Below are 56605 nucleotides of genomic sequence, written 5' to 3'. Positions count from 1 at the left end.
ACCTTGCTGGAATCCTCGCGCCCCGACCACCGGGAGCAGGCCGATGGCTTGCTTACGGCCCTGCTGCCGCACACCGGCAAGGCATTCCGCCTGGGCATCAGCGGTGTGCCCGGCGTGGGCAAGTCCACCTTCATCGAAGCCCTGGGCCTGTACCTGATCGGGCAGGGGCTGAAGGTGGCGGTGCTGGCCATCGACCCGTCGTCCACCGTCTCCGGTGGCTCCATCCTGGGGGACAAGACCCGCATGGAGCAGCTGTCGATGCGGCTGGAAGCCTATATCCGCCCCAGCCCGTCCAGCGGCACCCTGGGGGGGGTGGCAGAGAAGACCCGCGAAGCCATGCTGGTCTGCGAGGCCGCAGGCTACGACGTGGTGATCGTCGAAACCGTGGGCGTGGGCCAGAGCGAGATTGCCGTACACGGCATGACCGACATGTTCTGCGTGCTGCAGCTGCCCAATGCGGGCGACGATCTGCAGGCGATCAAGAAAGGCGTGATGGAGCTCGCTGACCTGGTGGTCATCAACAAGGCCGATATCGACCCCAACGCCGCAACGCGGGCGCAGGCCCAGATCACATCCAGCCTGCGGCTGCTGGGCATGCATGGCAAACCCGACCACGCCAGCACCGGCGCACTGTGGCAGCCGCGGGTGCTGCAGATCAGCGCCTTGCTGGGGCAGGGGGTGGAAGGCTTCTGGGCAGCGGTTTCCAGCTTCCAGGACCTGCAGACCCGCAACGGCCGTCTGGCACAGCGCCGCGAAAAGCAGTCGCTGGCCTGGATGTGGGAGCGCATCGACTTTGGCCTCAAGCAGGCTTTTCGCCAACACCCGCAGGTGCAGGCGCTGCTGCCGGCCCTGCAGGCCGATGTGGCCGCCGGGCGTATTGCGGCCAGCACGGCAGCACGACATCTGCTGTCTGCGCAATCCAGTAGTGCGTAGACAGCCCAACCGAATCACAGCAGACGCCGTACAGGCCGAGCGAGACACACAACCCAAATCACGTTAGAGGACAAGCATGCAAGAAGACATCCTGAAGCAGCTGGAAGCCAAGCGAGAACTCGCTCGGCTGGGTGGGGGACAAAAGCGCATCGACGCGCAGCACAAGAAGGGCAAGCTGACGGCGCGCGAACGCATCGAGCTGCTGCTTGACGACGGCACCTTCGAAGAGTGGGACATGTTCGTGGAGCACCGTTGCACGGACTTCGGCATGGAAAACACCAAGATCCCCGGCGACGGCGTGGTCACCGGCTACGGCATGATCAACGGCCGTCTGGTCTTTGTGTTCAGCCAGGATTTCACGGTCTTCGGCGGTGCACTCTCCGAAACCCATGCCGAGAAGATCTGCAAGGTGATGGACCAGGCCATGAAGGTTGGCGCCCCCGTGATCGGCCTGAACGACTCGGGCGGTGCACGCATCCAGGAGGGCGTGGCCTCTCTGGGCGGCTATGCCGATGTGTTCCAGAAGAATGTGTTGGCGTCGGGCGTGGTGCCCCAGATCTCCATGATCATGGGCCCCAGCGCCGGTGGCGCAGTGTACTCCCCCGCCATGACCGACTTCATCTTCATGGTCAAGGACAGCTCCTATATGTTCGTGACCGGCCCTGAAGTCGTGAAGACCGTGACCCACGAAGAAGTCACGGCCGAAGAACTGGGCGGTGCCATCACCCACACCACCAAGAGCGGTGTGGCCGATATGGCCTTTGACAACGACGTCGAAGCACTGATGATGCTGCGGCGCCTCTACAACTACCTGCCGCTGAACAACCGCGAAAAAGCGCCTGTGCGCATCAGCACCGATCCCGTAAACCGTGCCGAAATGTCGCTGGATACGCTGGTACCGGAGAATCCCAACAAGCCCTATGACATGAAGGAGCTGATTTTCAAGACCGTGGACGATGGCGACTTCTTCGAGCTGCAGCCCGAATATGCCAAGAACATCCTGATCGGTTTTGCCCGCATGGCCGGCCAGACCGTAGGCATTGTGGCCAACCAGCCCCTGGTGCTGGCGGGCTGCCTGGACATCAAGTCCTCCATCAAGGCAGCGCGCTTTGTGCGCTTCTGTGATGCCTTCAACATCCCGGTGGTCACGTTCGTGGACGTGCCCGGCTTCATGCCCGGCACCTCGCAGGAATATGGCGGCATCATCAAGCACGGCGCCAAGCTGCTGTACGCCTATGCGGAAGCCACCGTGCCCAAGATCACCGTCATCACGCGCAAGGCCTATGGCGGCGCGTACGACGTGATGGCCTCCAAGCATCTGCGCGGCGATGTGAACCTGGCCTGGCCCCACGCCGAAATCGCCGTGATGGGCGCCAAGGGCGCCGTGGAAATCATCTTCCGCGAAGACAAGAACGACCCCGAAAAACTCGCTGCACGCGAAGCCGAATACAAGGCCCGTTTTGCCAACCCGTTCGTGGCCGGCGCACGTGGCTTCATCGACGATGTGGTTCAGCCGCACGAGACGCGCAAGCGCATCTGCCGTTCGCTGGAAATGCTCAAGAACAAGCAGCTGGAAAATCCGTGGCGCAAGCACGGAAACATTCCGCTCTAAGAAGAACAAGAACCAGGAGAACTCACACCATGTTTACCAAGATCCTGATTGCCAACCGCGGCGAAATCGCCTGCCGCGTGATCGCCACCGCCCGCAAGATGGGCATCCAGACAGTGGCGGTCTATTCCGACGCCGACAAGGATGCCCGCCATGTGAAGCTGGCCGACGAGGCCGTGCACATTGGCGCCGCGCCCAGCCGGGAGTCCTATCTGCTGGGCGACCGCATCATCGCCGCCTGCAAGTCCACCGGCGCCCAGGCCGTGCACCCGGGCTACGGTTTCCTGTCGGAAAACGAAGCCTTTGCCAAGCGCTGCGAAGACGAGGGCATCGCCTTCATCGGCCCCAAGGCGCATTCGATCGCGGCCATGGGGGACAAGATCGCCTCCAAGAAGCTGGCCGGTGAGGCCCAGGTCAATACCATCCCGGGCTACAACGACGCCATCGAGAATGCGGAAAAGGCCGTCGGCATTGCCCAGGGCATCGGCTATCCGGTGATGATCAAGGCTTCCGCTGGCGGCGGCGGCAAGGGCCTGCGCGTGGCCTACAACGACAAGGAGGCACTGGAAGGCTTTACCGCCTGCCAGAACGAAGCCCGCAACAGCTTTGGCGATGACCGCATCTTCATCGAGAAGTTTGTGCAGGAGCCGCGCCACATCGAAATCCAGATCCTGGGCGACAGCCACGGCAATGTGGTGTACCTGAACGAGCGCGAATGCTCCATCCAGCGCCGCCACCAGAAGGTGATCGAAGAGGCGCCCAGCCCCTTCATCAGCGACGCCACCCGCAAGGCCATGGGCGAGCAGGCCGTGGCACTGGCCAAGGCCGTGAAGTACGAAAGCGCCGGCACCGTGGAGTTTGTGGTCGGCAAGGACCAGGATTTCTACTTCCTGGAAATGAACACCCGCCTGCAGGTGGAACATCCCGTGACCGAATGCATCACCGGCCTGGACCTGGTGGAGCAGATGATCCGCGTGGCCGCCGGTGAAAAGCTGGCTTTTACCCAGACGGACGTGAAGCGCGACGGCTGGGCCATCGAGTGCCGCATCAACGCCGAAGACCCGTTCCGCAACTTCCTGCCTTCGACCGGCCGCCTGGTGCGTTTCCAGCCCCCCGAGCAGACCATGTGGCAGGCCAACACCCAGAGCCTGCAGGGCGTGCGCGTGGACACCGGCGTGTTTGAAGGCGGCGAGATCCCGATGTTCTATGACTCGATGATTGCCAAACTCATCGTGCACGGCAAGGACCGCAACGACGCCATTGCCAAGATGCGTGAAGCCCTGAACGGCTTTGCCATCCGCGGCATCAGCTCGAACATTCCGTTCCAGGCGGCGCTGCTGGCACACCCGGATTTCGTCTCGGGCAAGTTCAATACTGGCTTCATCGCCCAGCACTATGCGCACGGCTTCCATGCCGAAGACGTGCCGCACGCCGATCCGGACTTCTTGGTCGCACTGGCCATGTTCCGCAACCGCCGCTACCGCGCTCGGGCATCGACCATCACCGGTCAGATGCAGGGCCACCAGGTGCATGTGGGCCACCAGTACACGGCGGTGATACTGGGTGGAGAAGGCAAGCACCAGTACGTGAGCGGCGAGGTGACTGACTTTGACGCAGAAGCCCGTGTATGCAACGTGGTGGTCAACGGCAAGACCTACGAGATGCGCAGCAACGCCGACATCCGTGACTTGGTGGTGCGGGGCAGTTGCAACGGCAAGCCCTTCACCTGCCAGATCGAGCGCGGCACGGCCAAGAACCCGTTGGCTCTGCGTGTGATCCACAACGGCACGCAAGCCGACGTGCTGGTGCTGTCGCCCAAGGGCGCCACACTGCACCAGCTCATGCCCTACAAGGCTCCGCCAGATCTGTCCAAGTTCCTGCTCTCGCCCATGCCCGGACTGCTGGTCGACGTGGCAGTGCAACCCGGTCAGAAGGTGCAAGCCGGTGAAAAGCTGGCGGTCATCGAAGCCATGAAGATGGAGAACATCCTGTTTGCCGTACAGGACGGCGTGGTGAGCAAGATCAGCGCCGCCAAGGGCGATTCGCTGGCCGTGGACGACATCATTCTGGAATTCGAATGATGGCGGCAGACGTGGCAGTGCCGACATGGCGTTGCGCCGCCACGCTCTGGTCTGTGTGATGGGCCCGCGTGGTTGGTGCCGCGCGGGCTTTTCATCAGGCACACTCGGAAGGTAACAACTGGTTGCAGTTAAGCTCTGCAATATCCGTCAAAACCACCTTCCGCGCACCCGGTACTTGCGCATGCAGCTATGTATTTGAAAGCCCCTTTGGCCACCTTGTCATCGTCCACCTCCAGCCGCAGCCCTGGTCAACGCCTGCAGCGCACGCTGCTGTCCCTGGTCAGTGCCGTGCTGCTGGCCGATGCCGTGGTGCTGATGATGTGGAACCACTTCAATGTGGGCGTGGTGGTGCCGGGAACGCTTGGCGCCGTGGGGGCCTTGCTGGCCTGGCTGTGGCCGGAAGTGCAGCGCTGGCGCCATAGCAAGCGCAGTCACGCCGCCTTGTGGAAATGGGGCTGGATCCTGCTGGCACTGTGGGTGCTGAGCGTGCTGATCTTCTGGAGCCGCTTGCTGGGCATCGGCGTGCCCCCCGCGCAAGTGCCTGCAGTGGAGGCCATCGTGGTGCTGGGCAGTGGCACGCAGGACGGCCGGCCGCGCCCGGTCCTTCAGGAACGTCTGGACACGGCGGCCCAGCTGGCGCGCCTGCAGCCCATGGCCTTGATCGCCGTGTGCGGCGGCATCGACTGGGGTGAAACCGAAAGCGAAGCCGCCGTGATGGCCCGCTATCTGATGGAGCGCCACAGCATTTCACCTGAACGCCTCGTGATGGAAGGCGAAAGCACCAGCACCGAATTGAATCTGCAACTCAGCCGCCCACTGCTGCAAGAGCGCGGCGTCGACGCCACCGCGCCCATGGCCATGGTCAGCAGCGACTTTCATTTGATGCGTGCCATGGGCATGGCCCGCCAGCAAGGTCTGACCGGCATGGTGCCCGTGGCTGCGGCCACCCCTCTGGCCACACGCTACAACGCCTGGCTGCGGGAATACTTCGCCATGCTCAGCAGCTGGGCGCTGGGCGAGGTGTGAAGGCGAGGGCGGGGCGTGTGGTGATTTTTTGAATCCAATTGGCGGCCTGTACTGAACAGCAAAGCACAGGCCGCAACCCCATAAGGAGTATTTCATGGCTGCAAACACTCGCCCTTTCAAAGTGCTGGGCATCCAGCAAGTCGCTATCGGCGGCACCGACAAGGGCCGCATGAAGAGGCTGTGGGTAGACATGCTGGGCCTGGAACAGACCGGCACCTTCCAAAGCGAGCGGGAGAACGTGGACGAAGACATTCTCGCCATGGGCAAGGGTGCCATGAAGGTGGAAGTGGACATCATGCAGCCCATGGACATCGACAAAAAGCCTGCCGTGCACGCCACGCCGCTGAACCACATCGGTCTGTGGATCGACGACCTGCCCAAGGCTGTGGAATGGCTGACCGCCAACGGCGTGCGCTTCGCACCCGGCGGCATCCGCAAGGGTGCTGCGGGCTATGACATCACTTTTCTGCACCCCAAGAGCAACGACGAATTCCCCATTGCCGGAGAGGGCGTGCTGATCGAGCTGGTACAGGCGCCTGCGGACGTGATTGCTGCGCTGAGCTGATAAGCCCAACCAGCTACACGCAGAGCACCGCCATGCGCTGGATTGCCATTTTTACCGACACACCAGACATGCTGGCGGTGCGTGCGCAATGGGGCAACGCACATTTGGCGTATCTGGACCAGCACCGCGATGAGATCGTGCTGGCTGGAGGTTGCCGCCACAGTCCCGAGGGCGATTACGTTGGCGGCCTGTGGATTCTGGATGTACCCGACCGTGCCCGGGCCGTGCAACTGGTCGAGCAAGACCCGTACTTTATCTACGGCGCACGCCATTACGAACTGCGCACCTGGGGCAAGGCGTTTGCCGACAGGGTGGTGCCACTTTAACCGGGTTCTGCGGCCGCAAGAGTCCTGAGCGGCATGGGATGCCACTGCTGCGGGCGCGGTCCTACCGGCTTGCTTTTCGTCACAGCGCAGACCGCAGCGATGCATTCGTTGCAATGCAATTCCAGCCCCAGCCAGTCGGTAATGCCCCTTTCGCGGCGGCCTATGACACAGATGAACGGCGTGTGTGCAGAGAGACCTCCGATGTCTGTTGACGTTCAGCGATTTCTTGGGATTTCACAGCCGAATCGCCCAAACCGTGTGGTTGCCGTCCGTGCTGCTGCATGTATCTGATCTACCTTGACAGTCGCGTATGATCAGGACGCAAAATTTCAAGCCCACCTGTCTATGCGGTCAGTGCGTGCTTTCTTTATAAGATATTAATTGAGTTGACAACAATATGCCATATGTAGTTTTATTATTAATGAGTATTCCATTATTTTTTATATATGGCAAAAATTGCAATGGAAAAGTGGAATTGTTGACTTCATCAATAATTTCTGCATTGGTTATTATTTGTTTGATACCTATCTTTACTCATTTTATTGGGGTTGAATCCAGAATTTTTTATTACTATGTAGTGGCTGCCGTCCTATGTTTTTTTGCCTTCAAACAAAAAAATAAAATTCCATCCTTAAAGATGGAGCGTGCAGATTATGTGATGGTTTTATTTTTGGCTATTATTTTTATAATATTCTTCTTTCACAGTAAACTGGGGAAAGAAGTCCATTTTATATCGGTGGATCCTGTTGGCCATTTCGACATGGCTCTGACGTTTGCAAAGAACAAATATCTGCTCATAGACAAGCAGAGCGAGCTATTCAGTTACACAACCTATCCCCCATTTTTTTACACAGTCGCTGGATTTTTATTTGGCGATGTTCTTAATAAGAATAATATCGATTTTTTACTTCAATTCAATGTGTTTAATTTTTTCTTGCTGACAATTCTGGCTGTGCAAATATTCTGTGTTTGTAAGGCAATCACGCCAAATAATTTGTGGTTGGCATTATTTTTCTCAATCCTTATCATCATTGGTCACCCTCTAGACATATATTTCAGCGGCTACGCTGCGCAGATGCTGGGGTTGATTTTTATTGTTGGGATCACTGCATCCCTTATTTCCCCTTATGAAAAATCTCCGCGAATCTTGCAAAATGTATTATTGCTGGGATTGTATCTTTCATACTTTTATTATATCCCATTTGTTGTTCTTGCATTGTTTTTGCATGCATATAAAAATAATAAGGAACTGAAGCTAACTGATTTAATTATTAAATTTGCAGTTTATTTCTTGCCTTCTGCCATTTTAGCGATGCCGATGATTCCATACTATCTGGAAGCATCGAAAGCGATATCCGTAAGTGGAGCAATGTTTACCGATGTATATTTGAGCTTTCTTATTTTTATACCCGGCATATTCCTTCTGCTAAGCAAGCGTAATTATAAGAATGTTGAGTTCTTTTTGATTTCAGCATTGCTTTTTGCTGTGGTAATGTTTGCATTAAGAGTCGCCAATATATCGTCGGTATACTATTTTTTTAAGATATATTCTGTAATTTATATTTTTATGGGTTTTTGCGCCTTAAAAGCAATTTCTTCGAAAAGCTACCAAAAAATAATATATTCCTACCTGTTTTCGGCACTTCCGTTATTGGTTTTGGCGCCTAAGATACAGATCGATTTGCTGTCGACAAAAAACTACTTTGTCATGGAATCAAATCTTAAATTTCTTTTTAAGAATAAAATATTTGATACAGAGCAATTGCTTTTGATATCAAATCTGAACAACTTATCTAAGCCAGAAGACAGTGTTTGCATGGCTTCCGAAAGTCCATTGCAGTTGATGTGGTTTGTCGAGTTAACGAATGGGAAATACTTTAGGGGGCATGGCGACACCAAGCATCTCTGGATGAAAGATGCTACCTGGCAGGATATGAATCAAGATGCGCAATGTAAATTGCCGAACTATGATTACATAGTTGATTTTTCTTGCAATGCAAGAGATCTCCATAAATTGGTTGAAAATCCAGCTGGATGCATATTTAAAAGTCAATCCGCTTCTGGCAGTTGAAGATATAAATGTTTTTTAAACATCTGAGTGATCATGTTTTATATCAAACCATTGTATGCTGGAAAGCACCATGAAAGATAATAATAAGATTGCAGTCGTCATTCCAACATACAAGGCCAAAAGGCATATATTCAATGTGCTTGGAAAAATAGGCCCTGAGGTGGATAAGATCTATGTGGTGGACGATTTCTGCCCAGAGAATACTGGCGATTATGTAAAGGAATTATGCACTGACGATCGCGTTGTGGTCATCAAAAAATCATCCAATCAGGGTGTTGGTGCCGCGGTGATGACCGGCTATCAAGCAGGCATCCAAGATGGAATGGCTATTCTTGTCAAGATAGATAGCGATGACCAGATGGATCCATCTCTAATTCTTAACTTTGTCGCCCCTTTGGTTGAGGGGGAAGCGGACTATACAAAGGGAAATAGGTTTTTTGATCTAAGTAAAATTGGATCAATGCCTACAGCTCGATTGTTTGGTAACGCTATACTTTCTTTGATGTGCAAGCTTTCATCAGGGTATTGGAATATATTTGACCCTACGAATGGTTATACAGCCATCCATGCTAGCGTTGCAAGCCGTTTGCCATTTGAAAAAATTAGTCATCGCTATTTCTTTGAAACAGATATGCTATTCCGTTTGAATACATTGCGTGCGGTGGTCGTTGATGTACCTATGGACGCGAAATATGGCGATGAGGTGAGTAACCTTAAAATTTCAAAAATCATTGGTGAATTTGCGATCAAGCATATCCGAAATTTCTTCAAACGGATTTTTTATAATTACTATCTACGGGATATGTCGCTTGCATCTATTGAGCTCCCGCTGGGATTGATTTTGCTTGGTTTTGGGGCCATTTATGGGGGTGTACATTGGGTACATTCAGTGCAGGACGGTCAACCGACGCCTGCAGGAACTGTCATGCTAGCGGCTTTGCCTGTTCTTGCAGGCATTCAGTTGCTACTTGGATTCATTGGTCACGATGTCTCTTCTGTCCCCACCAGATCCATCCATCGCTATATTAGAAAAGATACTTGATTTGTAGAGTGAATTAAATGCAGTAATGTGTTAAATTTAAAATTTATTAGATATGATATGTCAATCCTTCAAACAATATTAATTTTTTGTACGGTATTACTTTTATCAATTGGACAAATACTATTTAAATTAGCATCCAATGATATTGAATTGAATTTTGAAAAAATAATACCATCATTATTAAATATAAAACTGGTCATCGCCTTCGTAGTTTATTCTGCTGCCACAATCCTGTGGATGATTGGTATAAAGGGGGTTCCATTGCGCCTAGCATACCCTTTTTCGGCATTGGCTTTCTTTTTTGTGCCCATGATGGCACATCATATTCTCAATGAATCCATTGGATGGAATACCTATGTTGGGGCACTTATTATTGCTCTAGGTGTCTTTATTTCTGTGTACAAATAAAATATACGAAATACAATTATATATTCATTGTGAATAAGATTTAAAATTCACTAAAAATATTCAGAATACCATGAAAAAAGATCCACCCTCATTGTGGGAGAGCGACTACTCTCAAGCTTATGATGATGCCAATTATGGAAGAAACATGACTGGCTTTGTAATGAACAAAAGTCATCAGTTGATTGAGAAAGATTTCGGGAATAGCACTTATTTCTCCAAGATCATTGAAGTTGGCGCGGGCTCTGGTGCACATCTTCCTTTCGTGAAGCATGCATATGATGAGTATCTCATGACCGATAGCAGTGTTGAGATGCTGAACTTGGCGAAGAAGAAGCACCAAAGTAACGGAAGGGTTAAATTCTCAGTATCTGGTGCAGAAAAACTGGAGTGTGCTAATAATACTTTTGATCGCCTGATTGCATCACATGTGTTGGAACATTTAAAAGAGCCTCATGAAGTATTGAAAGAATGGAACAGGGTTGTGAAACCCGGAGGAATTATCTCCATCATTCTTCCTTGTGATCCAGGTATGCTCTGGCGTCTAGGTCGGAACTTTGGCCCTAGAAGGAATGCGGAATCTGCGGGTATTCCGTATGATTACATCATGGCGAGAGAGCATGTAAACTCCATCACAAATCTAAGGGCACTGATTAACTACTATTTTGACCAGCTCAATGAGAAATGGTGGCCAACACCTATCAGCTTCACTGATATTAATTTGATTTATTGCGTCAATATAGTAAAAACTTGAATCAAAATAATAAGCTTTAAATAAAAACGCTTTATCTGCATTTTGAATTATCTTGTATACACTTTTGTCAGTGTTTACTTTGCAAATAGGGTCATTTTTATTAAATATTTTATCAATTCTTGACCTTTTCCAGACCCAGCCGCTCGATGATGACCTTCTCGCGCTGGCTCACTTCGCGGGCGAATTGGGTGTACTGCTCGCTGCTCATGTAATTGGGCAGCATGTCGTACTTGGCCAGGGCATCGATGGAGGACTTGTCCTCCAGCGCCTTTTTGAAGGCATCGTGCAGCTTTTTGACCACCTCGGGTGGTGTGCCCTTGGGGGCCACCAGGCCGTAGGGGGAGGTCTGGACGATATCGATGCCCAGTTCCTTCAGCGTGGGCACATTGGGGAAGCGTTCCATGCGCTTTTCGCCCCAGACATTCAGCAGCTTGGCCTTGCCAGATTCCACATAGGGCACAAAGGCGCTGCTGTCGGCCGCGGCCATCACATGGCCACCCAGCAGGGCCTGGGCCAGATCGGCGCTGCCTTTGAAAGGCACATGGGTCAGCTGGATACCTGCTGCTTCGGCAATGCGCTCCATGGTCAGGTGCGGGCTGGTGAGGTTGCCGCCGGCAGAGCCATAGGTAATCTTGCCGGGGTTGGCCTTGGCATAGGCCACAAAGTCCTGCCAGCTGTTGAACGGGCTGTTGGCGGGCACGGTCAGGCCAAAGGTGTAGCCCGTCAGATTGATGATGTAGCGCAGATCCTTGAGGGGGTCCCAGTTCATCTTCTGTGTGTAACCCATGCGGAAAATGCCTAATGGCGACTGGCCGATGGTGTAGCCATCAGGGGGGGACATCTGTACCGTGGTGGCGGGCAGGGTCCCGCCGGCACCGGGTTTGTTTTCCACCACGATGGGCTGTCCCAGTGTCTTGCTGGCGTGTTCGGCCATCACACGCATGGTGATGTCGGTGGGCCCACCAGCCGGGAAACCCACCTGCAGCTTGATGGGGCGAGATGGAAAATTGTCCGCAGCATGCACTGCAGGCAGGCCCGCACAGGTGGCCAACACACAGACCGACTTCCAAACCCAACGTGGCATACAGATTCCTTGGGTGCCGCAGCACCAGATTCAGTGGAGGAGAAGCATCACTTTGGGTTTGTGCAGCAAAGGCTTTGGCATCACCAGGGTGCGAACCCTAGGGCGCAGATGCGTGCTAGCGCGGATCGGGAATGCATGCATTGGCATGGCTCCCCATCGGCGTGCACCCGTGAAATGCCAGGGCCGTCTGCGACGTGCAGGCGGTGCTTCACCGCAGCAGCAAGGCCGCAAAAGATAGGTGGATGCGGTCTGGGATCCCCCCATCACCGGGCTAGTCCTCATCCATCATCCGCGCCGCCTGGTTGTGCAGCGCCGATTCCGCGCGGAAGTAGCCCAGCACCGTGGCCACGCTGTGGTGGCCGGTCAGGGCCATGGTTTCGGGCAGGGGTACATTGCGGCGCCCAGCCTCGGTCACAAAGCCGGAGCGCAGTGAATGCGCGGAAAAATCGCCTTCCACCCCCGCGAGTGCGCACCGCTCCTTGACGATGGTGCGCACGGCCGCAGGCGACAGCGGCTCCGCCACATGGCCGCCTTTGCGTATGCGGCGGAAGATGGCGCCGTCCACGATGCCGCTGGCCGTCAGCCATTCCTGCAGCGCTGCGCCGGCCGCACCCAGCACCGGCTTGTGGTTGTCGGGCACATCCATGCCCGACTGGTTGGTTTTGGAGTGGGCGAGGGTGTAGAGGTATTCCTGTGGTGCCACCCGGCGCAGATGGCGCATTTCGGCCTGCGCGACTTCAGAGCGGCGGCGTCCGCCGCTGGCCCAGGCAAACAGCAGCAACGCCCGGTCGCGCTTGCCGCGCAGGCTGTCGTCACAGGTGGCCAGCAACGCGCTCAGTACTTCCTTGGTGATGGCCGCTTTCTTCTGCGGCATGGCGCCACGTTTGGCGTAGGCCTTGCGCGTGCGCGCCATCAGCTCGCGCACATGCGTGTCCTGGCATGGATTGGGCCAGCCCTGGCTCTGGTGGTATTTGGACAGCACCGCCACACGGTGCACCAGCGTGTTGTGGGAGAGGGCGCCCATGCGGCCCTTGCGTCCCGCCTGCACCAGCGCTCGGTCCACGGTTTCCGGCAGTTCGCAGCGCAGGCCGGTAGGCGTCTGGCGCTCGGCATGGTCCACGATGAACTGGAGCACATGTGCCACATCCGTTGGCCAGACCATTTCTTCGCCATAGCGCAGGCGGTGCCAGGCCTGCCAGTAGCGCAGGGCACTTTGGTAGCTGGCTCGGGTGTTAACGGACTCTCCCTCGGCCAGCAGGTCCTTGATGGCGCTGACGGTGGCGTGGCCCAGTTGCACCGGAGTTTCCACCCCCTTTGTAGTGTCTGAGACGAGATATTGCATATGTATGATGTAGTGTTTGTTATGTTTAATACGTCACATGTATGTTGTTATATAATAATATTCAACAAATCACGATAACAATCACTTATCGATGGTAATCGAAAAGGATGTGGGCATGAACACCAGCAAAAGTACGCGAGGAATCCAGGAAGCCGATGTATGGGGTGCCGCAGACGCCCTGATCGCCCAGGGTCTGCGTCCCACGATCGAGCGCGTGCGCCAGCACATTGGCCGTGGCTCGCCCAATACCGTCAGCCCCATGCTGGAAGCCTGGTTTGCCACGCTGGGTGCCCGCCTGGGGGTGGCGGATTCAGCCCAGGAGCCGGCAGACGACGTGCCGGAACCGGTGCGCCAGGCCGCGCAGCTGATGTGGGTGAGCGCACTGGAGCAATCCAGGCAGGCAGCAGAGCAGCTGCTGCAGGAACGCGAATCGACCATTGCTGCGGCCGAGAAGACGGTCGCAGCCAATGAGCAGCACCTGGTTCAGCGCGAAGAGGCCATGCACCAGCAGAAAAAGGCCATGGACGACGCCATGAAACTGGCGCGCAGCCAGGCACAGGAGCTGTCGCGCCGCCAGGACGAGATGCAGCAGCTGCTGCAGGAGCGTGAGGCGCAGATCCAGGCGCTGCGCAACGAAGTGGCCGAGAAGAACCGTCTGCGGGAAGAAGACCACAAGCAGCACGCCGAAGCACTGCAGGCCGCATCCGCCGAGCGCCAGCGCCTAGCCGAACAGTTTGCCGGCAATGAACGCCGCATGCTGGCCGATCTGGACCGCGCACGACAGGATCTGGCCACAGGCAAAAAGCAGCAGGCCGAGGGCGAGCGCCGCCAGCAGGCACGCTACGAAGAACTGCACGAGCGCTTCGTGCGTTCCGAAGAAGAGCTGGTGCAAACGCGCGGAGCACAGCTGTCGGCCGAGCAGGCATTGCGTTCGGCCCTGGAGCGCATTGACGATCTGAAGGCCTTGGCCGCCATGCGCAGCCATGTGACGCAGCAGTCGCAGGCACCCATCCATCCTTTGGCCGATGCGGCTGCCGCGCGGCCACGCCTGGCACGGGCCCCGGCACGCAAAAACCTGCCTGCGCGAGCCCTGCGGAAGAACCGGAAATGAACCACCCTGGGGGCAGAACACCTCTCTGCCTCAAGCCTGATGCACCAGTGTGAGGTGCATCACTGAGAAAACAGCGCCTGAAATTTTCTTCTGCGTCTGGCTTCTGCTAGTTCAGAGCGACAAATCGGCTACCGCAGTCGCCACACACAATATTCAGGTTGGGCCTGCCCCAGACACTCAGCTTCGGACACCCGCCGCATGTGTATTTGATGCGGTTCGACTTGTTGGGTGCGGCCTCGGGGGCGGAGGGCACCTCGCCAACAGCAACTTCTGCGATGGGTTTGCGGCTGGGTCCACCAGGGCGAACCGCGCCGGCCAGGGCAGGGTTGTCTTTGATGGGGGCTGAAGCGCCCATGACACCGACCAACTGCGCAGACACGGTGTTTTGTCCCAGCTGCACGTGCTCTTCGGCAGGAAAGCGGTCGTACCAGCTCAACGAGAAATCACTGGTCAGAAGCGATTCACAAGCCACCAGGAAGCGGCCGCCGGCAACAGGGTAGTCGGCCATCATGTCCCCGGTGCGCCTGCCGCCAGGCTGGCCGGTGGAGGAGGGCATCAGGCCGATGGATTCCATCTTCTGTGCCCACTGCTCGTTGTGATAGCGGCCACGACCTGGCTGACCGAAGTGCTGCTGCCAGAGATGGGCCATCTCATGCACCAAGGTCTGCATGGTCTCCACCAGCGGGACAACCGCAAAGTAGGAGGGGTTGATGGCGATCTCGTCGGTCGTGGCCCCTTCGAGCGACGCAAATCGCGCGGCCGAGAAATACCCCACAGTGCGCTTTTCCCGCTGGAGCGTCAGGAGGCAGTGGGGCAACCTGCCATCAAACAACGCTTCATTGAAATGGTCGTAGGCCTGCTGCAACTCGGAGTAGGTCTGGTGTGTCGGAGCAGTACCGGGCATGGTGTTGGAGATCAATGGTTTGTATTGTGCAATACAAACTGCCCAAAAACATCTGACTGAACGGGTGGAGGAGGGGCCATCCAGTCGGCGCTTGCAGATGCAAGTCCATCGTGGTGCGGCACGCATTTGGCCTGGGCAAGCGCACGTGGTAACGCGACGATGCGACGGGTCAATCCCGGGACAGCACCGAACACCAGTGCCGTCTTGCAAGCCGAGCCCGAACGCAGCAAGACGGCCTTGACGCCGGAACGCGCACGGCATGCGCGGCGGCAGTGACTTTCACACCACACGAAATGACTGTCACAAACAGTACTTGTGCGTTGCTTAGAGTTTCCGCAGCGGTTGCAGAAAGCCACCGCCACTTCCTTTGATCAGTTCAGTTCGTATCTCGGCAATGAAAACTCAAAAAGCGCGCTCGCGCACCCTGGCACTCGTGATGGGCACGTTTGTCGCATCGACTTCCAGCTTGGCCTTGGCACAATCTTCCGTCACCGTTTTTGGCGTGGTGGACGTCGGCATCACCAGCGCCAAGTCCGGCAGCAACAGACTCAATGCATTGAACTCCAGCCAAGGCAAGACCAGCCTGATTGGTTTCCGCGGCAAGGAAGACCTCGGCGGCGGCAACCAGGCTGAGTTCTGGCTCGAAGGCGGCCTCAACCCCGACGCTGGTACCGGTGGCAGCAGCGGCTCTCTGGCTTTCGAGCGCCGCTCCACCATCGGACTGTCCAACAAGACCTGGGGTGAAATCCGCCTGGGTCGCGACTACACCCCCAGCTACAACATCTTCACCGCCTTCGGTGGCCCTGACACCACCACCGGCGTGCAGGCCAACCTGTTCCAGACCATCCGCCAGACAGCCTACAACGCCGCCAGCCAAAGCGGTACGGTGGATCGCACGCGCATCAGCAACTCCGTGAGCTATTTGCTGCCCCGCGACCTGGGCGGCTTCTACGGCCAGCTGTCGGCATCCTTCGGTGACGAAAATACTTCCGGCTCCGGCGCAAGCAAGGCCCGCAAGTACGTCGGCGGTAGCCTGGGCTACCGCTCCGGCCCGCTGAACATGGGCATCGGCTACGGCAAGATGTCCGGAAACCGTGCGGTGACCACCCCCAGCGCCATTGCCGCAACCAGCGACCTGGACGACTTGGCACTGGGCGCTTCGTACAACTTCGGCAGCTTCGTGCTCAGCGGCGGATACAACCGCCTGAAGTGGGAACCCGTCGGCACCGGAACATCCGGCAAGGTCGATGGCTTCTACCTGAGCGGCGCCTTGCCTCTGGGCCCGGGCAATCTCCGCATCAAGTACGCCAGCGCCAAATTCAGCGGAAATGCCACCGCCCTCACGCGCAGCGGCGGCAAGGCCGACAAGTATTCGATCGGATATGTCTACGACCTGTCCAAGCGCACCTCGCTGTACGCTGGTGTGGCGCACGTCAGCAACAAGAACGGTGCCAGCGTCGGCCTGATCGGCGGCCCCGCGGGTGTTGCCAATGCCAGCTCGAGCGGTGTGGACCTGGGCATCAGCCACTCGTTCTGAACGCCGCCAGCGTCTCTTCGTAGCGAACCTCCACCTTGGAACAGGCCCTTGCCCCGCAGGGCCTGTTTTTTGGGCCTTCCATCTTCTTCTCCCGCCATACCCGCGATACCCGCCATGCGCCACCTCAATTCTTCCTTCTGCCTGATGGCAGCGACTGCCGCTGCGGTCGCCTTGCTGAGCGCCTGCGCCGACACCCGTACGCTCCAGGTCACAGGCACCGAGACCGTCACGCAGACGACTGGCGTCGGCAGCATCAGCGCCATCGTCACGCGCCAGGATGTCCAGTTCGACGACAAGTTCTATTTCCCCTATGAAGGCAAACATCCCGCCACCAAGGCCGATTTCCCCCAAGGCTTTCTGCCGGCCTACGGTTCGGGCCTGGCCCTGAAGGGCAGGCGCGCCGACGGCACGCTGGAGTTCTACGCCATCACCGACCGCGGCCCGAACGCCACCACCGGCCCGGTCACGCAGATCACCGACGGCTCCAACCCCACGGGCTTCGCCAGTTCCACGGTGTTTCCATCGCCCAACTTCACGCCGTCCATCGGCGTGATCACGCTCGGCAAGGATGGCGCCAAGCTCGTCTCGACCCTGCCGATCAAGTTCAGCGCCACACAGAACGTCAATGGCCGGGTACAACCGCGCGGCATCACAGGCAACACGGGCGAACAGGTTCTGGACGACTCCTTCACCTATCCTGGCAATGCCAAGGGCTACAGCGAATTCGGCCTGGACACCGAATCCGTGGTGGTGGATGCAGCACGCAATGCGCTGTGGGTGTCCGACGAATACGGCCCCTTCATCGTGAAGATCGACCCGGCCACCGGCATCATCCAGAAGAAATACAAGCCCGGCACCGGCGCAGCCGATCTGCCTGCCATCCTCGCCAAGCGCCGCGCCAACCGTGGCATGGAGGGGCTGAGCATCGATGTGGCCAGCGGCAAGCTCCACGGCTTCCTCCAAAGCCCGCTGGACGATGGCAAGGCCGACTACACCAGCACAGCCGTTCCCGGCGCGACCGGCAAGTCGGAAAACGTGCGCGACTACGCCCGCTTTGTGCGCTGGGTGGAGTTTGACCCCACCACCGAGAAGACCCGCCTGTTTGCGTTGCCAGTAGACAGCAGTTGGTACAGCCAGGGCAAGACCGGCAACGCCAAGCTGGGGGATGTGGTCTCGCTGGGCAAGGGAAAATTCATCGCCATAGAGCAGGGCACGGGCAATGATAAAAAAGTCTTTAACGATCTGGTACTGATCGAGTTTCCGGCTAACGTGACCGACATCACCGCACTGGGCTCCGACCTGGAAAAAAGCAGCCTGACCGGCAAGCCGGTCAACGGCGCGGACTATTCCAAGATCGTGACGCTCAAGAAGACCCGGCTGTTCAACCTGAACGCCACCGGCTGGGTGGCCGAGAAGGCCGAGGGCCTAGCACTGGTCGACGACCACACCTTGGCGCTGACCAACGACACCGACTTCGGTGTTTCGCTGGCGGTGCTGGACGCCAGCGGGAAGGAGATCGAAGGCTCCGACGTCACCAAATGCATGGTGGACGCCGACGGCAAAATCGTGAACGACGGCAAATGCGCCAAGGGCGCGGCGAGCCTGCGCTTTGCCACCAACGACGTCAACGATCGCGCGCAGCGACTGTGGACCTTCCAGTTCAGCAAGAAGCTGAGCGAATACGGCGCTCTCTGAACAACAGCGGCTGCATGAGCACCACCATGCGCCCAGCGGCAACGCCGGGACGCATGGTGGTGTGCTGCAGCTTCGCTCAAAGAGATCCATGAGAAGTGATCGGGTGTTCCGAGTTCATAGCTGGGTATCGGCAGATGTGCGAGGTCACCAAACAACAAGACCGTGGAGGCCGGTGCATAAGCCTCAAGCTGGCGATCTGCTTCTCGTTTTCTGGCATCTCTGACAAGAATACGATGTGTATTTACTGACAACTTTGTGATGAGTTTTGGCATGTACGACAAGTTGAATGGATCAACCCATCAACGAGGTCAACATGCTCATCTTTACAATCATTTCCACAAAGGGTGGTGAAGGTAAAACCACCCACTCCGCCAACCTGGGCGGCTTGCTTGCCGACATCGGTTTTCGCGTCCTTCTCCTTGACGCTGATATTCAACCGTCCCTCTCGCGCTATTACGCGCTGTCTTACCAATCTCCCAACGGACTTACTCAACTGATGCGCTCGGGCTTTCTCACGCCCGATTGCATATCGCATTGCCTGTTAGCTCCCGCAAGCTACACAGGGAAACGTGCTCCGCAAATTCTGTCCGAAGGCCTTCTGCACATCGTTCAGTCGGACACCGAGGACGGAAAACTGCAGGAATGGATGGCCACGCGCAATCCCATGGATCTGGCGTTCCGTTTGAAGCGACCTCTGAAGCAAGACGCGATCAGTAGTGCCTACGACATTGTGATCATCGACACACAGGGTGCAGTTGGTCACTTGCAAGACGCCGCCATCATGGCCGCAGACATGCTGCTGGTCCCTGTTTCCCCGGACATGGTTTCCGCACGAGAGTTCATCTCGGGCACTAAAAAACTGATTGAGCGCCACGAGTGTGTGTCGAATCTGGGCCTGACCATGCCTCCAATGAAGGCGGTTCTCAGCCGCACAGAGAACACAACTGACTGCCGGCAAATCACCCAAATCATCAAAGAGAGCTTTATTGATTTGAGCGGTCGTATCACTCTGCTGGAAGCTTTTGTGCCGGCTGCTGTGGCTTATCGGAAAGCCGCAACATCTCAAGTGCCCGTCCACTGGATCGATCCAGTCAAAGCTTCAGACACCATGCACAGGCTGCTGTGGGAGCTCATTCCCAGCGTCGAAGGGCTGTATGCCCCAAATCACCGGGAATTCATCGACCTGAATAGCGCAACCGTCTCCGCCGATCAGTGATCCGGAGGTCCACATGCGCACTCCCGAAACGCTTACGGCGGTTCGTCGTGCTGAGCATCTAAAGCGGCAGCAAGCCGCTCAAGGCACAGCCACGCCTGCTGAATCTTCCCACCTTACACATCCACAGGAAAGCATGAACGCTCCTGCACCTACCGCCCAGCAAAAGCGCCTCGACGCAGCAAAGGCGGCACTTCATACCCCGACGCGCAACGCCACCGCGGGGATGGACCCCATGGACGAAGCAGACGGTGCTGTGACGATTTTGTCGATCGACGACATCGTCACATACAACCACAACCCGCGAAGCAAACCCAACCCCAAGCGTGCGGACATCAAGGCCAGCATGAAAGCGGAGGGCATCACCAACATGATCTCGGTGACTCGTAGGTCACCGAAAGACAAGTACTTCCCCTATGGAGGAGGCAACACACGGGTTGAGCTGGCCAAGGAACTGTTCGCTGAGGGCGATACCAAGTTCGCCACGCTCACAGTGATTACCAAGAAATGGCCTGGTGATGCCAAAGTTATTTCTGCCCACCTGGCAGAAAACGATAACCGTGGTGACATCACCTTCTGGGAGCGGGCAAAGGGGGTCATTAGTTTCAAAGAAGAATTTGAAAAGGAACAAGGTCGGCCTTTGAGTGCGGCAGAGCTTAATAAAGAACTGAAGGAGATTGGTCTCAATTACGGGATCAAGATGATTCAGAACTTTATTTTTGCAGTTGATGAATTGGAACTGATCGGCCCTTGGCTGCGTACCGAGGATTTGAATACCATTATTCGTCCTGCTGTCAGTGCCTATATCGAACTGTCGAAGAAGTTTGATAAGCAAAAAGAAGTTAAAGACCAGATGGAAAGCATCTTCTTGATGCATGGAAATGATCTGGAGACTCTTGATTCAAGCAACAAGGAAATAGATCCTGCTGAGCGCAAAGAACCATTTCTTGATATTCCTAGCCTAATAACAGACCTCCAATCGGTCGTATCAAAGGCCGTCGGTATCAATGTGGACAACATGCCTGCTGCCTTAGAGCTTTTGGCAAGTAATCCAAAAGCCACTGTGGAGGCTTTGAAGGCAGCCAAGCCCACTGATGATAAAGGTCCTCAAACACCTCGCAACCAAGCAAAGCAAGCTCCATTAGGAGGCATGCTTGGCAAGGTCCCTAACCAAGGAAGTGGTGCTAATTCTGAACAAGGTGGCACTGCAGCTGGTGGAGAGAGTAAAACTCTGGATCAATTTAGCAAGCAGCTCATTGCAGATATTTCTGCGCTGAATGCAATTGTTCCTGTTGCAGATTTCATCATTGCTGAAAACCGCCTGCCGTTTGGTTTCTTTGTGGATTTCCCTGAATCCATGGACTTCATAAATGACCAGAAGATTTCGGAAGAAATGGCCGGTCAACGTGAAGCATTGTGGCCACTTTTGGCATGCTTTAGTGGCCAAGCCAATGAAGCCTTGGCCAACTGTATGCCTGCTGAATCCAAATGGGTCCAGGCCAAGCTGGCTGGCTTGTCTGCGATGAAGGAGCGCTGCCAAGCGGCTGGCGTTGCCTTCAGCAACAACGGCACGCTCGTTGTGACGTCAATGCACATCTGGATGGTGTTGTCTCACCCCACGGTTGGTCCCGCATTTTCTGCTTTGCTCAAAACGCTCTCAGCGTTTCATCATCAGTTCCCCGAGAAATTCAGTTCTGATTTCAAACTGCTTTTCTCCTGAATTACCTTAGCTCTCCCTGGTCATGACTACGCGCAAGATTCCCGTCGATATCCAATCTAACGGTCAGCTCAATTTTTTGCTGTTGACGGAGATTGTTCGACTTATTGAAACAGAGCAGGGTCTTGACCAGTTACTAACTATGGGATGCGATGCTGAATTGATAGATCAATTAAGGCATCGCTCCACAAGAGATTTGATCGATGTTGCTTCGCGTATGCGCGGATTGAGCATCAGTTTTTCCCCACGTGAACTACTTCAGCAATTGGGGGGGCTGGACAGGCAGCGAAGAGATGACGAGCTGTGTGAATACTTCGTCATACATGGAGCCCCCCGCCAATTGCTTAAAAGACTATTTAAGCGCTCAGAAGATGAAATTCGCCGCTTGCGCGAGTCGCTGATTGGTCAAAGCAGCTCCGGCAGAACCGGAATGCCCAAAGATTTAGAAGTGCGAGATGAGATTCACAGAGCTTGGCACAGTATTACAGTCAATGCCCAAGAGGAATCTCTCCGAAACTGGTTATTTGAACTGCATCAGAAATTCCCCTCATTCACGATTGATACGCTTTATTCAACTGTCAAAGAGTTTGATGATGTTCCAGTTCGTTATGGAACGTTGTCTAGTAATAAATCAGTTGAAACCAAGCACTATTCCTGAATATTAAGATTTTAAAGAGAGCATAGATATGCAAGAAGCAAATCACATTCAATCAGCCATGATGCTCGAGTGGCTTGGGCAAGCACCAATTACCATTCACCGTGCATTTGTTGACCTGACTGGAAATGTTCTTGCGGCACTGTGGCTCTCCTACGCACTGGAGCGTGCACCAGGCAAGGATGAAACTGGCTCCGTGTTGATTGAGATGACCTCTGCCGAGTGCCAGAAAGCCACAGGCATCACACGGGCACAGCAGCAGACCTGCCGCAAATCGCTCGTAGATCTTGGGATCTTGGCGGAGGAGGGCGAGAAAGGCAGAGCGCTGCATTACCGCATCAATACCCAGCGCCTCATGGATCTTCTCGTGCAGCAAGTTCAGCCTCTGACGGATGCGTTGAGCTTGACTGACACCACGGCCACCTCCGGCCACCTCACTTCGCAGGCTTCCTAATCGGGGAGAGCTTCTGTGAGCGTGCAACCTCTGCTTGCCCCTTATGCCGCGACTCATAGCGGCACCCAGGCAAGCACAGCCCCCCCGGTGCGGTCCACGGTGCATGAAGAGATTCGCTTGCATCTGGATGAGCGTGGGTTTGTTCCATTTCATCCGCTTCTGGCAGAAAAGCTGGGCCATAAAGCAGCGATTTTCGTGGGCATGAGCCTGTATTGGACAAGGCACAGTTTGCGAAATCATCCCAAGCGAGAGGGATGGTTTCACATGTCCATTCAACAGTGGCAGCAGTCCATAGGTTTGTCTCGTACTGAGCAAGCCACTGTGCGCGAACTGCTGCTGACCGAAGGGCTCTTGGAAGAGAACCTCATTGGCCGGCCCGCAGTCATGCATTACCGGCTCAATGTGGCTTCTCTGACGAAGTTCCTGGCCCATAGTGACCAGGCTGTAAAACCCAGTTGGGAAACCGTCTCGAACTGGTTTCGCGGTTGCCAGAACTATTACAAGCCACTTGCCGATGTGGTCGGCAGTATCGCAGCCGGCCTCTATATGTCGTTCGTCCTGCAACGCCACCGTGAATGTCTGCTGCGTGGCCAGATCGACAACGGCTGCATCACAGTTCACCAGGACGAGATTGCCACCGCGCTGAGCTTGGGACCCAAGGTTCAACGCAATGCGCGGGAAAGGCTCAAGCGCTCGGGCTTGATTCAAGAAGCCAGCGCTGGCGGTTCGCTTTTGCGCATCAACATGGAAGCACTTTTGATGTGCTTGCGTGGGCAGGCCATCAAACCGCTGAAGCAAAAGCGCGGAGCTAAGTCAACGGCCGGCAATCCTGAGGAACGCCAAACTGCACCGGCTGCACCAATTCAAGGGCCTTCCCTTGATGGGCTCAGCGCATCTTTTCTACAGCTATCCCTGGCCTTGCCAAATAGTGCATCGAAGCCTTTGTCCAGCAGACCTCGTGACTTGCTCTTGGACTTCTTGTCATCGGATGAACCTGTCGGAAATCGACAGGTTCGAACTTCACCGACCAATGCGCTTGCAGTAGATACCGATAGCGAAAAATCCAAGCGCGACAGGGCCTTGCTGAGGATTACGGTACAGGGCATCGACCCTCAACCTGGTGCCGGAAAAAATGCCGTTTCCTGCAAACTTGATTCTGAAAATTCCGCCGTTTCCTGCAAACAAGAATTGCCGTTTCCTGCAACCTATATACAAGGGATAAATACAACTACAACTACGTTACGACGTAGTAGTAGTCCTAGAGAAGTTTTCCCCAAAGCAGACCCGAGTTCTTTGTTCATCACGAACAAGCTCAGTGACAACCAGCGAAATGGGGTGCTTGAGGTCCTGGGGGCAGTTCCTGAAGAACAACGCCAGCAACTGCTGGATGAACTTGAAGGCCATTTGCTAAACAAGGCAAAGGCAATAAACAACCCTGCTGGCTGGCTTTTTGGGCTCATCCGCAACCTGGGGACAGGCCCTGTTGTATTTGTGTACGCGAAGCAAGTTGCTGAGGATCGTAAGCAGCGTCAAGAACTGCTGGATCGCCAAAGCAAAAACGCAGGTGAGCAGCCGAAACTCGTGCCAGCACCAACCTCCAGCATTGATATGTATTCGCCTGAAGCGCGGGCTCGTAGAGCTCAGATTCGTGACCGGCAAACCGGTGGCCGCAAATTGCGGGGCGCACCATGAAAGACACCAATCATCCAGCACTGGTTGGCATGCCACGTCAAGTATCCCAATCTGGGACAGATGGCACGGCGTGCCAACTATCTCGGAAGTGGGACAGATGGCATGCCATGCCAACTATCCCGGAAATGGGACAGATGGCAAGGCTTACCAACTATCTCGGAAGTGCGACAGATGGTACGGCGTACCAACTATCTCAGAAGTGCGACAGACAGAAAGATGAGCAGTTATGAATGGGAATGAACTTTTTGCGCAGTTAATTCAGAGGATTCGCTCTTACAACGACTCCTGCGTTCTCTGGATTCTTTTGAAAGAATATGCCGACGAGAAGGAATATGCCGTTTCGGTATATCAATTGGCTGATGTCCAATTGGCTGGCGATCTCAAAAAGGATGCCGTTCATCGCTCCCTGCAGAAATTGCAAGAGCTTGGTTTCATTACGATCCGTGTTCGGCATAAATCTGAAACTCTTATCAAAGTGGATCGTGAAGCAGTGCTGAATTTGCTTCGCACTCCAATTGCTGAACGACTGCCGGCTGTCAGCAAAAAGGTGTTCCCATTTCTCGATGCATGGAATGCAGATTTGGCTCTGCGTGAATCTGGCGCACAAACAGATGGTAATTCTGGAGCAATCCAGGATTCAGATGATTCGAAACTGCCTGAGTAAACAGGCAACAAAAACTCTAAGGGGAAATCGTGGCAACCACACTTCAATCCAAAGCCGCTGCAGTAGGCATTGCTCCAGCCAATTTGCAAGCATTGCTTGCGCCAACGCTTCAGTTTGAGACCGAAGCTGAATCACCTTTCAGCGACGGCTACTCCATCGATAAAGAAACTGCGGCACTTTCTAAGTTCATCGCTGGTGGTGCAAAGGAAAGCGATCCGCTGTATGACCGCTATGTGGAGTTGTTGGATCGGCGTGAGCGACTGGCTCAAATGCAAGCTGAGCATGCCGAGCGTGGCGGTGCGGACGTGCTGGCACAGCGGTCAGATGTGATGGGCTTGGAAGCGCTTGGTGGACTGGTCGATGAGAGTAGCGACCAGATGACCATCCATACCATCGAGGCTTATCGGATGTTTCTCGGCCGGGCTCGGGAGCCTGGCTCTCGCAACGCGCCAATCATGGGCGGCAAGCGCGTCGCGTCTGCACTGAAGAACCTGTGGCAGCTGACGCAGAACGACAACCCGTACGCCGACTGGGCCCTGGTCCGTCACGAGCACGGTGTGAACGAGGTGCTGCAGCATTTGCGCTCGGAAATCAAAGTGGCCGAGGCAGAGCTCGAAGCCATGCGAAAGCGTGGACTAAGCCTGGCCGTACTCTCTTCATCGAGTCCCCAGGTCGTCAACCTTGGCTTTCGCAGCCCTTATGGCTATGCCATCTCGATGCTGATCGTTGAGTACGACTACTTCGTCCGCATTCAAAAGACGCTGCAACGCAAAAACATGAAGACCGATGAGCAGGCTCGCGATGCACTCGGCAAGGTCTCCCGGGCGATTCTGAGCGTCTTCTACGGCACCACACGATTTGATCGCTGGCTCAGCCAGCCAGATATGCGTGCACTGAGCCGCGTGGACTGGGTCAATCAAGAAGGGGATGCAGCCAAGCGTGTCCATGCAGCATTGGAGATTTTTGGGCCAGTGCCATCGGCAATCTACAAGGGGGATATTGCCCCATCGCATTCGCGTCGCCGCTACTCGCTGAGCGAGGCTGAGCGCGCCGTACTGCTTGATGTAGGCGGGCGCTTGGAAGCCGCCGAGCATGGTGAAGCCGGCGCTGTGTCAGCCGCGCCTGATGCCAATGCTGGGGCACCTGCTGCCTGAGCCAGCGGTTAAGAGTTTGAAGCTTTTGTAATCAAAGGGATTGGTGTGGAAAGGGTTGTGGTGATGAAAGGGCAGACAGAGCACATCGGACGTGAACAAGCCGTCAACAACGTCATTTGGGCAAAGGAAGCTACAGGGGATCAAGCCTGTCAAAAACGAGTTGACGTAAAGGCCCTTACGGGTACGGGCAACCTGGCAAGGTTGCGGCAACAAGTTGGCAGGCTGGATAGCTGTGCCACCCAGATGCAGGAGCTCGCCAAGGCTTCTAAGGCTGTCGCAGGCTTGGGCATCTACCTTGAGCTGCACAAGCGCTCTGCCAGTGGGTACGTCTTCCTGCGTTGGCGTGAACGCTTTGGGTCCAGCCGGCATGTGGGTTGGGACGAGATCGACGCGCTGACGAAAGCCCTTCCCGAAAACATCCAGGCCTGGTGTCGGTCGGCGAGCTCGCGTGCTCAGGAGCTCAACACGGACCACCTTGATGCACGCTCTGAAATCAAGCGCATCCGCAAGATGGTGGAGCACTCCACGCCACACGTTTTCCCGCGAAGACTCTTTTGATTTTTGGCACGGCCAGACCTTGTGCACCTGGTCGTGTGATTCACACGCACTGAAAGGAAATCGGTATGCAGAACATGTTCATCGGCAAAGGTAATTTGGGCGGCTCTCCGGAATTGAAAATTCTTCCGGGCCGCAATGGTGACTTTGAAGTCGCCACCATGCGCGTCATGTTTGGGCGGTACGGCCGGGATGAAGTATCCGGCGAGGTGCAACAAATCGGAGGTTTCTGGCGCGAAGTCGAAATCTATGGTCAAAAGGCTCGTGACGTTGCACGTCTGCTGCGCAAAGGCAGCCGAGTTCTGGTTGTTGGCGAGGAGCGTGACTTCAAGGCCAAGGATGAACGTGGCGGTGAAGTCCAGGTAATCAAAATCGTTGCTGAGGATATTGCTCTGCAACTCACCCGGGTCGAAAAGATCGTTTTCGCTCAGGCGTCAGCTCGTCAAGCTCAACCTGATGGGCAAGAGGACCACGCTGAACAGTCGGCACACGAACAGTCGGCGTAATTCCTTCGCATTCAATAGAGCTATCTAAAAAACCAAATAGGTCATTGCAATGTCCGAACTGAATCAACACCACACTGAGGAAATACCTCTGCTCGACGATGGCCGTTATTTTGCTGTGGCAGTTTTGAGCACGGAATATGAAGACGAGGTTGCACCTGTTTTCATGTATGCCCATGCAGTGCGTGGTGATTCCTGTATCGGCACATGCCTGCCGCAAAGCGATGGCACATGGGAAGCACGCCTGACTGTCCTGATCGACGATGAGTCCAACAGTGACAGCCTGCTCGTTGGTCGCTACGACCAGCGAATTGATGCGATCGTTTATCTGTGGTTACGCCGATTTGATTCGCTCTGCATCAATCCATGATGGATTGAGTAAAAGAAGACATGCATGTGACGTCGCCATTCAACATGCGAGAAGACTGATAATTGTGAAAGCTGCCTGATGAATCAAATATCAAATTCCGAATTTATGTCTGCAGCTCTTCATGATTCCTTGGCATTGCTGGAGGAGGCTGTTAGATATTTGAAACGACTTCCATCTGTCCCAACCACTTATCATCTGATTAAGAGGATTGAATCATTTATAAACGATCCTATTTCCAAAACTGCGCAACGCATATCCCGTGATCACTCGACAGAAATTGAGCTGAGGAAATCTGTTAGGTGTGCTTCCTTAAGCACACCGCAGGGCCTTCCATTAGTTCAAGTCGAAGTGCAGGAAGACCGGGTAAGAGTGGTCATCTCAAAATGGCGATCTGCTGCGACAATTTTGAGAAGAGGAATTGACCTCCAATTGCACAGCCAACATGATCCAGCGGCCTATTTCATGCTGGTGGCTCACAACGGCCAAGAGCCAGCTCAGGCCTTTATACATAGCAAGCCCACGCGACCAGGATCGGGGATTGAGGACAGCATTCCATATTGATACTGGAATACACAGATAATTAAAATGCTCAAGCCAGTCAATATCAGCCCACCTGAGCTGCTAATCAAGGCCTGCAGTGATGGAAAACGAATTGGGTTGCAGCTCGCCAATGTGCCAGGCCTAAACAGGCCCCTGGCGCAATACGGAGCCTGGTGGTCTGGCAATCGCCGAATGTGGCTACTGGAAGCGTCGAATGTAGAGCGTATGACGCAGACGCTTGAGGATGTGTACCACGGCCAGTATGTGGACCTGCAAGGCAGTGATGTGACGCTGAAAGCAGCGCTCGCGGCAGTTGAGCCTGACTACTTCACGCAGCTGCTCGACATCCAGATTTTCCCTTTGGCGCGTGGTGACCTCCAGCGCGGCCGGTGGGCCGTGAGCTTTCAGTACGACCCGTTTTGCGTATCCGCATTGCGCAGTCTCGGAGGGTACTTCCACAAGCATGCATCTGCTTGGCAGGTCCGGGCTGAGCCGGAAGTGGTGATCGCACGGCTGGCAAGCATTGCCGGCGTGCAACCTGAGTATGTGTTCGTCCACGAGCAGCCGGTCGTGCTGGAGGATCTGGCAAGTCCTGGCTCTCAAGGCTCTCCCATTACCGTTCCTGCAGCGCCGCCGCCGCGTGGTGGTGGCGGTGGACCGGGTGAGGAAGAGGGCAGCGGCTTCCTCTCGACTGAACATGGCCATGCAGACGATCTGCCATTCGACAGCAGTGCTCTGAGCGCCTTCCTGGACGATGGGACGCTCCGCGATTACCAGGCCCAGGGTGTCGTTCACATGATCCGCCAGTCAGGTGCATGCATGGGTGATGACATGGGGCTCGGAAAGAGTCGTCAGACTGTTGTGGCAGCTCGCATTGCTGCCGGCCAAGGGCGGGTGCTGATTGTTTGTCCAGCGTCTCTGCGGCTGAACTGGGAACGCGAGATCCGCATGGTCTACCCCGAAGCAGTGATCGGCATGGTCGGTGAAGACCGGATCGCCACGCTTGAAGGGTGCGACTGGGTCATTGGCAACTACGAGCGTATGGGCGGACTGGTGCGCGAGACAGCGCTGGTTTTCGCTGTCATGGCGGTGGATGAGGCCCATTATCTCAAGGAGTACCAGAGCGGTCGTACACGCAATGTGTTCCTCCTTGCCGCTCGTATCGATCGCTGCTACGTTGTGACGGGCACACCGCTGCTAAACCGTGAGATCGAGATGCACACCCTGCTGCGCATCACCGGTCACAGGCTCGGCCGCATGACCCTTGCTGACTTCCGCAAGGCGTATGCCGGCAGCCCAGAGAAGCGTGCCTTGTTGGCCGAGGCCATCAAGGGCTGGATGATCCGCCGCAGCAAGTCTGTGCTCTCCGACTTGGGTAGCAAAGAGCGGCAGCTTCGATACATTTCTCCCGCGGAAGGCCTTGGAAGCTACCACGAGATCTATGGCGATATGACCTTGCAGGCCATGCCCAAGATCGTGCGGCTGCGCAAGACGCTGGAGAGCCTCAAGCTTCCCTTCCTGATTGACACTGTCCAGGCCATGGGGGCGGATGACAAGATCATCATCTTCTGTGAGTACATGAGCACTGTAGATGCGCTCAAACAGGCCCTGGTAGCGTTGCAGATTGCTTGCGTAAGCCTGGTGGGTTCTGACACAGCGAAGAAGCGTCAGGCCGCGGTTGATGCCTTCCAGACCGATCCCAGCATCAAGGTCTTCATTGGCACAACTATGGCAGCAGGCGTGGGCATCACGCTGACGGCAGCCAACCTGGTGGCATTTGCTTCCATGCCATGGACTCCGGCGCTGATGCGCCAGGCCGAAGACCGTGCATATCGGCTGGGACAGAAGAGAGATGTGCTGGTCCTGGTGCCTGTGATCCCTGGCACGATTGACGAAGGTGTGCTGAAGCTTCAAGACAGCAAGCGCACCACTGAAGTGGAAGTGATTGAAGCTGCGCAATCTGCTTTGCCCAGCGAACAAAGACAGAGTGTGCGAACCGTTCCTGAAGAAGTGCTGCTGGAAGAGGAGGCTTTGGCATGATGCGCCTCTCCAAACGTATGATAGAGGCAAAGAAAAAGGCCTGAGGCGTTAGCCCCAGGCCTTTCCATCGATTGTCCCTAGGGGAGGCTTTCGCCCACAATCCTAGTGGCTCATGCGAGTCATTGTATAGCAGTCCGAAGTAGATGACAACCAGTCCTAGTGAGGCCATTCGTGCCGCTCTTTCCCCGGCGCGAATGGTTACTTATGAAGTCGAATCCACAACAAATCCGCCATTGGAAGGCGCCCTTCAACTATACGCATGGAATTCTAGAGTGAGCGCCGCCTTGATGGTGCCGCTTTCTATTGCGGAAGTCGTAATTCGGAATGCAGTTCATGATGCCTTACAAGCTACGTTTGGCGAGCGTTGGCCATGGCATTCAGGTTTCGTCCGTAGTCTTCCCGAACGGTCACGAGGAATTCTTGTCGATGCTAGGGATGACGAAAATAGTACGGGCAAGGTAGTTGCCGAGTTGAACTTTGGATTCTGGCAACGCATGTTCACAGGGCGTTTTGACGGTGATTTGTGGAATAACCATCTAGACCGTGTTATGCCAAATATGGATCTGACAAAATCTATCCAACAACGTAGAAGTTTGATTCAAAATCGTCTTGAGCATCTCCGTCTACTTCGCAATCGAATTGCACATCACGAACCGTTATTGAAGCGCAATCTCCACTACGACTTTGAGCAGACAATTACATTGATTTCATGGCGATGCCAAGAAACCTCTCAATGGACTATGCACACAGAAGATGTGCTTTCTACATTGAACAGACGACCAAATTGAAAAAAGGCCCCTCGGGGCCTTTTTTCTTCCAATCAAATCTTAATTAGATTTTGTATTGTGCGCGGTCCTTGCCGTCGATCCACTTCGGTGGTTTGCCGCGGCCGGTCCAAGTGGCGCCAGTAGCGGAATCACGGTACTTCGGAGCGACGGTCTGGCGAGTGGCCTTCGGCTTGGAGGAAGGGAAGACGTCTTCTTGCGTCAGGTCATACTCAGTGACCAGCGCTCGCACCTTTGCGACCGCCTCACTCAATTCAGCTTTGCGGGCCTGCTGAATCTGTTGTTCGAGTTGTTCACGCTGCTGCAGAAGGGCTTTATAGGAGGACATGGTCGTTTTAAGGTTTGTGGTTGTTGGGCTTTAATTATGCAATTAAATTCTTTACGGAGCAATCTTTTCATGTTTAAAATTAGCGCATGACTGCTCAATGAGCACCATCAAGCGCCTGAGCCCTTGCAAGTCGCACGCCCGGTCTAATCAATCGGAGTAGGGCATTTTATCAACCCCACGGGACCAACATCGTCCCGTCAGGGTGTCGTGTTGCCCGTTTCAGTGACACGACCATGACCCAATCCAACAACTCGTTTGGCACCCAACAGACAAGCCCAGGCAGTGCTGATGCACGCATGCTCACGAGCATGATTCAGCGTGTGCATGATCCTGTTGTTGCACGCATTTTTCTTTCAACTTTGGAGCAGTACCCAGACCTGCAATTGCAGTTCTTTGGTGCATACCTCAAAGCTCAGGAAACTGTGAAGCGATCTCAAATGCGCTATGCGAAAGCACGCGACTTTGGCATTGCAGCGATGCGTGCCAAGAACAGTGCTGTTGCATGTTGTCTTCTCGTTATGAGGAGCTGCATGGGACTTGTACGTTTATTGCAGAAAGAGCATGTCAAAGCGAAGTGCCGCAAAGCATTTCGTGAGGCACACCTCTCACCTGGTTCTAATGTGATTTGTTTGCCGAAGCCTCTCAAGGCAACTGGCACTGATCGCTGAAGTCGCCAGTACCCAACCAACCCACTCCTGGTCATCCAGGTGGTGGGTTTTTTTTTGTCTACACCTGATTGAGGAGATTTGAATGATTGACGAAAAACGTTTGGTGGCAAGCATTGCTCTCTTTGGCAGCAGCGTAAAGAGTAAGAAGCAGGCAACCAATCTTAAGCGCCTGGCTGGTGGACTTCAGAACATCAGAACTTTTGATCTTGACTTGACTGCAGCCGAACAAAAAGCAATTAACGATGCAATCTCTGTTCTGACTGCAGCTGCTGGCGTCTACCGCAAGGCCATGACGATTCAGCTGAAGAACGAGAAGGTTCGTAAGGAAAATATTGAACGCACGGTATCTCTGGTGCAAGCCAGTCGCTTCGGAAAGCTTGAATCAATTGAAGATAAGTACCTACTTCTTGCTACGGTAATGCCTAATACGCTTAGCAATCTTAGCGAAATATCTGAATCATATGCATCAGCAATTTATCCCTTGAAATATTGTTTCACTGAGGCGCTAGAACTTATCGCACGTCGTCTTGCAGAAAAGCCGGATCAAATCCAGCAGGAGCTGGATGCTGCCTGGCAGAGATTCCAAGAGATGCGCCCCAGGCTGTTGGAACTCCATGGTGAGAGGATTCGCAAAGCCATCGCTCTCTTAGAGTCGGGCGCTGCACAATCTGTCAACCGTGTTTGACGAGTTGTTTTCTGGTCTGTATTGTTTGAACCGTGAACCGCCGAAAGGCACACAGAATCGTCTGAGCTTTTGAAAGACGAACAGCTTGGCCCCCAAGGCCTGGCTCAAAGCACACTTCGTAAAACCCGGATGGGGACGTACAGCACCCCATCCAGACCTCACGGTCAGGCTTGGGTATGCCTGTGCTCCTTGTCCACCATTGGAACTTTGGAGATCAACATGCAAGCACAAGCTGCACAACGTGAGTATTTCAACCTGCACACCACCGGTATCGGTTATCTCAACCGTATCCGCTGGGTCACTGTCAAAGGCCGTGGCCGCAGCTCTGAGCCGTTTCTCGCATGTGCAATTAATGCATTGCGTGGATCGTCTGATAGCGTCGAATACACCTACTTTGACCTTCGAGTCAGTGGTGAGGATGCGATTGGGCTCATCGAGAACATGCAGGAAACCGTTAAACGCGGTGCCAAGGTTGTCGTGAGTTTTCGCGTCGGAGACATTTACCCGCATCTCTATGATCGTGAGGTAAAGGTCGACGGTCGACCCACTGGCAAAACCGAACCTGCAGTCCTCCTCAAGGGCCGACTCTTGGTCATCAATTCCATCTCGGTTGATGGTGAGAAGGTCTACGAGCGACCTGCAGGCCAGGAAGATGCTTCGGCATCGTTACCTGGTACAGATCCTGAACAGTATCCGCAAGGAGAAGCCCAGGATGAAGTCCACCACCAAGATCATCACGCGCAAGCGCCTGATCGAGGCAATGGGCAGTGGCAGGGCAGAGCACCAGCTCATCCCCGTCGCAACGCGCCGCAGCAAGGTGCGAGCCATGGCCAACGCCAGGCTCCCCCGCCGCAGCGGTACGGCAGCCATCGTGAACACAGCTATGCTGAGTAAACGATGCGCCTGAAGAACCCTCGAATTGCCATCTGGCAGTTCGAGGGTTTCTTTTTTGCCCCCAGACACCCCAGAGTTGCGCTATGCTCGGCTCACTCCAAGTGTTTGCCTGTATCACTTTCAAACAGGCATGCCAGTTCGCTGGTGCAGCACGTGAGCCTCTGGAACTTGCGCGCCTTCGGGCCGAGGCACTTTGATTGGGACACACTCCCTCGTTGACGCACACTTTGATAGTGTGTGCTGATCCTATAACTGGTGCACCGGAAGTGCACTAGACAATCCAACCTGGCACCCCATGCGTTCGCGCCTGGGGTGTTTTCTTTTTCAACCCCGTAGGGACGCATGCTCCCTGCCGGTTGCTGCCTCCCTGCAATGCTTCGGAGCGCAATACACATGATCAAGCTGACCGGCATCACTTTGCGAGTGAAGAAGATCCGGCAAGGCCGCTTTGGTGACTTCTGTGTCGCTGACCTTTCCACCGACATCGGTGAATTCAAAGTCAAGGATCCAATCCTGGATCAGTTTGAGGACGGCGAATACACCGGCACAGTGTGGGTCAGTGAAATCTTCCTGAGCCAGTACATGGCCTGGGGCAAGGCAGTGACTGAGATCCGTGCACGTTTGCATGACCTGCAACTCGATGGCGAATCTGAACGCACTTGCGAACCTGAGTCGCTTGAACCAGATCCGGTGGAAGAGGTAACGACATCAAGGCCTGCGCCGGTACCAGTTCAGGCACCGCCTGCACAGAAGCCTTCCGCGGATCTATCCCAGCTTAAACAGCGCCTTGCAGGGGCTGTCAAAAAAACCGACCAAGGTGGACCAGCTCCGGAAGCTGCTCCAGCACCGGTGCTAGAGCAGGGCGGCCGCGACGAGGAGACCATCGCACTTATGGGCGAACTTTGGCCGCTGATTCAGGACAGAAAACCGGTGAAATTCGACTCTACAGTGGACCGTCTCGTGCTGCGAAAGCAGTCAGCGAAGATGGGCGAGCTGGGCTATAAATTCAACGCCATCGAGCAGACCTGGTATCCAGTCTGATCGATCCACAGCCCGCCGCAGCGGGCTGTTGCAGGCGCCTCCTATGGGGGCTCCTGCATCAGCCTTCTGCCAGTGCATGGTGCTCATGCACGGGTGGTCTGAACCAGGGTGGCTGCGACCTGATGCGCAGCGGCTTTGCGGTTAGAGCAACACTGGCGAAAGCCAAGCTAGAGTTGCCTCACGCGCCTTTCGTTGGCCATCTGAGCTCCTTGTGATGGCTGGCCTGCCTTGAGCGGCCTGGAGCACTGTTAGACTGATTGCGGAAGCCGATGGCTTCCCACAGAGGCTGGACCAGATTGCCGGCTTCTGTGGGAAACCATCTGACCATCATGAATGGTTTTAAGCACCTTGAGCCCTGTGAACGTGCATTAGCGCAACTGCGCTTTGGGCAGCATCTTTTTCATCCACCCCTGCGGGCGAATTCGTCCTGCAGGGACGGTTTGCCCGCTCCTTTTTGGGAGGAGTACACTCATGGGCATGCCCATAGAACTCAGCGTTTTCGAAGCACTGACCTCTGCAGGTGTTGCACCTGACAAGGCCCGTGACGTCGAACGACAGTTGGAAACCGCCATCCAGTCTGGCCAGGAGAAGCTTCGTGCAGAAATGCGCGATCAGCTCATGACCAAGTCTGACGGTGCTTTGCTATCGGCCAAGATCGATGCCTCTGAGAGCAATCTCAAGGGGGTCATTGCATCTAAGCTTAATGACCAGTTGCGGTGGTTTATCACTGCACAAATCGCGCTTGCCGGCTTGATTGTTGCCGGCGTCAAGCTGCTCTAAATCACACTTCAACCCACCATGGGGACCATCGTCCCCTGGGGGCGGTTGTCTCCAAATTCTGGAGACAACCATGATCCACACCTTTCAGACGTTTCTGGCCAGTCGTGCAGCAATGCTTGGCTACCCACCAGAAGAGGCTTACCGCTTGCTCAATCCTTTGGCTTGGGCGCTGCGGCTGATCCGCTGTCTGCGTTATTCCGCTCAGCACTTGTATGGCCACTGGTTTGGTCATAGTCGCGTCATCCTTCGGGACGTCAACGACTATGGCGACTCCATCACCGTTGTCAGAAGCCTGAGTGGCAAGGCGTTTGTCGTTCGTTGTAAGGTCTGCTCCATCATGGAGATCACACATACAACGGCTTCGCAGCATCAGGCGCAGCGGGTCTACACCGCAGTGCGTGACGAAGTTTGGCGACTGGAGAAGCACTACCGCGACAACCGCAAGAATGCGGATGCCATGGATAGTTTTCTGGTAGCTCTTGATGACCTGGCGGCACGCTTCCAGCGCTGACGCCTGCTCTTTTACCCACCATGGGGACAATCGTCCCTATGGGGTGGTTGTCCCATTTTTTGGAGACGACCATGTCACATGCTCATGCATTGCCTCAGTGGAGTCAGGATCAGCGAATCCTGTTTCACACCACTCTAAACAAGTGGCTGGTGGTTTGCAGCGACGATGAGTACCAAAACCTGATGAATCTGCGTGAGCAGGTTGCACCAGGTCAAGTGTGCTCTTTCATCAAACTGATTCGTTCGTGCTTTGCTCGCCCGGATCTTTCGGGCTTGCTGCCGGCGAGTCTGGTTCAACTACTGCAAGCGGGGAGTTTGCTGCCGGTTTACGCCGGCGTGACAGCCTCTGCAGGATAGGGATCGAATCCCTTGCATCCATGACCTCGAGGAGGTGGACCCAGTCCACTTCCTCAGGCATGCCTTCGACCACTTGGAAATCACGATTTATCTCGGTCATGCACCGAGTGTCGCAGGTTTTCGTTCTTTCCCACCTGGATGAGCCGCCTCTTCCTGGGTGCGCCATCGTTTCTTGTAAGGCGCACAGAGGATATGGCACATAACACTCAAACCACCTTTGAAAACCACCTTCGATTGCACCGGAGAGTCAAGCATCCCCTGGGCCGATCAGTTCATCTCGATGAGCACGGTTTGTGGGGTTGCGACGAGTACGGTTGTGATTCGTTTATTGGTTTGGATACCCAAGAGGGGATGGCTAAGGCATTCGGATGGCTCAACACCACTTCGGACGCTGTTCATCCTGCTGAATTTGCATACTGACTGATAGGTGACTCCTATGGCTCAGATCCACCCTGATGATCTCCCAACAGCTGGAATGGCTTTCGGCCACCTTGCTGGACAGTGTGGCAAGAAATTGCCGCTGCAGGTCCTGCAAAGCAATGCCGGCTACTACATCGGCACTCAAACGGAAAACGGCCCCTTCAGCCGCGAATCTATCGAGTATTTCCGCAAGCATGGCGATGCCGAATCTGCGCTGGCCACCGGCGAGTGGACGCAGAAATTGCATCCCTAAGCCGCGGAATTTTCCGCTTCCAACCAAGCCAGTCTCTGCCTCTGCAGAGCTGGCTTTTTTATTGACTGGACAATGCCATGGCCCTGATTTTTTCCCGCCTGGCGCGCAATTTCATCAAAGCAGGTTACTTCCCGACCGACGAGGTGACGCTGCAACGCATTGGGCAAATGCTCAAACTGCCACCTACCGGTCTTGTCCGCATGATCGATCCCTGCTGCGGCGAGGGAACAGCTATTGCTGACCTCCGCCATATGCTGGCCGATCAAAAGGATGAGGGCGTGACTGCGACGACCGAGGCCTTGGGCATTGAGCTTGACGCTGAGCGTGCCTGGCACGCCAAGAAATTGCTCGATCGTGTGCTGCACACCGACATCCATGATGCGGTCGTGAAGCCACGCAGCATGGGGCTGCTGTTCCTCAATCCACCATACGGGCACGGTGTCTCGGATAAAGCAAGCCAGCGAGAGCTGCACGCCGATGCTGAGAAAGCTGAACGCCTGGAGCGGACGTTCCTGCGCAAGACAGTGCCATACCTTGCCTACGGCGGGGTTCTGGTTTACATCGTGCCGCACTACGCTCTGGACGAAGAAATCCGCAGCTACCTGGTACGCAACTTTCAAAACCTGCGTGTGTTCATGGCGCCAGAGCGTCAGTTCAAGCAGTGCGTCATCGTCGGTACTCGTTGCAAGCCCGTGTATGCCCCCAAAGGCGCACAGCAGTTCCTGATCGAAGCGCAGGCCTCGCAAGAGGGCGCGCTGATGCTTCCAGAGTCATGGGAAGAAGCTCCCTACGTGGTGCCTGCTGCGCAGGTCGATCAGGAGCTGGACTTTCATGCTGTACGCATCGATGAGGAGCAGCTGCGCGACGAGCTGCGCAAGTACCAGCACATGACCCTGTGGGCTGGCCTGCAGGGGCACTTTGCACAAAGTCGTGGGGCATGCCGGCCACCGCTGCGTGACCTGACGCCCTGGCACCTTGCCCTTGCACTGGCTGCTGGCCAGGTCGTCGGCAAGATCAGATCTGCAGGGGGGAGAACCTTTCTCATCAAAGGTGACACCTTCAAACGCAAAGAGCGCCAAGTCTCGATTGACGTCGACGACAAGGGCAACGCGAGTCAGACCACAGTCATGCTCGACCGCTTTGTTCCAGTTATCAACGCGATTGAGCTGACCCCGGACCACCGGCTCGGCCAGATCGTCAAGATTGCTTGAACAGCATTTTTTTAAACCCCGGAGGGCACCACGCCCACCGGCTGGTTGTCCCCATCACATGGAGATAACCATGACTGATTTAGCCCCAACCAATTGCTCTGATCGCGATCCCGTATCTCAGCCATTTTCAACGTACCGGGAATATGTGGCGGCAGCGAAAGCTGCTCTTGCAGACAAGCCTGCCGGCACCGGCTACCACAATGGGCACGGCGTCGTCTTCCTCATGTGGGGCACGCTGTGTTACGTCGAAGAGAACGAAAGCATTGAAGATGCCTCAGAAGCTGATTCAACTGCCTTTGATAGTCAGATGCTGATGCACGAGTGGCGATGCCTACAGGAACCTGTTTTTGTGGCGCGTTTCACTCCTGAAGAGGTCGAGGCTTTCTGCTCATCTGATCAGGACCGCGTGAAGTCAACCAGTACGGCTGAACGCATGACCAACGTGGAGCTTGTCACCGAAGTCATGGAGTTCAGCCGCTACGGTGCGCTGGCCCAAGCCTTTGTGATCGAGGCATTGCGCTGGTATGCAGCCAAGGTGGCTGTCGCTGATCCCAAGGATCTCGATTCACCAGGTTTGAACGGATCTGCCTGGGTCGGTACGGCACAGGAAATTAACGCAAAGCTGGCGAAGCAGTACGGCGAGTACTTTCTCAAGAGCTGAGCACATTCAATTTATCAACCCCCTGGGGCGACTACGCCCTATGGGGGGAGGTCGCCCCGCAACACAACGGAGTAGTGACATGGAAAGTCAAACCATGGACCGCCAAGTTGCGGCAACTGCTGAACTGACACCTGTGTTCCGCCTCGGAACTACTGTTGTTGATCGCGCCCTGCAGGGCAAGATCGATATTGATGTTCTTCTAAAACGACACTCAGCATGTGACTGGGGCGAGCTTAGCCCTGAGCTTGCCTGGATTCTTCCCAAGGCTTCAGGACTGTTGATGTCGCTATTTCCTGTTAACGGCTTGCTCGTTGCTGTGGAAACTATGTGGGATTGCAGTGTCACCCGGATCTATCGATTCAGCACGCTCGAGGAGCGATGATGAACACGTTAGAGCTGCTGAAGAGGATTGCAGAACTAGATGCCTCGGGAGCTTGTGTCTGCGATGCAGTGATGCTGGAGTTGCTTTCTGAGCTACCTCAGCGTATTCCTGTCCTTCTGCAAGCACTTGACATGGCCTGGGACGCATCCGCCAGTCTTGAAAACGTCTTGCTTACCACTGGTCAGCACATGACGCCATCTGACCAGAGAGCTCGCGGCCTAGTCGCTGACAACCTCGCTCATGCCCTTGATACCCTCGGTGTCAGGGCATGACTATTGAAACCTCAAACCGGCGTTAGCCGGTTTCCCATAGCCACCAGCGCTGCTGCCAGGCTATGGGAAACCGTTTGACTTAAAGAAAACGGATTCAAGGTGCTCTGAGCCATTTGAGCGCACCAGGTCGTTGTGACCTTGGCACATTTCCAACCCATGCGGGGCACTCCCGCAGGGGAACGTGCACCGCTTTCAGAAAGCTATGCATGAAAACTCGATACTTTCGGGACCGCTTCGGTCATCAGGCAAGCACGGTGGTGCAACTTGATTCCCGGCGCAGCCTGTTGATCTCGACAAGTCAATGGCCGGACGGCGTTCTGTCCACTACAGCGACTGTTCGTACCTTACGAGCTGGCAAATACACGCTTGCTGTCAGCACCGGTGGTTTGGGTGACTTCTACAAAAAAGTAGCGGTCAGCAGCCCTGGTCGTGTGACTGCAGACTTGGTGAAAGCACAGCACGATTCCTGTGTTGAGCGATTGCCCGAATTGCACAGTGAGATCGCAGCGCACTACAACGCACAGACAGCCAAGGACGTTCATTGTGTGGCTGGACATTGAATCCGATGCGAGACAGGTCGTTGACTGCTGGACAGGCCCAGGCCTGGCCGCAACTGTTCAGCAACTCGGCCGCACCCTGGATGCCATGCGGACGTGCCGGCGTGAAGGTGCAGAAGTGATTGCACGGGCTCGTGAGATGTACGCAGACGAAAACTGTGAGATTGATGACGAGCCAATTGTTGCGCCAGGTAGAAATGGCTCCTTCGTGAGTGCGTGGGTATGGGTGCCGGCAGACCCATCATGATTCTTTAACCCCAAACCGGCATTAGCCGGTTTCCCATAGCCATCAGCGCAGCTGTCAGGCTATGGGAAACCGTTTGAGCCATCTGCAGACGGTATCTAGATGCGCTGAGCCATGCGAGCACATCACGCCCACCCGGGCGCTGGCACCTATCAAACCACCCTTGCGGGGCCCCCCGCAAAGGGAGTGCTCCGTCCATTTCAACTTGAATGAAAGAGAGCACTCCATGAATACCAACTACACACGCGGCTTTGTCCAGCTGACTGAGAGTCAGCTGGCGATTCAGGCCCGCTATGAAGCTCAGGCTGCTGCCAATGCCTGAAGCAGGACGTTTACATCGCATTGAAGGCTTTGCGGATCTGTGGGCTGATGCATGCATCCAGAACGAGGAGGGTGACTTGGTCTTTCTTTCGTTTTACGGCCGTGACGCCTCCGCTATGCAGTTCATCTCCGCCCTGGAGCTGGGCAAGCAAGAAGGCGGCATTACGGACTTCCACCTGGTCAATGTGCAAGGCCAACGTCAGCACGTGTATGCCGGTGCGGTCGACAGGCTTGGAAAGCACTCGGGTCGGCTGCCCCTGCAAAACGTGTTCGGGCCACTCAGCCACCTGTGGATCTACGACAAGCGCCTGCAGGAGATCGACAAGGTCAATCGCATTGCCTGGATCGTTGACCTAGATGAGGACCGAGAAGCACTTGAGCTGCGCACCTGGGAGATGGTCAAAACCCTCTCGCCCGTGGCTTTGCTGGACGCATGGCGTGCTCCGTTGATGGCCTGGTGTCATGACCAAGGCGCGATCAGTGAGCTTGGGCGCGGTCGGTACCCACGTATCGGCAGTGTCAGCGCTGTGCGCGTGAGTATCTCCGACCACTTCCTGCGCTTTGTCAGCCAGTCGGTGCGCGATAGCGCGCTTCTGGCCTAAGCGACTTCATCACACAAAGCCGGGCACCTACCCGGCATTTTTCAACCTGCGCACTGGTTCTAGGACCAGTGCGCTTTTTTCATTTTCAAAACAATGCAAGTCATCGAAACAACCACACCTGCGGTCAGCGACGTTGTGCCCACCGGCATGCCTGCGGCCGCGCCTGAAGCCACCCTGGAGCAGAGCGATCAGTACCTGGACAACGTTGCCGGCGAAACAATTCCCTTGGGAGATTTCATCCGGGAATTTGGCCAAGGCCTGCTTGAGCAAGTTCGGATGCAACATCCTCCTGTCTATCAGCAGAGCCTGGACCATCAAACCCCTGTCTGGCACCAACGCCAGCAGATCCTAGGCACTCTCAAAAGAAAGCCCTTCGAGCAGCAAGCAGAGGCCGTACAGGCGGTTGTGAAGCTGCTGGTGGACAGGGATGAGCCTGCAGCAGTGCTGAATGCTGAGATGGGCACTGGCAAAACCATGATGGCTATCTGCGCGGCCGCAGTCATGCAGCAAAGCCATCCACGCACGCTTGTCATCTCTCCGCCGCACTTGGTCTACAAGTGGCGGCGCGAGATCCTCGAAACCGTTCCCCATGCCCGGGTCTGGGTTCTCAACGGACCGGACACCCTGCGCAAGCTCCTGAGCCTGCGTGAGCGGCTGGGGCTCAGATCGGATGTGCCTGAGTTCTTTGTGCTTGGCCGTGTGCGCATGCGCATGGGATTCCACTGGAAACCATCATTCATCGCACGCAGGCTTGTCGTCGGCGGGCAGCGCTTCAATGTCGCTTGCTGCCCAGACTGCATGCGACCGATGGAATCTTCGGCCGAGGATGGAGAAACACTACCGGTGTCAGTCGAGCTTGCCCACACGATGCTCTCTGACCGCCGGCGCAAGTGCCAGCACTGTGGATCCAGCATGTGGACGCTGATACGCAGTGGCAAGCCTATCAACTCGATGTATGACCTGGTGCTGGGCGCGCTGCAGCAGTTGCCAACCATTGGCCCAACGACTGCGAAACGCCTACTCAACACTTTTGGTGAGAAGACCCTGGCCGCGATGCTGGAGGACAACGTCTACGAGTTCGTGAACCTGATGGACGAGAACGGGGATCTGGTGTTCAGCGACCGCCAGGCCAAACGCATGGAGCGCTCGCTTGCCTCGTTTGAGTTTTCCATCGGGCAGGGGGGCTACCAGCCCACCGAGTTCATCAAACGCTATCTGCCCAAGGATTACTTTGGACTGCTGGTGGTGGATGAGGGCCACGAGTACAAAAACGAGGGCTCCGCTCAGGGCCAGGCCATGGGTGTGCTGGCCAGCCAGTGCCGCAAGGTGCTGCTGCTGACCGGCACGCTCATGGGTGGCTATGCCGACGATTTGTTCCACCTGCTGTGGCGTATGAACCCCACCGTGATGATCGAGGACGGCTTTAAGCCGTCCAAGACCGGATCGATGGCGGGAGCCACCATGGCTTTCATGCGTGAGCATGGGGTCCTGAAGGATGTTTACAAAGAGTCTGCAGCTTCGTCCCATCGCACGGCCAAAGGCAAGAGCTTGACGGTTCGCACCAGCAAAGCGCCGGGCTTCGGGCCAGTAGGGATCCTGCGCTATGTCTTGCCGATCACCGTGTTCCTCAAACTGCGCGACATCGGCCAGAAGGTGTTGCCAAACTACGATGAGACCTTCATTGAAGTGGACATGGAAGAGGAACAGGCCCAGGCCTACCTCAACATGTCTCTGCGTCTGGTGAGCATCCTCAAGCAAGCGCTGGCCATGAAGGACAGCACTTTGTTGGGTGTCGTGATGAACGTGTTGCTGGCCTGGCCAGACTGCTGCTTCCGCTCAGAAACGGTTCGGCATCCTCGCAGCAAAGAAGTCCTGCACCTGCAGCCGGCTTTGTTCGGAGATGCAGACTGCACCCCGAAGGAAGCCAAGCTGATCGAGCTATGTGCTGACGAAAAAGCCCTCGGCCGCAAGACCCTGGTCTATTCGGTCTACACCGGCACGCGGGACACGACGGCACGGCTCAAAGCCTTGCTGGAGGCCCGCGGGTTCAAAGTAGGTGTGCTGCGCGCCACAGTAGATGCCGCAAAGCGTGAAGACTGGGTCGCCGACCAGGTCGAGCGTGGCATCGACGTGCTGATCACCAATCCCGAGCTCGTGAAAACAGGCCTGGATCTGCTGGACTTTCCCACCATCGTGTTCATGCAGTCGGGCTTCAACGTCTACACCGTGCAGCAGGCGGCCAGGCGCTCTTGGCGCATTGGCCAGAAGCAAGAGGTGCGGGTGATCTTCCTTGGCTATGCGGGCACCAGCCAGATAGCTTGTCTCAAACTGATGGGCAAGAAGATCGCAGTGTCCCAGTCCACCTCTGGCGATATGCCGGAAAGCGGCCTGGATGTGCTGAACGACAGTGAAGGGGAGAGCATCGAGATGGCTCTGGCCAGAGAGCTGATGGCTGCTTAAAACTGAAAGCCCCTGTGACCGCAAGGTACAGGGGCTTTTTCATGCTGATTGACTAGGTGTCAGCTTGTCGATTCAAGGGCTTCACGCTCTGCTTGCGACAGATCTCGCAAGTGCTTGTAAGTGCCAAGAACCGGAGGAACACCCACCAGCCTGTTGCCAGGGCATACGGTCCCTGGACCAGTTTGGACTCCGCCAATCAAACCAACGGTTGTACCGTCATCTTTAAGCGCCCAAGCTGCAATGACGTGCACTGTTGGCTTCTTGTCGCCCGCATGAATGAAAAACCAGTCGTTTGCTGGAATGATCTGCACCGTTTTCGTGTCGCTCAAGGAATTTCCCGCCATAGTTTCGTGTGAAAGGTCGTACTGCTGGGCTTTGGCCAGCCATTCATCCTATCAACATCACGCCCGCACAATCGGGATTTCATCAAGCCTTGTAGTGCAGCGCGGCGTACGCATCTCCTGCTTCATTCGCCAGCCGGCATCGTCCTGGTGTTCCATGCCGGTGCTGGCGACGTGTATAGCGCCCCTTCCATACCGAGAGTTGATCCGATCGATAGCTTCCATGAGCGTGCTTTGATCTCGCGGTTGCTCCTGCAGAAGCTCCAATTGTTCGTGAGCTACCGGCGCAAGATCAAGCAGCAGTACCCCCGCCTTGGCAAGCTGGAAACCAGGCGCATAGATGCTCTTGAGCCCTCGTAGGGCGGCATTGACGACTTGGCTTGTATCAGCTGTAGGTGGCTGCAATTGCGTGACTGTGGTGCGGTAGAACTTGGGGCCAGGCCGAAATGGGGAGGTGCGGACAAACACCATGGCCGCGCCTGCACGCAGGCCCGATCTGCGCAGCTTCTCCGCCCCTTTGCTTGCGAATTCGCTCACGGCCTCGACAAGTGGGGGGAGGGTAGTTATTGGGTGACCGAAGCTGCGCGTTACAGCAATCTGCTTCTTTGGCGGTGGAGCCTGTTCCAGCGAGATGCAGCTGATTCCTTGCAGCTCGCGCACTGTGCGTTCAAGGACAACAGACCAGGCACTTCGAGCCTGCTCTGCCGGCATGTTCGCTACCTCCCATGCCGTGACGTAGCCTGCCTCAGCAAGCTGGGCAGCGATGCGTCGGCCGATGCCCCAGACTTCGCCCGCCGGCGTACGCTGCAGCAAATCGCGGCGCTCAGATGCGCTGCACTCCTGCCAGTTGCACACTCGTGCCAGGTGTGCTGGGTATGAGCCAGGCTTGCGCTCTGATTCTTTTGCGATGTGATTGCAGAGCTTGGCGAGAGTCTTTGTCGGAGCAAGACCGACGCATGTTTGGATGCCAATCCAGCGCTCGATGCGGGACCGTATCGTCCAGGCCCTGCGCGTGAGCTCAGGCACGCCAGCAAGGTCGCCGATGAAGCATTCGTCGATACTGTAGATCTCCTGCACGGGCCCCAGGCCAGCGGCCAGGGTCATCATGCGGTCGCTCATGTCGCCGTAAAGCTCAAAGTTTGCGCTGAGGGCAATCAGTCCCTTGTGCCGCATCAAGTCGCGCAGCTCAAACAGCGGCTGTCCCATCTTGACGCCCAAGGCTTTTGCTTCTTGATTGCGTGCTATCGCGCAACCATCGTTATTGCTGGCCACGATCAATGGATGTCCGCGCAGGGACGGACGCAGAGCTGATTCACAGCTGCAGTAGAAGTTGTTCCCATCAATCAGGGCGAACATGTCATGGGCCCAATCGTTTGAGGCACCAGGTCACCACACCAAAAATCTCAAGGCTCTCGCCTTCGCGCGGGTGAATGTCCGGGAACATCGCATTGCCGGCTTGCAACTTCATCACGCCGTGCGCGGAGTAGAGCTTTTTGATCGTCAGCTCGCCATCCAGGATCGCCACCACGATGTGGCCATGCCGCGCACGAACAGCACGATCAACGAGCACCAGGTCACGGTCCTCGATCCCACAGTCACGCATCGAAGGCCCACCCACGCGCATCATGAAGGTGGCCTGCTCATGTTGCACCAGCAAGTCAGCCACATTTAATCGGCTGACTGCGTGGTCCTCGGCCGGGGAGGGGAAGCCTGCACGAACACTCGATGCAGTCATCAGCACGGATAGCGCCCCCGATTGAACGGGCAGCGCATTCCCTGGTGTGTCGAGTTTGCTGTACATGCATACAGTATAGCAATGCAGGTAAATCTGCAGTCGTGACTGTTTGTTCTTCCCTTGCGCAGGCTGGCCAGCACCGATAGTTGGGGCAGCGCCATGAACACGGCACAGGTCACATCTATTCCGATAGGCGATAAATACCGCTACGAGGGTAAAGTGCGGGCATGAATGCAAGGCTCACAACCGATTTGATCAAAGCAGCATTGCTGCTGCACACAATCCGCGAAGATAGAAGTCGACTTGATTTGGTCTTGGCGCTACAGCAGCATTTGATTCGCCAAATAACGCGGCTTGAGCGGAGATCAAAGCGTATAAAGGGTGCAGTAGCAAGCATGCGTGAAGAATTGAAAACTAAGCGACCACCAAAGGAGCAAGCAAAAGAGCTGAAGAAGCGCCTCAGCAAGTCGCCCGTGTTGTTGGATAAAATACGCTGGGAAATGTTTATATGGCGCTGCTTTGGGGATGGAATCGCCTTTGTATATCAGTGCAAATATTCCTTAAAGCACCTGTACTTCGATAGGAACTATAAAATCAAGGAAACAGCTGGATTTCTAACCGGGAAAACCGGATTTAGGTTGGAATGGAAGGCTGTACGGCTGGGCATCAAGATGGAAGTGCCGGTCGTTCTTGCTGACGTTACCAATGTGATTCGTCATGGTGACATCTGTGCATTAGCTGGGCCAGACCCTGTCATAGTAGAAATGAAGTCAGGTGCCAGTCGCAATGAGCGAACAGATCGGCAATTTTCAGATATCAATGAGCTCAATAAATTCTTCGAAAACGACGGCGCTACGTCGTTCAGGGGGATGCAGAACGTGAAGCGTCAGCAGATGCGGCATCCAGAAGTTAATTACTTGAAGGAAATAAACTTCTGTATCACAGAGAGCCGCATCAATGGATTTTCTTCAATTGAACCTGAGCCAGGACTTCGCTACATCGCTACACGAAATTTGGCTAAGGCTATACCAGAGCAGTTGAAAAACTACGTTAGTGAATACACCGCTTGTACTGGCCTTACGCCAGAAGATAGCTGGCTTCCTTCGGGGTCTCCTCGTTTTCAGTGCAATAAGTGACGGTACGCAAAGCTAGCACTGGCGCGGGGGTGGTCTGGGTAGACCGTTGATTTCATTGACTTTCCTGTTCGCTTTGTAAACGGGTATGGTGGCCTCCCACTTTTGAGGTTCACGATGCAGGGTTGGCACACAACGTTTTTGGGGATGCGTGGGCTCCCCCGCGATATCAGCGACTTCGAGATGAAGGCATTTTTCACCTTCGATGGTGCCGAGCGCGACGCAATCAATGCACGCCGAGGTGATTCCCACAAGCTTGGTCTGGCGCTCCATATTGGTTTCCTGCGCATGAGTGGGCGTTTGCTCGGTGCCTTTCGGGTAATTCCAGTAGCCTTGTGGCGCCACCTTGGCAACGAGCTTGGCATTGCAGCACCAGAAGTCGCCTCGCTGAGAGCCATGTATGAACGCGGGCGCACGCTATTCGATCACCAACAAGTAGCCTGCACGGTCCTTGGATTCCAGTGGATGAGCGAGCACCAGCGCCGCTCACTGGTACGTGAACTGCGCGACGAAGTGGCGCGCTGCGCCGACCGCGATCAGCTACTCGTGCGGGCGCGTCAATGGCTGTACAAGAACAAGCTGGTGATCGTGCACGAGCGGGCAATTCGGACACTGATTGCGGCGGCACTTGCCCAGCTTGAAGTTGAAACAGGCACCGCCATCGCCGCCAGCGTTGATCCAGCAACACTTGATCGCTGGCGAGCCTCAGTTTCAGAGCTGCGCCCAGATGGACAAACCCAGCAGAGTTGGCTATGGGCTGCACCGGCGAAACACTCAACCCGCCAAATCAGCGAGGTACTGGAGCGCATCGACCTGCTTTACACGCTGGACGTTCATAAGCACCTGGCAGACATCCCCGATCTCATCTTGCGCCGCTACGCGCGCCGACTTGTCTCCAGGCCGCCCTCAGCCGGAGCCAAGATCAAAGAGCCAGCGCGCACCGTGGAGGTCGCATGCTTTCTTCGGTATTGCCTGTTCACCACCACAGACCAGTTGATCCTTATGGTGCAGCGCCGGATCGCCGATCTGTGGCGTCAGGCTGCCGCCGATGTCCCCGCTACCGTCAATTGGGCCGCAATGTACAAAACGCTGCTCGGCGAACTTGTTGCCTTGAGCGCGCAAGGTGCGGTGCCAGATGCTGAGTTGCGTGCCCGTCTTGAAGCCTTGATCACCGAAACCCAGAAACGCAAACCACCGAGCAGGGCCTCCCTGGTCCGCGAGGGATTGATTGATGGAATTCGCCCCGTGCGGTCGTTGCTCGTCGCCATTGCAAAGCTGCCCTGGCAGGCCACCGGCGAGCATCCTGCCATCGAGTACCTTGCCAAGCTGCAAGCTTTATATCTCAAAGGATCCAGAAAGCTGCCAGTTGAAGTGGTGGCACCAAGTCTGGGAATGATCTGGCAGGTTTCGATCTCCAGCCCAGACCGGGAACGGGCGTTTCAGGCGTTGGAGGTGGCCACCCTGTTTGCCCTGCGCCGCGCGGTGCGCAATGGCTCGGTCTGGATTGAGCACAGCCTGAGCTTTCGGGGTCGTGCGCGCTTGTTCTTCACGGACGAGCGTTGGCAGGCAGAGTCCAAGAAACACTATGCCCGTCTATCGTTACCCAGCAAGGCTGCCACTTTCTTGAAGCCTTTGCTGGCCAGAGTAACTGCCGGTGTCGATGCGGTGGCCGCTGCAGCCCGCAGTGGCGTACTGCGCGTGGATGATGAACTCCATTTGTCGCCATTGCCCGCAGAGGACGAAGACCCAGAAGTGACCAAGCTGCGCGCGGCTTTGGATCACCGCATCGGTGAGGTTCAATTGCCGGAAGTGATTCTGGCCGTTGACGCCCAGGTGCGCTTTAGCTGGATCATGCTCGGACGTGAGCCGCGCTCTACCGACGAGCTGCTGATGGTCTATGCCGGCATCATGGCCCACGGCACCAGTCTGACTGCGGTCGAATGCGCGCGCATGATTCCGCAATTGTCTGCCACCAGCATTCGCCAGGCCATGCGCTGGGCGCGGGACGAACGGCGTCTGAGCCAGGCCTGCCAGGCTGTGCTGGAATTCATGCAGCGACACCCGATTGCCGCCACCTGGGGGCGGTCCGATTTGGCATCTTCTGACATGATGAGCATGGAGACCACCAAACGGGTGTGGCAAGCCCGGCTTGATCCTCGGCGCAACACACCTTCCATTGGAATCTACTCCCATGTAAAAGACCGGTGGGGCATCTTCCATGCGCAGCCCTTTGTGCTCAATGAGCGCCAGGCGGGCGTGGCCATTGAAGGTGTCATCCGCCAAGAAAAGCTGGAGACCAGCCAGCTTGCTGTGGATACCCATGGCTACACCGACTTTGCCATGTCACATGCCCGTTTGCTTGGTTTTGATCTTTGCCCGCGGTTGAAGGAACTCAAACAGCGCCACCTCTTTGTGCCACGCGGCACCAAAGTGCCCGCAGAAATCGCTGCGGTGTGCGAAGCCAATGTCGACGTCGCTTTGATCGAAAAGCATTGGGATAGTCTGGTGCACCTGGCAGCCTCGGTCATGAGCGGACATGCCAGTGCGGTGGCAGCTCTTGCGCGGTTCGGTTCTGCCGCCCAGGGCGATCCAATCTATGAGGCTGGCGTGCAATTGGGGCGGTTGCTGCGTACGGCGTTTTTGGCTGACTACTTTGTCAAGGACGCTTTCAGGAACGAGTTGCGCCGGGTGCTCAATCGGGGCGAGGCTGTTAACGCCCTCAAGCGCGCCATTTATACCGGCCGGATCAGCCCGGCGCAGGCCAAACGTGTCGATGAAATGCAGGCTGTGGCCGATGCGTTGAGCCTGATGGCCAACATCGTGATGGCGTGGAATACCTCACAGATGCAGGCGGTCCTGGATCGCTGGTCGAACCGCCGCCAGGTCATTCCACCGGAACTGATCGGGAAGATTGCGCCCACCAGGCTGGAGAGCATCAACTTGCGGGGTGTGTTTCGCTTCCCGGTTGACCGCTATGCTGACCAAATCCTGCCTTCGCGGCCAAATGCATCGATAACTGGCACCAATGGATGAAACCGACCACGGTTTGACGCCACGAATCGCAGATTTGAAAGTGAACAGGAAAGTCAATGAAATCAACGATCTACCAACACCACCTCCGCGCCAGTGCTAGCTTTTCGTACCGTCACTTATTGCACTGAAAACGAGGAGACCCCTACCTGGGCCGCGATCCTATGGACCGTGGCTGCGCAGTCTTTGCCATCGTTCAGGCGATGTTTGTGCTGGGCCTGGCCAGCAAGACCACGACGCTGCTGCAGTGGCTGGGCCGCTTCGAGGGCCTGGAACAGCACCTTGAGGAGTACCAGGATCCAGTGCAATGCGTGCGCCAGGTGCTCCTGCAGTTCCGAGCAGCATTGCCTGCCTCAAGTCCTGCGCGGACTGGAGACTGGCCCATGATCGTCTCGTCCATCTTGAGCCTGGAATTTGTGCACATGCATAGTGCCTGGAGCAGGGGTGAGGGGGCAAAGCCGCGGATCTACTGGAACCCGCTACATCAGAACTGGCTCAGTTTTTTAGAAGAAGGCCAGGAAGGTGAAACAGTTGCAACGTGGACGCCGGCGCACGGCAATCCAATGCTTGCAGCAGGAAGCGCTACTGCATTGCTGATGGGGCAGGTTTGAAATGAGCATTGCCTCCAAGATCCTTGGCATGATTCCGTGGGGGAGGGCACGGCCGCAAGAGCCTGCGCCAGTTGCAGAGCCTGTTGAGCCTGCGATCAAATTCCCCATCGTGGCCGGCACCCAAAGCGAATGGCTACGTGTGCTCAAAGCGGATGATTTGCTGACACTGGTGCAAGCCAGCAAGGCGCTCAAGGAAATTTACCGGCAGTCCCGACAATCGCAGATCCTTTGGGAAAGAGACCTGCTGCCAGCAATTGAGCGCTACGCCGAATTTGTGCAGCTGATGCCCGCGTCAGAGTCACATCACCACGCCCACGCCGGAGGCCTGTTGAGCCACACCATCGAAATGGTGTTGGCAGCAATGACGTATCGAAACGCTCATCTGCTGCCCGAAGGCAGTGCGATCGAGGTGATCGACCACCAGAGGGATCACTGGACCTACGTCGTGTTTTTTGCGGCGCTGCTGCACGACATTGCAAAGCCAATGACTGATCTGAGGATCCAATGGCGCTGTGATGGCATGGCTGATTCGCTGCGGTGGAATGCAGGATCTGGAAGCCTGGCGCAAATCACCAGTGGCAGGCAGCTGCCAGAGTACATGGTGGGCTTTGCACCTAAAAGCCAGCGTGACTACAGTGCGCACGCGAAATTGGCGCAACTGTTGCTGCCTAGCATTGCGCCGCAATCAGCATTGTCATTCCTGGCCGGCCAGCCCGAAGCCCTCGACGTACTGCAGAAATATCTCAGCGGCCAGGACAAAGACAGCTTGGTCGCCAAGATCGTCAGACGAGCTGACCAACTGTCCACAAAACGTGCTCTCGCGAGTGGCAACAGAGCACGTTTTGCATCTGCAAGGGCTGTCCCACTGATCGATCTGCTGATGCAGGCTATCAGCAGCATGCTGCGCGCTGGTACATCGTTGCCGCTCAATCGCACTGGTGCAGTGGGATGGGTGTTTGAAGGCGCAGTATGGTTTGTGGCCAAGCGCCTGGCTGACCTTGTGCGCGACTGGATCAAGACCCATGAGCCAGATGAGGCCATACCTGGGGAAGCCAAGAACGACCGGCTGTTTGACACTTGGCAGGAATATGGGGTGGTGGATCTCAACCCCTCGACCGGCCAAGCCATTTGGTATGTGGAGATCCAGGGCAACGAGCAAGGTGAGCAGGGCGCCTACGTGCACCAGTTGGCCATGCTCAGGTTTCCGCTGGCCAAGGTTTTCTCCTCAGAGAGCCAATATCCGCCAGCTATGCGTGGCCAGCTGGTGGTGCTGGACAAACGTAAGGCTGATGCAGTCGTTGATAGGGCTGAAGCTGCGCCAATCTTGTCCATTCCTCAATCTGCGCCAGTGGATGGGGCAACGAGCTCATCGACTGCTGCAGAGCCTGGGCCAGAAGTCATAGATGCTGCGCCAGATGCCCACGGCAACCGTCTAGAAACTGCGCCAGTTGTTCCCAAGAAGCCAGTAGCTGATCCAGTCATGGCCGCAGTCATGCGGCAGCCAGCGTTCAACAAGCCTGCAGTCAAAAAGCCTGGAGCAAGTGGAATTAAGTCTGCGCCAGAAACTGCAAGCAAGAAACCGCACGCTCCGGACAAACCTGCTGCAACTTCACACACTGAACAGGAAACTGCCCCAGCTCTGTCTACCCAGGCCCAGGCCGGATTACAAGGCACGCCAAGTCGTGGACAACCAGATAAAGCTGCCCCAGAGCAAGGGCCATCCAGTGATCAGCATGCTGCAGGTGAGGATGCTTACCTGATCGATGACCCCCAATTTCTGAGCGAGTTCGACAGTGCGGCAGCACTGGGAAGAGGGCGCACCGCCAAGAAGCCGTCACACAAGGCTGCAGGGGTCACTGCGCTTCCGGCGCAATCACAGGAAACTGGCGCAGGCACAAAGCCTGCTCAGGGCATGGTGCGTGAGGCCGAGCGGTCGTCCACCCTTTTACAGGAATCTGGCGCAGCTGCGCCAGAACCTGCAGCGTCCCGAGCTGAAGCACTTCAAAAGCACACAGTGCCTGAAGCCAAACCAGCCCAGCACAGCCAACCGCCTATGCGGGTGAGCAGGGAGCTGCGCAGCCTGGTCGCTGACCTGGATGATCTGCCACAGGTGATGCCGAGATCGGCAACGGGGACCGCCGGCACCGGTGAGCCCCAACCTGTGCTGCTGATGCAAGAGCTTCCAGCAATCCCTGGGACAGAGGGAAAGCCGCCTGCAGAGCCAAGCCAACTTGCGCTGGAGTTCATGGAGTGGGTCCAGCAAGGCCTGGTGCAGCGCACGATCAAATTCAACGAAGCTGGAGCAGCTGTCCACTTTGTGCCTCAAGGGATGGCGCTGGTTTCACCGCGGATCTTCCGAGACTTTGCTGCGTCGACTAAGGGCGAAGACAAGGCCCATGAGCTTGGCACAAAGGTTCAGCGTGACGTCATCAAGAGCGGCTGGCATCTGCCGGCCGCCAACCGCACCAACATCATCAAGTACGAGATCCAAGGCCGCGGAGGAGCAGTCGTGGGCAACCTGTCTTGTGTGGTGTTGACCAACGCTGGCCAGTGGGTCCAGCCAGTTCCCCCGAGCAACCCGGCGCTTCGAATGGTCTAACGGCCAGCGCCGTTTTTATCGAAAGAGCATGACGATGACTCAATTTTTCACTGCTGTGCTGCAGCGTCCCGCTGAGCCGGCGGCGCTGGAGCGCTACACGCAAGCATTGGACAGCATTCGACCGTTCTTGACCGCATCTGCTTTGGGCAATGCCATTTCGTTGCTTGAGCAGATCGAGGAACACGAAGACTTCGACAACCGGATTGCCGACGAAGCACGCAACAAGCTGGGCATGCACGGATGCTGACTCGGCGTCACCTGGCTTAGGAGATCCAGTTTGAGCCATCAGCTGATGACGATTGTGGTGAGGCGCCCCAGCGATGAAGCCCAACTGGAGAGCTTTCTGCTGGGCCTGGAGGTTCTTTGGCCATTCCAGATTGTGGCTTATGCCGGTGACGCCACTGTAGTTCAGGTCGATCAGCAACACGAACATGAAACATCAACACATGAAAGCTTAGATGAGCATGGAATTTGACAAATTAGCCTGGAATGAGGCCTGCGAGAAGCTGGCCGAGCAGGCCCACAAGTCGTGTGGCCTGGTGTACGAAATCTTTGCGCGTGATTTCAGTCGCGCCGTCAATCACGCACTCAACAGCCTGCCGGAAGCCCATCGACCAGAAGCCATCGAAATTGCGAAGCGACTCGGCTGGGCCACGGATGAGGAGCTCGCGGAGACACAGCATCACATGGATGACGCGGGATACTGTAGTCATGGACTTGATCCGGACTGCTGCCCAACGGGCTGTGGTGACATCGAATAGTAGGTCGACGTCACATGCACAAGATCGACTATTTGAACGACATCGAGGGCACGCGCAAGCTGGCTCTTTGGCATGCCAGGCCGTGGACTTACCGTCTGCGGTATCGGTACAACGTACTGTGGGGGCTACTCCGCAGGCAAATCACCTTGAAGTCTTGCTGGAACGCGCTGGAGAACTCGTACACGATCGCGGTCGTGCCAATGAAGGCGCCGCACCGGGGGATGCTCATTGTGTGTCCTGAGTTCGCTGAGGGGTACTTTCAGATGAACAGATCTGCTCAATCAGGTGGGCTGGAGAAGGCTCCGGATGAACTTGACCAGCTGGATTGACCCGTTTTTAGTTGACAGATTTGGAGCTAGTCCATAGAGTGCGAACCGTGCGTCAACAAGTTGTGCTTGCCAGCTCGCCCAAAGTTGTAAGCAAAAGCATCAGATCCGAGGTCCATCACCTCGTTTTTTTGGAGCTTTTGCAAAGAATACAATGTGTATTATGTTAAATATCATAGTAACCAACACGTCGTTTACGGCAGATGCGGCCCTCTGTCGCAATCCCGTTCTCCCCAGTTGCTCCATCGGTTCCTTGGCAATCGTGTGATGGATGTGTGATGTACAAGGCTGCAGCCTTGTACACCGACAACACCTCCTCACGCACGCGCTCCCGCGTATGGTCTTTTGTCACGCCGCCGCGGCAGTTCCTGCATCCTGGCGCTGGGATTTCAGCCGCTCCCAGGTGACACGGACGTGGCTGGCCATCAGCGTCTTGGCAAGCTCGGTGTGCTGCCGCTCAATGGCGCGCGTGATGGCCTGGTGGTCTTCCAGGCTCTCGGTGAACTGATCGTCGGAATAAAAGAAGAAGGCACCGGTGACCCGCCGCGTGTTGAGCAGGCCTCCCACCATCTGGACCAGACGCGGTGAACGGGCGGCCTGAACCACGGCTTCATGAAATCGCCGGTTGATGTCCTGGATGTCGGAGCGAAAGTCCTCCGATCGTTGCTGGATCAGGCCCGCCATCTCCGCGTTCAGTGCATGCAGGCGTGCGATATCGCTTTCGCTGCGCCGCTGCGCCGCCAAGGAAGCTCCATGGGATTCCAGTTGGATGCGCAGGTCAAACACCTCATCGTTGTCCAGATCGGTCCAAGGCGCGACGATCACCCCCCGATTGGGTACCGCTTCGATAAAGCCATCCTGCTCCAGGCGCTGGAACGCGGCACGTATCGGGGTGCGGCTGATACCCAGCTCCTCCGACAGCGAAACTTCCTTCAGCCGGTAATTGGGTCCATAAGCGCCCAAGGTGATGCGCTTGCGCAGCAGCGCATACACCTCGTCAGCAGACCCGCGTCGCGTACCCGTGGCCTTCATGGGGCGCCCTTCTCCACCGGTGCACCAGGGCGACGGCTCCAGTCGCTCCAGCTGCCGGCATAGAGGCTGGCTGGGCCCAAACCCGCAAGCTCCAGTGCAAGCACGTTCGGTGTCGCACTCACGCCGCTGCCGCAGTAGTTCACCAAGCCCACGTAGTTGGCGGGCAGCAACGCGGTGAATTCGGTGCGCAGTTCCTGGGCGGACTTGAAGCGCCCGTCCGGGCGGAAATTGAGAGCAAATGGACGGTTCAGCGCACCAGGGATGTGCCCTGCCACCGTGTCAATCGGTTCCACATCCCCCCGATAGCGTTCGGCGGCACGCGCGTCGATCAGGACATGGGCACTGTCACCCAGCAGCTGTTCCACCCGCTCGGCGTCGACCAGGTCCACCAGCGGCGGCTGCACCTCAAACCTAGACGCAGCCGGTCTTGGCGGGGGACCTGAAACCACCTCACCGCCGGTGGCTACCCACGCCTGCAACCCGCCGTCCAGCACGGACACCGCATCGTGGCCCAGCCAACGCAGCATCCACCACAAGCGCACACAGAAATTGCAACGGTTGCGGTCGTAGACCACGACGTGGGTGCTGTTGGACACCCCCTGGCTTGCCAGCCAGCTCGCAAATTCCGCGCGCTGGGGAAGCGGGTGCCTGCCACCGGAAGCGCCCTGCCCATGGTGCGCACTGAGCACATCGCTCAGGTCCGCGTACAGCGCGCCGGGGATGTGCGTTTCCAGGTAGGCGCGCAGGCCGGAGTCTGGGTCGGAAAGGTCATAGCTCACATCCAGCACGACAACCGGTTTGCCTGCCGCCACGGCGGCCTTCAGTCCCTCGGCAGAGATCAGTGGAGAGTTGCTCATATGAATTTATATTGTCTTTAGATTGTTCTAATTATGTGGAGCACTTGCCAACCTGCAAAGGCAAAATTCGACTAAGAATCTGCAGAAAACATGCTTAGCTTAAAAACAATAAAAAAACACACTGCCATCCTGAACTTTTAAGAAGGACGTTCTCATGGCAGAAGATCAACTGGGCTGGCGCATTGACACCGGCTTCGCTCGTATCCCCGATGCACTTGTGGCCCAGGCCCGCGGCATCCCGGTTGCCGTCATTGGCGATGTCTCGCACCGCCTCTTCAGCTTCCCGGGCGGTTTTCGCAACTACTCCAGCAAGGCCAACCGTGTCGCAGGCCCTGCTTTGACCGTCAAGGTGCGCCCCGGTGACAACCTGTTCCTGCACAAGGCGCTAGACATTGCGCTGCCGGGCGATGTGATTGTGGTTGCCGCGGGCGGTGCGCTGGACAACGCCATCATTGGCGAGATGATGGGCAGGTATGCCGTGTCTCGCGGCATTGCCGGCATCGTGATCGACGGCGCTGTGCGCGACATCGAAGGCCTGGCCGAGCTGCCGATCCCCGTGTATGCCCGTGGCGTGACACCCAATGGCCCCTGGAAATCAGGTCCAGGCGAAATCGGCTACCCGATTGCCGCCGCAAACGTGGTGGTGGCGTCGGGGGACCTGGTCATCGGTGACCAGGACGGAATCATCGTCCTCCCGCGCGAGGATG

Annotated in this window: 59 protein-coding genes (2 of these 59 cut by a window edge); 50 read left to right on the top strand and 9 right to left on the bottom strand. The window is 56.0% G+C overall.

Annotated features, from left to right (window positions below; translation table 11 throughout):
* From meaB to KW830_RS04645, 10 genes are all read left to right on the top strand, one after another.
* A protein-coding gene (gene meaB / locus KW830_RS04690; RefSeq protein WP_218332301.1) for a methylmalonyl Co-A mutase-associated GTPase MeaB crosses the window boundary here: on the top strand, positions 1-933 show its 3' portion. Its footprint begins 78 nt before the window's first position; only the last 933 of its 1011 coding nucleotides appear in the window; the start codon falls outside the window, past its left edge; the stop codon is at positions 931-933.
* A gap of 76 nt (positions 934-1009) precedes the next feature.
* Complete coding sequence (locus KW830_RS04685) at positions 1010-2545, top strand: acyl-CoA carboxylase subunit beta (RefSeq protein ID WP_218332300.1); 1536 nt, start codon at positions 1010-1012, stop codon at positions 2543-2545.
* A 29-nt stretch (positions 2546-2574) separates the two neighbouring features.
* On the top strand, positions 2575-4623 hold the full coding sequence (locus KW830_RS04680; RefSeq protein ID WP_218332299.1) for an acetyl/propionyl/methylcrotonyl-CoA carboxylase subunit alpha: 2049 nt from the start codon (positions 2575-2577) through the stop codon (positions 4621-4623).
* Positions 4624-4839: 216 nt separating this feature from the next.
* A complete protein-coding gene (locus tag KW830_RS04675) occupies positions 4840-5649 on the top strand; it encodes a YdcF family protein (protein ID WP_255578081.1) in 810 nt (269 codons plus the stop codon).
* A 94-nt stretch (positions 5650-5743) separates the two neighbouring features.
* Positions 5744-6214: a VOC family protein gene (locus KW830_RS04670; protein ID WP_218332297.1), complete on the top strand. Its 471-nt coding sequence runs from the start codon at positions 5744-5746 to the stop codon at positions 6212-6214.
* A 32-nt stretch (positions 6215-6246) separates the two neighbouring features.
* The gene (locus KW830_RS04665; RefSeq protein WP_218332296.1) at positions 6247-6540 is read left to right on the top strand and encodes a YciI family protein; all 294 of its coding nucleotides are present in this window, start codon (positions 6247-6249) and stop codon (positions 6538-6540) included.
* A gap of 397 nt (positions 6541-6937) precedes the next feature.
* A complete protein-coding gene (locus KW830_RS04660; protein WP_218332295.1) occupies positions 6938-8611 on the top strand; it encodes a hypothetical protein in 1674 nt (557 codons plus the stop codon).
* A 70-nt stretch (positions 8612-8681) separates the two neighbouring features.
* Complete coding sequence (locus KW830_RS04655; protein WP_255578079.1) at positions 8682-9653, top strand: glycosyltransferase family 2 protein; 972 nt, start codon at positions 8682-8684, stop codon at positions 9651-9653.
* Positions 9654-9710: 57 nt separating this feature from the next.
* Complete coding sequence (locus tag KW830_RS04650) at positions 9711-10061, top strand: EamA family transporter (protein WP_115594667.1); 351 nt, start codon at positions 9711-9713, stop codon at positions 10059-10061.
* A gap of 70 nt (positions 10062-10131) precedes the next feature.
* Positions 10132-10812 carry a class I SAM-dependent methyltransferase gene (locus KW830_RS04645; RefSeq protein WP_218332293.1) on the top strand — a complete coding sequence of 227 codons (681 nt, stop codon included), beginning with the start codon at positions 10132-10134 and terminating at the stop codon, positions 10810-10812.
* A gap of 112 nt (positions 10813-10924) precedes the next feature.
* Here KW830_RS04645 and KW830_RS04640 read toward each other — a convergent pair whose 3' ends face one another.
* Both KW830_RS04640 and KW830_RS04635 read right to left on the bottom strand, forming a co-directional pair.
* Positions 10925-11896 (bottom strand): tripartite tricarboxylate transporter substrate binding protein, encoded by a 972-nt coding sequence (locus KW830_RS04640; RefSeq protein ID WP_218332292.1) that lies wholly within the window; start codon positions 11894-11896, stop codon positions 10925-10927.
* Between the two features lie 271 nt (positions 11897-12167).
* A complete protein-coding gene (locus tag KW830_RS04635) occupies positions 12168-13238 on the bottom strand; it encodes a site-specific integrase (protein ID WP_218332291.1) in 1071 nt (356 codons plus the stop codon).
* Positions 13239-13353: 115 nt separating this feature from the next.
* On the opposite strand from KW830_RS04635, the gene KW830_RS04630 reads away from it, so the two are divergent.
* Complete coding sequence (locus KW830_RS04630; RefSeq protein ID WP_218332290.1) at positions 13354-14349, top strand: DNA-binding protein; 996 nt, start codon at positions 13354-13356, stop codon at positions 14347-14349.
* Positions 14350-14455: 106 nt separating this feature from the next.
* On the opposite strand, the gene KW830_RS04625 is transcribed toward KW830_RS04630, so the two are convergent.
* Positions 14456-15253 (bottom strand): SprT-like domain-containing protein, encoded by a 798-nt coding sequence (locus KW830_RS04625; RefSeq protein ID WP_218332633.1) that lies wholly within the window; start codon positions 15251-15253, stop codon positions 14456-14458.
* A 394-nt stretch (positions 15254-15647) separates the two neighbouring features.
* On the opposite strand from KW830_RS04625, the gene KW830_RS04620 reads away from it, so the two are divergent.
* From KW830_RS04620 to KW830_RS04550, 15 genes are all read left to right on the top strand, one after another.
* Complete coding sequence (locus tag KW830_RS04620) at positions 15648-16790, top strand: porin (RefSeq protein WP_255578078.1); 1143 nt, start codon at positions 15648-15650, stop codon at positions 16788-16790.
* Between the two features lie 114 nt (positions 16791-16904).
* Complete coding sequence (locus KW830_RS04615; protein WP_218332289.1) at positions 16905-18485, top strand: esterase-like activity of phytase family protein; 1581 nt, start codon at positions 16905-16907, stop codon at positions 18483-18485.
* Positions 18486-18771: 286 nt separating this feature from the next.
* Positions 18772-19701, top strand: a complete 930-nt coding sequence (locus tag KW830_RS04610) for a ParA family protein (RefSeq protein WP_255578076.1) — start codon at positions 18772-18774, stop codon at positions 19699-19701.
* A 13-nt stretch (positions 19702-19714) separates the two neighbouring features.
* Positions 19715-21418, top strand: coding sequence for a hypothetical protein (locus KW830_RS04605; protein WP_218332288.1), 1704 nt, complete (start codon positions 19715-19717; stop codon positions 21416-21418).
* A 22-nt stretch (positions 21419-21440) separates the two neighbouring features.
* On the top strand, positions 21441-22073 hold the full coding sequence (locus KW830_RS04600; RefSeq protein ID WP_218332287.1) for an STY4526/YPO1902 family pathogenicity island replication protein: 633 nt from the start codon (positions 21441-21443) through the stop codon (positions 22071-22073).
* A gap of 28 nt (positions 22074-22101) precedes the next feature.
* Complete coding sequence (locus KW830_RS04595; RefSeq protein ID WP_192333350.1) at positions 22102-22524, top strand: hypothetical protein; 423 nt, start codon at positions 22102-22104, stop codon at positions 22522-22524.
* A 15-nt stretch (positions 22525-22539) separates the two neighbouring features.
* Entirely contained in the window at positions 22540-24216 is a 1677-nt protein-coding gene (locus KW830_RS04590; protein ID WP_218332286.1) for a hypothetical protein, read from the top strand.
* Between the two features lie 226 nt (positions 24217-24442).
* On the top strand, positions 24443-24880 hold the full coding sequence (locus tag KW830_RS04585) for a hypothetical protein (RefSeq protein WP_218332285.1): 438 nt from the start codon (positions 24443-24445) through the stop codon (positions 24878-24880).
* 29 nt (positions 24881-24909) lie between these two features.
* Positions 24910-26034 carry a PFL_4669 family integrating conjugative element protein gene (locus KW830_RS04580; RefSeq protein ID WP_370626086.1) on the top strand — a complete coding sequence of 375 codons (1125 nt, stop codon included), beginning with the start codon at positions 24910-24912 and terminating at the stop codon, positions 26032-26034.
* 63 nt (positions 26035-26097) lie between these two features.
* Positions 26098-26592 carry a hypothetical protein gene (locus KW830_RS04575; protein WP_255578075.1) on the top strand — a complete coding sequence of 165 codons (495 nt, stop codon included), beginning with the start codon at positions 26098-26100 and terminating at the stop codon, positions 26590-26592.
* A gap of 65 nt (positions 26593-26657) precedes the next feature.
* Positions 26658-27095, top strand: coding sequence for a single-stranded DNA-binding protein (locus KW830_RS04570; RefSeq protein ID WP_218332284.1), 438 nt, complete (start codon positions 26658-26660; stop codon positions 27093-27095).
* A gap of 49 nt (positions 27096-27144) precedes the next feature.
* On the top strand, positions 27145-27462 hold the full coding sequence (locus KW830_RS04565) for a hypothetical protein (RefSeq protein WP_218332283.1): 318 nt from the start codon (positions 27145-27147) through the stop codon (positions 27460-27462).
* Between the two features lie 78 nt (positions 27463-27540).
* Positions 27541-28023 (top strand): hypothetical protein, encoded by a 483-nt coding sequence (locus tag KW830_RS04560; protein ID WP_218332282.1) that lies wholly within the window; start codon positions 27541-27543, stop codon positions 28021-28023.
* Between the two features lie 204 nt (positions 28024-28227).
* Entirely contained in the window at positions 28228-30042 is a 1815-nt protein-coding gene (locus tag KW830_RS04555) for a DEAD/DEAH box helicase (protein WP_255578074.1), read from the top strand.
* 143 nt (positions 30043-30185) lie between these two features.
* A complete protein-coding gene (locus tag KW830_RS04550; RefSeq protein WP_218332281.1) occupies positions 30186-30830 on the top strand; it encodes a hypothetical protein in 645 nt (214 codons plus the stop codon).
* A 43-nt stretch (positions 30831-30873) separates the two neighbouring features.
* Here the strand turns inward: KW830_RS04550 and KW830_RS04545 are convergent, their stop codons facing one another.
* Positions 30874-31155: an H-NS family nucleoid-associated regulatory protein gene (locus KW830_RS04545; RefSeq protein ID WP_218332280.1), complete on the bottom strand. Its 282-nt coding sequence runs from the start codon at positions 31153-31155 to the stop codon at positions 30874-30876.
* Positions 31156-31388: 233 nt separating this feature from the next.
* Between KW830_RS04545 and KW830_RS04540 the strand changes: the two genes are divergently transcribed.
* From KW830_RS04540 to KW830_RS04470, 15 genes are all read left to right on the top strand, one after another.
* Positions 31389-31823, top strand: coding sequence for a hypothetical protein (locus tag KW830_RS04540; RefSeq protein ID WP_218332279.1), 435 nt, complete (start codon positions 31389-31391; stop codon positions 31821-31823).
* A gap of 82 nt (positions 31824-31905) precedes the next feature.
* Positions 31906-32508, top strand: a complete 603-nt coding sequence (locus tag KW830_RS04535) for a hypothetical protein (RefSeq protein WP_218332278.1) — start codon at positions 31906-31908, stop codon at positions 32506-32508.
* A gap of 219 nt (positions 32509-32727) precedes the next feature.
* On the top strand, positions 32728-33402 hold the full coding sequence (locus KW830_RS04530) for a DUF3577 domain-containing protein (protein ID WP_218332277.1): 675 nt from the start codon (positions 32728-32730) through the stop codon (positions 33400-33402).
* 393 nt (positions 33403-33795) lie between these two features.
* Positions 33796-34443 (top strand): DUF3275 family protein, encoded by a 648-nt coding sequence (locus KW830_RS04525; protein ID WP_218332276.1) that lies wholly within the window; start codon positions 33796-33798, stop codon positions 34441-34443.
* A gap of 471 nt (positions 34444-34914) precedes the next feature.
* Positions 34915-35223 carry a hypothetical protein gene (locus tag KW830_RS04520; RefSeq protein WP_218332275.1) on the top strand — a complete coding sequence of 103 codons (309 nt, stop codon included), beginning with the start codon at positions 34915-34917 and terminating at the stop codon, positions 35221-35223.
* Positions 35224-35293: 70 nt separating this feature from the next.
* Complete coding sequence (locus tag KW830_RS04515; RefSeq protein ID WP_218332274.1) at positions 35294-35734, top strand: hypothetical protein; 441 nt, start codon at positions 35294-35296, stop codon at positions 35732-35734.
* Positions 35735-35805: 71 nt separating this feature from the next.
* Positions 35806-36090 carry a hypothetical protein gene (locus KW830_RS04510; protein ID WP_218332273.1) on the top strand — a complete coding sequence of 95 codons (285 nt, stop codon included), beginning with the start codon at positions 35806-35808 and terminating at the stop codon, positions 36088-36090.
* A gap of 475 nt (positions 36091-36565) precedes the next feature.
* On the top strand, positions 36566-36763 hold the full coding sequence (locus KW830_RS04505; protein ID WP_192333436.1) for a hypothetical protein: 198 nt from the start codon (positions 36566-36568) through the stop codon (positions 36761-36763).
* Positions 36764-36840: 77 nt separating this feature from the next.
* The gene (locus KW830_RS04500) at positions 36841-37974 is read left to right on the top strand and encodes a DUF6094 domain-containing protein (protein ID WP_218332272.1); all 1134 of its coding nucleotides are present in this window, start codon (positions 36841-36843) and stop codon (positions 37972-37974) included.
* Positions 37975-38044: 70 nt separating this feature from the next.
* Positions 38045-38635 carry a hypothetical protein gene (locus KW830_RS21255; protein WP_255578073.1) on the top strand — a complete coding sequence of 197 codons (591 nt, stop codon included), beginning with the start codon at positions 38045-38047 and terminating at the stop codon, positions 38633-38635.
* 79 nt (positions 38636-38714) lie between these two features.
* Positions 38715-39017 (top strand): hypothetical protein, encoded by a 303-nt coding sequence (locus KW830_RS04490; protein WP_218332271.1) that lies wholly within the window; start codon positions 38715-38717, stop codon positions 39015-39017.
* Positions 39017-39289, top strand: a complete 273-nt coding sequence (locus KW830_RS04485) for a hypothetical protein (RefSeq protein WP_218332270.1) — start codon at positions 39017-39019, stop codon at positions 39287-39289. Before KW830_RS04490 ends, KW830_RS04485 begins: the two co-directional genes overlap by 1 nt.
* 206 nt (positions 39290-39495) lie before the next feature.
* Positions 39496-39849, top strand: a complete 354-nt coding sequence (locus KW830_RS04480; protein ID WP_218332269.1) for a hypothetical protein — start codon at positions 39496-39498, stop codon at positions 39847-39849.
* A gap of 534 nt (positions 39850-40383) precedes the next feature.
* Complete coding sequence (locus tag KW830_RS04475; protein ID WP_255578072.1) at positions 40384-41013, top strand: hypothetical protein; 630 nt, start codon at positions 40384-40386, stop codon at positions 41011-41013.
* Positions 41014-41160: 147 nt separating this feature from the next.
* Positions 41161-43473 carry a DEAD/DEAH box helicase gene (locus KW830_RS04470; protein ID WP_218332625.1) on the top strand — a complete coding sequence of 771 codons (2313 nt, stop codon included), beginning with the start codon at positions 41161-41163 and terminating at the stop codon, positions 43471-43473.
* A 59-nt stretch (positions 43474-43532) separates the two neighbouring features.
* Here KW830_RS04470 and KW830_RS04465 read toward each other — a convergent pair whose 3' ends face one another.
* From KW830_RS04465 to KW830_RS04455, 3 genes are all read right to left on the bottom strand, one after another.
* The gene (locus KW830_RS04465; protein WP_218332268.1) at positions 43533-43802 is read right to left on the bottom strand and encodes a hypothetical protein; all 270 of its coding nucleotides are present in this window, start codon (positions 43800-43802) and stop codon (positions 43533-43535) included.
* A 72-nt stretch (positions 43803-43874) separates the two neighbouring features.
* Complete coding sequence (locus KW830_RS04460) at positions 43875-45170, bottom strand: Y-family DNA polymerase (protein ID WP_218332267.1); 1296 nt, start codon at positions 45168-45170, stop codon at positions 43875-43877.
* 1 nt (position 45171) lies between these two features.
* Positions 45172-45615 (bottom strand): LexA family transcriptional regulator, encoded by a 444-nt coding sequence (locus KW830_RS04455; RefSeq protein ID WP_218332266.1) that lies wholly within the window; start codon positions 45613-45615, stop codon positions 45172-45174.
* 161 nt (positions 45616-45776) lie between these two features.
* Between KW830_RS04455 and KW830_RS04450 the strand changes: the two genes are divergently transcribed.
* From KW830_RS04450 to KW830_RS04415, 8 genes are all read left to right on the top strand, one after another.
* Positions 45777-46685 carry a hypothetical protein gene (locus tag KW830_RS04450; RefSeq protein ID WP_218332265.1) on the top strand — a complete coding sequence of 303 codons (909 nt, stop codon included), beginning with the start codon at positions 45777-45779 and terminating at the stop codon, positions 46683-46685.
* A gap of 114 nt (positions 46686-46799) precedes the next feature.
* Complete coding sequence (locus KW830_RS04445; protein ID WP_003049965.1) at positions 46800-49715, top strand: Tn3-like element IS1071 family transposase; 2916 nt, start codon at positions 46800-46802, stop codon at positions 49713-49715.
* Positions 49716-49876: 161 nt separating this feature from the next.
* The gene (locus KW830_RS04440) at positions 49877-50323 is read left to right on the top strand and encodes a hypothetical protein (protein ID WP_218332264.1); all 447 of its coding nucleotides are present in this window, start codon (positions 49877-49879) and stop codon (positions 50321-50323) included.
* A gap of 1 nt (position 50324) precedes the next feature.
* Complete coding sequence (gene mobH / locus KW830_RS04435) at positions 50325-52922, top strand: MobH family relaxase (protein ID WP_218332263.1); 2598 nt, start codon at positions 50325-50327, stop codon at positions 52920-52922.
* Between the two features lie 28 nt (positions 52923-52950).
* Positions 52951-53169, top strand: coding sequence for a hypothetical protein (locus KW830_RS04430; protein ID WP_218332262.1), 219 nt, complete (start codon positions 52951-52953; stop codon positions 53167-53169).
* 30 nt (positions 53170-53199) lie between these two features.
* Positions 53200-53397 (top strand): hypothetical protein, encoded by a 198-nt coding sequence (locus KW830_RS04425; protein ID WP_218332261.1) that lies wholly within the window; start codon positions 53200-53202, stop codon positions 53395-53397.
* Entirely contained in the window at positions 53381-53683 is a 303-nt protein-coding gene (locus KW830_RS04420) for a hypothetical protein (RefSeq protein WP_218332260.1), read from the top strand. The genes KW830_RS04425 and KW830_RS04420 overlap by 17 nt, the downstream gene beginning before the upstream one ends.
* A 14-nt stretch (positions 53684-53697) precedes the next feature.
* Positions 53698-54012: a hypothetical protein gene (locus KW830_RS04415; RefSeq protein ID WP_218332259.1), complete on the top strand. Its 315-nt coding sequence runs from the start codon at positions 53698-53700 to the stop codon at positions 54010-54012.
* A 345-nt stretch (positions 54013-54357) separates the two neighbouring features.
* Here KW830_RS04415 and KW830_RS04410 read toward each other — a convergent pair whose 3' ends face one another.
* Complete coding sequence (locus KW830_RS04410) at positions 54358-55041, bottom strand: GntR family transcriptional regulator (RefSeq protein WP_066534196.1); 684 nt, start codon at positions 55039-55041, stop codon at positions 54358-54360.
* A complete protein-coding gene (locus KW830_RS04405) occupies positions 55038-55898 on the bottom strand; it encodes a sulfurtransferase (RefSeq protein WP_218332258.1) in 861 nt (286 codons plus the stop codon). Before KW830_RS04405 ends, KW830_RS04410 begins: the two co-directional genes overlap by 4 nt.
* Positions 55899-56052: 154 nt before the next feature.
* On the opposite strand from KW830_RS04405, the gene KW830_RS04400 reads away from it, so the two are divergent.
* On the top strand, positions 56053-56605 hold the 5' portion of the coding sequence (locus KW830_RS04400; protein ID WP_218332257.1) for an RraA family protein. 122 nt of this gene lie beyond the right edge of the window; 553 of the gene's 675 nt are visible here — the first part of the coding sequence; the start codon lies at positions 56053-56055; the stop codon falls past the right edge of the window.

Source organism: Comamonas sp. CMM03 (genome assembly GCF_019218715.1).
In the GTDB taxonomy this organism is placed as follows: Bacteria; Pseudomonadota; Gammaproteobacteria; order Burkholderiales; family Burkholderiaceae_C; genus Comamonas; species Comamonas terrigena.
This window is presented reverse-complemented; position numbering and strand designations above follow the sequence as displayed.

Excerpts from the sequence above, each read along its gene's own strand:
- KW830_RS04685 (WP_218332300.1), top strand. The coding sequence starts at position 1,010 with ATGCAAGAAGACATCCTGAAGCAGCTGGAAGCCAAGCGAGAACTCGCT.
- KW830_RS04680 (WP_218332299.1), top strand. The coding sequence starts at position 2,575 with ATGTTTACCAAGATCCTGATTGCCAACCGCGGCGAAATCGCCTGCCGC.
- KW830_RS04670 (WP_218332297.1), top strand. The coding sequence starts at position 5,744 with ATGGCTGCAAACACTCGCCCTTTCAAAGTGCTGGGCATCCAGCAAGTC.
- KW830_RS04665 (WP_218332296.1), top strand. The coding sequence starts at position 6,247 with ATGCGCTGGATTGCCATTTTTACCGACACACCAGACATGCTGGCGGTG.
- KW830_RS04660 (WP_218332295.1), top strand. The coding sequence starts at position 6,938 with ATGCCATATGTAGTTTTATTATTAATGAGTATTCCATTATTTTTTATA.
- KW830_RS04655 (WP_255578079.1), top strand. The coding sequence starts at position 8,682 with ATGAAAGATAATAATAAGATTGCAGTCGTCATTCCAACATACAAGGCC.
- KW830_RS04650 (WP_115594667.1), top strand. The coding sequence starts at position 9,711 with ATGTCAATCCTTCAAACAATATTAATTTTTTGTACGGTATTACTTTTA.
- KW830_RS04645 (WP_218332293.1), top strand. The coding sequence starts at position 10,132 with ATGAAAAAAGATCCACCCTCATTGTGGGAGAGCGACTACTCTCAAGCT.
- KW830_RS04640 (WP_218332292.1), bottom strand. The coding sequence starts at position 11,896 with ATGCCACGTTGGGTTTGGAAGTCGGTCTGTGTGTTGGCCACCTGTGCG.
- KW830_RS04635 (WP_218332291.1), bottom strand. The coding sequence starts at position 13,238 with ATGCAATATCTCGTCTCAGACACTACAAAGGGGGTGGAAACTCCGGTG.
- KW830_RS04630 (WP_218332290.1), top strand. The coding sequence starts at position 13,354 with ATGAACACCAGCAAAAGTACGCGAGGAATCCAGGAAGCCGATGTATGG.
- KW830_RS04625 (WP_218332633.1), bottom strand. The coding sequence starts at position 15,253 with ATGCCCGGTACTGCTCCGACACACCAGACCTACTCCGAGTTGCAGCAG.
- KW830_RS04620 (WP_255578078.1), top strand. The coding sequence starts at position 15,648 with ATGAAAACTCAAAAAGCGCGCTCGCGCACCCTGGCACTCGTGATGGGC.
- KW830_RS04615 (WP_218332289.1), top strand. The coding sequence starts at position 16,905 with ATGCGCCACCTCAATTCTTCCTTCTGCCTGATGGCAGCGACTGCCGCT.
- KW830_RS04610 (WP_255578076.1), top strand. The coding sequence starts at position 18,772 with ATGGATCAACCCATCAACGAGGTCAACATGCTCATCTTTACAATCATT.
- KW830_RS04605 (WP_218332288.1), top strand. The coding sequence starts at position 19,715 with ATGCGCACTCCCGAAACGCTTACGGCGGTTCGTCGTGCTGAGCATCTA.
- KW830_RS04600 (WP_218332287.1), top strand. The coding sequence starts at position 21,441 with ATGACTACGCGCAAGATTCCCGTCGATATCCAATCTAACGGTCAGCTC.
- KW830_RS04595 (WP_192333350.1), top strand. The coding sequence starts at position 22,102 with ATGCAAGAAGCAAATCACATTCAATCAGCCATGATGCTCGAGTGGCTT.
- KW830_RS04585 (WP_218332285.1), top strand. The coding sequence starts at position 24,443 with ATGAATGGGAATGAACTTTTTGCGCAGTTAATTCAGAGGATTCGCTCT.
- KW830_RS04575 (WP_255578075.1), top strand. The coding sequence starts at position 26,098 with ATGAAAGGGCAGACAGAGCACATCGGACGTGAACAAGCCGTCAACAAC.
- KW830_RS04570 (WP_218332284.1), top strand. The coding sequence starts at position 26,658 with ATGCAGAACATGTTCATCGGCAAAGGTAATTTGGGCGGCTCTCCGGAA.
- KW830_RS04565 (WP_218332283.1), top strand. The coding sequence starts at position 27,145 with ATGTCCGAACTGAATCAACACCACACTGAGGAAATACCTCTGCTCGAC.
- KW830_RS04560 (WP_218332282.1), top strand. The coding sequence starts at position 27,541 with ATGAATCAAATATCAAATTCCGAATTTATGTCTGCAGCTCTTCATGAT.
- KW830_RS04555 (WP_255578074.1), top strand. The coding sequence starts at position 28,228 with ATGACGCAGACGCTTGAGGATGTGTACCACGGCCAGTATGTGGACCTG.
- KW830_RS04550 (WP_218332281.1), top strand. The coding sequence starts at position 30,186 with ATGACAACCAGTCCTAGTGAGGCCATTCGTGCCGCTCTTTCCCCGGCG.
- KW830_RS04545 (WP_218332280.1), bottom strand. The coding sequence starts at position 31,155 with ATGTCCTCCTATAAAGCCCTTCTGCAGCAGCGTGAACAACTCGAACAA.
- KW830_RS04540 (WP_218332279.1), top strand. The coding sequence starts at position 31,389 with ATGACCCAATCCAACAACTCGTTTGGCACCCAACAGACAAGCCCAGGC.
- KW830_RS04535 (WP_218332278.1), top strand. The coding sequence starts at position 31,906 with ATGATTGACGAAAAACGTTTGGTGGCAAGCATTGCTCTCTTTGGCAGC.
- KW830_RS04530 (WP_218332277.1), top strand. The coding sequence starts at position 32,728 with ATGCAAGCACAAGCTGCACAACGTGAGTATTTCAACCTGCACACCACC.
- KW830_RS04525 (WP_218332276.1), top strand. The coding sequence starts at position 33,796 with ATGATCAAGCTGACCGGCATCACTTTGCGAGTGAAGAAGATCCGGCAA.
- KW830_RS04520 (WP_218332275.1), top strand. The coding sequence starts at position 34,915 with ATGGGCATGCCCATAGAACTCAGCGTTTTCGAAGCACTGACCTCTGCA.
- KW830_RS04515 (WP_218332274.1), top strand. The coding sequence starts at position 35,294 with ATGATCCACACCTTTCAGACGTTTCTGGCCAGTCGTGCAGCAATGCTT.
- KW830_RS04510 (WP_218332273.1), top strand. The coding sequence starts at position 35,806 with ATGTCACATGCTCATGCATTGCCTCAGTGGAGTCAGGATCAGCGAATC.
- KW830_RS04505 (WP_192333436.1), top strand. The coding sequence starts at position 36,566 with ATGGCTTTCGGCCACCTTGCTGGACAGTGTGGCAAGAAATTGCCGCTG.
- KW830_RS04500 (WP_218332272.1), top strand. The coding sequence starts at position 36,841 with ATGGCCCTGATTTTTTCCCGCCTGGCGCGCAATTTCATCAAAGCAGGT.
- KW830_RS21255 (WP_255578073.1), top strand. The coding sequence starts at position 38,045 with ATGACTGATTTAGCCCCAACCAATTGCTCTGATCGCGATCCCGTATCT.
- KW830_RS04490 (WP_218332271.1), top strand. The coding sequence starts at position 38,715 with ATGGAAAGTCAAACCATGGACCGCCAAGTTGCGGCAACTGCTGAACTG.
- KW830_RS04485 (WP_218332270.1), top strand. The coding sequence starts at position 39,017 with ATGAACACGTTAGAGCTGCTGAAGAGGATTGCAGAACTAGATGCCTCG.
- KW830_RS04480 (WP_218332269.1), top strand. The coding sequence starts at position 39,496 with ATGAAAACTCGATACTTTCGGGACCGCTTCGGTCATCAGGCAAGCACG.
- KW830_RS04475 (WP_255578072.1), top strand. The coding sequence starts at position 40,384 with ATGAAGCTCAGGCTGCTGCCAATGCCTGAAGCAGGACGTTTACATCGC.
- KW830_RS04470 (WP_218332625.1), top strand. The coding sequence starts at position 41,161 with ATGCCTGCGGCCGCGCCTGAAGCCACCCTGGAGCAGAGCGATCAGTAC.
- KW830_RS04460 (WP_218332267.1), bottom strand. The coding sequence starts at position 45,170 with ATGTTCGCCCTGATTGATGGGAACAACTTCTACTGCAGCTGTGAATCA.
- KW830_RS04455 (WP_218332266.1), bottom strand. The coding sequence starts at position 45,615 with ATGTACAGCAAACTCGACACACCAGGGAATGCGCTGCCCGTTCAATCG.
- KW830_RS04450 (WP_218332265.1), top strand. The coding sequence starts at position 45,777 with ATGAATGCAAGGCTCACAACCGATTTGATCAAAGCAGCATTGCTGCTG.
- KW830_RS04445 (WP_003049965.1), top strand. The coding sequence starts at position 46,800 with ATGCAGGGTTGGCACACAACGTTTTTGGGGATGCGTGGGCTCCCCCGC.
- KW830_RS04440 (WP_218332264.1), top strand. The coding sequence starts at position 49,877 with ATGGACCGTGGCTGCGCAGTCTTTGCCATCGTTCAGGCGATGTTTGTG.
- mobH (WP_218332263.1), top strand. The coding sequence starts at position 50,325 with ATGAGCATTGCCTCCAAGATCCTTGGCATGATTCCGTGGGGGAGGGCA.
- KW830_RS04430 (WP_218332262.1), top strand. The coding sequence starts at position 52,951 with ATGACGATGACTCAATTTTTCACTGCTGTGCTGCAGCGTCCCGCTGAG.
- KW830_RS04420 (WP_218332260.1), top strand. The coding sequence starts at position 53,381 with ATGAGCATGGAATTTGACAAATTAGCCTGGAATGAGGCCTGCGAGAAG.
- KW830_RS04415 (WP_218332259.1), top strand. The coding sequence starts at position 53,698 with ATGCACAAGATCGACTATTTGAACGACATCGAGGGCACGCGCAAGCTG.
- KW830_RS04410 (WP_066534196.1), bottom strand. The coding sequence starts at position 55,041 with ATGAAGGCCACGGGTACGCGACGCGGGTCTGCTGACGAGGTGTATGCG.
- KW830_RS04405 (WP_218332258.1), bottom strand. The coding sequence starts at position 55,898 with ATGAGCAACTCTCCACTGATCTCTGCCGAGGGACTGAAGGCCGCCGTG.